The organism is Aureivirga marina, from assembly GCF_015767265.1.
GTDB classification, from domain to species: Bacteria; Bacteroidota; Bacteroidia; order Flavobacteriales; family Flavobacteriaceae; genus Aureivirga; species Aureivirga marina.
Genome location: NZ_JADPIB010000007.1, coordinates 173014 through 216437, shown reverse-complemented (window position 1 = coordinate 216437; position 43424 = coordinate 173014). Strand labels below are relative to the sequence as shown.

Here is a 43424-nt window from a genome sequence, read left to right as displayed (position 1 = left end):
TCTCGTAATTGAGAGTGCAAATGTAACACTTTTTATCTTAATAAAACAAAAATTTTTTTAAAAAATTTTTAATTTTATTTTCAATATCTCAAAAAATGTTACTGAACTTTTCTAATCTAAAACACTCTGCGTTTTAGCGGTTGCAAATGTAATAACTTTTTTTATTCTGACAAGTTTTTTTCAAAACTTTTTTAAAAATTATTTTTTCAACCTTTTTTAGAACTTTTCGCCTTCATAAACTTGGTTGCCCTTGTTCGTTTTAGCGGTTGCAAATATACGCGCTTTTTATTTCCTCGCAAGCCTTTTTGCAAAGTTTTTGCATTTATTTTTGATCGTTTTTAGAGAAGGTTTGGTTTTCAAATATTTATAGAAAAACTTTTTTTGTTTTTTTATGTAATGGATGATTTTTCTTGAGGATTTGTAGTTTTTGGTGTGTTTGATTTCTTTTTATACTATAATATATATAAGGTAGGTTTGGCTTCGGCTACGCTCAGCACCTTGGGATATACATATATAATAAATGAAATTTTCGTTTGAGTTTGGCTTCGACTTCGCTCAGCCATCATTTTTTGTTTACCTATATAGTATATGAATTTTGTAAATGTTAGCTTCGGCTACGCTCAGCCACCATTAATGTCATATATTATAATAGATGGAATTTCTTTTGAGCTTGGCTTCGGCTGCGCTCAGCCACCTCACTTTTCTTCATTTTCTTGTTTTTTATTTGGAAAACGATGCGTTAGGGATTGGAGTGGAAAGCTTTTGGTTTTGCAGAATTAGAATTCTAGGAAACGGAGGCGACCAGAGGAAGCCCACGGATGACGTAGAAATTCTTTTTTGCAAAACCAAAACTTGTAGCGGAAAGCCCGACCCGAAGTTTTACGGAGGGAAACGCCCAAAAGAAAAAAATAAAAAATTTTCAGAAGAAGTGTGATTTTTTCAAATTAGGGAATACTAATAAGGTGTATTTAATTCAAAGTAGATGAAAAATCAAAGAGAATTTATTGAAATCATTAAGGCACATGAAGGAATTATATATAAAATCACCATGTTATATGCGGACAGCAAAGAAGACAAGGAAGATTTATATCAGGAAATCGTGTATCAAATGTGGAAAAGCTTTGAAAATTTCAAAGGGGAATCTAAGATTTCCACTTGGATTTATCGGGTTGCATTAAACACAGCTTTGACACATTTAAAGAAAGAGAATCGAAAAGTTGCTCAGATTTCTTTTGATAGTAGTTTACTTCAAGTGATGGATTTGAAAGATTCTTTATTGGAGGAGCAGATTCAATTACTTTATAAACATATAAAAACTTTGAGTTCTGTGGAACGAGGAATCATTTTATTATTTCTTGAAAATTATAGTCACAAAGAAATTTCATCTATTACAGGGTTTTCTGTTTCAAATATTGGAACGAGAATCGGGAGAATTAAACAAAAATTAAAAACACAAATGGTAAAGTAAAAGTTATGGATTTAGATACAATGAAAAAAAACTGGGAAAAACTTAGTGATGAAATCGAAAAACAAAAAAGTATAACTGATAAATTGATAATAGATATGACAAAAGAAAAGTATAACAACAATTTGAGAAGAATTTTGGTTCCAGAAATTATTGGAGCGATTATATGTTTTTCAGCAGCAATTTATGCTCTGATTCATTTTGATAGATTAGATACATGGTATTTTCAGATTTTAGGAGTTTTATTTCTTATTTCTCTGATTATTTTTCCGATGATTGTTTTAAGATCTATTTTTAGTCTTTCAGAAATTTCGATTGGAAATGGAACTTCAAAAGAGATGATTGATCGATTTATTCAAAAAAGAAAAAATTTATTACTAGTACAGAAAATTACAGCAGTTTCAAATTTTGTGCTTCTATTTACGACACTTCCTGTGACATCGAAAGTGATGAATAATAAAGACATTTTTTTAGAACCGATGAAATTAATTCTGTTCGTATTAATCATGGGAACATTTTTATTCTTTTTTACGACTTGGTATCTTAAAAGTTTAAAAAAGAAAACGCAGAATATGCAAAAAATGCTAGAAGATTTAGCTTATTAATAAAAATCGAAATGGTTTGAATCTAATAATTCAGACCATTTTTTTTAAATATTAAGAGTTCTGTTAATGATTTGTTAAAGAAAAACATCTTATGTAACAAAATTAGCCCTATATCTTCCTATAAAATGTGTAATAAATAAAATAACTGAAAGAATATGAAATTATCAAAAGTCATCTTAGGAATAATGACAACTGTAATAGTTGGAACTGCTTCCGCACAAGAACCAAATAAAAAACCAGGAAATCCTGATTTACCTTCTACAAAAAAAGAATTACAAAAATTAGCTAATTGGGATACGGGTAATTATTCGTATTCGGTTGCAGATTATTTTCAAAAACCTTCCAAATCTAGTTTTGAATTTTCACCAGATGGAAAATATCTTTCTTTTAAAGAAAAAGATGAATATGGGAAAAGTCATGTTTATGTAAAAAATACTGAAACGAATAAAATTACAAAAGTAATTGAGGAAAAAGATGAGTTGATTCGAAATTATGGTTGGATGAACAATAAACGTTTGGTTTATTTAATGGACAAAGGCGGAAATGAAAATTATCATTTGTTTGCTATAAACATTGATGGTTCAAATAATAAAGAATTAACACCTTTTGAAAATGTGACAGTACAATTTTTGAATGGATTAAAAGAGCAACCAGATTATGTGATTATTGCAATGAACAAAGATAATCCACAAATTTTCGAGCCTTTTAAAATTAATATCAACACAGGAGAAATTGAAAAATTATACGAAAACAAAGATATTGCAAATCCAATTTTCGGATATGAATTTGATAAAGATGGAGAATTAAGAGCGATTACAAGACAACATAATGCTGTAAATTATATTCTTTATTATAGAGAAAATGAAAAAGCAGAATTTAAACCAATTAAAGAAACTACTTGGAAAGATAAGTTTGAAATAATTGATTTTGCTTATGATAAAGAAAATCCACACTTAGCATATATGGAATCGAATGTGGATTCAGACAAAAGAGAAATTATTCTTTATGATTTAGCTAAAAAGCAAAAAGTAAAAACTGTTTTTAAGAATAAAGAATATGATGTTGATGGAATGTCAAGATCGAGAAAGAGAAATAATGAAATTGATTATTTTTCTTATGAAGGAGATAAATTTGAAATTGTTCCGAAAAGTAAAACGTATAAAAAACTACACAAGAAATTTTTAAAACAATTTGGAAATAAATCTTTTTATGTGCAAAGTAAAACAGATGCAGAAGATAAGTTTTTGATTTATACAACAAGCGATAAACTTTATGGAAAATATTTCTTGTATGATGTAAAAAATGATTCTTTCAAAGAGTTGCTTAATTTAATGCCACAATTGAAAGAAAAGGATATGGCAGAAATGCGTCCAATTAAATTAAAAACAAGAGATGGATTAACAATTCATGGTTATTTGACTATTCCGAAAAATGCTTCAAAAACAAATAAAGTTCCATTAATTGTAAATCCACATGGAGGACCATATGGAGAAAGAGATAGTTGGGGATTTAATCCAGAAACACAACTTTTTGCTAGTCGTGGATATGCAACATTACAATTAAATTATAGAGGTTCTGGAGGATATGGAAAAGAGTTTTTCTTGGCAGGAAATAAACAAATTGGTCGAAAAATGTTGAATGATTTAGAAGATGGAGTTGCATATGCTAAAAAATTAGATTTCATCGATGGAAATAAAGTTGCCATTTATGGAGGAAGTTATGGAGGATTAGCAACTTTAGGAAGCTTAGTAAAAACACCAGATTTATATACTTGTGGAATTGATTATGTAGGAGTTTCAAATTTATTTACCTTTTTTGATTCTTTCCCTGCTTATTGGAAACCATTTTTAGGTCAAGTTTATGAGCAATGGTATGATGCAGAAAGTAAAGAAGATCAGGAAATCATGAAACAAGTTTCTCCAGCATTGAATGTAGATAAAATAACAAAGCCACTTTTTGTTGTTCAAGGTGCGAATGATCCAAGAGTAAAAATTGGAGAATCGGATCAGATTGTTGAAAATCTAAGAAAACGTGGGGTTAATGTTCCTTATTTAGTAAAATATAATGAAGGACACGGATTTCATCATGAAAACAACAGAATTGAACTTTATACATATATGATGGGATTCTTTGCCAAACATCTTAAATAAATTAATTAATTCACTTGTTATTTTTAAAAGGGGTTGCTTCAAAAGAGTAACCTCTTTTTTTATGCAATTAATTTTCGTTTAAAATCGTATTTTTGGTTTAGAAAAATTGTTATTGATTTTTAACTAAAACTAAAAATATTATGAATCCGTTATTAGAAGATTTTAAAACCTTATATAATACAGCTCCGTTTAAGAGCATAAAAAATAGTGATTTCGAACCTGCATTTAAAGAAGGAATTTCTCTAGCAAAAAAAGAAATTGACGCAATTACTGAAAATAAAGAAAATCCGACTTTTGAAAATACAATTGAAGCTTTAGAATTTACTGGAGGAAAATTGGATAGAATTTCTTCTATTTTTTTCAATTTAAATAGTGCTGAAACAAATGAGGAAATTCAGAAAATTGCGCAAATTGTTTCCCCCCTACTTTCAGAGTTTTCAAATGATATTCGCTTAAATGAAAAATTATTTCAACGAGTAAAAGCTGTTTATGAACAAAGAAATGATTTAGATTTAAATGAAGAGCAACTAATGCTTTTAGAAAAAAAATATAAAGGTTTTTCAAGAAATGGAGCAAATTTAAATGAAGAAGATAAAAATAAACTTCGTGAAATTGATAAGCAACTTTCGCAACTTTCTTTGAAATTTGGAGAAAATGTTCTTGCAGAAACAAATACTTTCGAAATGCATTTAACAAAGGAAGAAGATTTAGCTGGTTTACCTGATGGAGCGAAAGAAGCTGCTGCAATGTTGGCAAAACAAAAAGGAAAAGATGGTTGGTTAATTTCTTTAGATTATCCAAGTTATGTTCCTTTTATGACTTATGCTGATAATAGAGAACTTCGTGAAAAACTTGCAAAAGCTTTTGGTTCTAAAGGATTTCAACAAAATGATTTCAACAATGAAAAAAATGTATTAGAAATTGCAAAACTTCGCTTTGAAAGAGCAAATCTTTTGGGATATAAAACACATGCTGATTTTGTTTTGGAAGAAAGAATGGCTGAAAATCCTGAAACTGTTTTTACATTTTTAGATGATTTATTGGTAAAAGCAAAACCTGCTGCTGAAAAAGATTTCAAACAATTGGAAGAAATGGCAAAAGAAGATAGAATTTCTGAACTAGAAAAATGGGACGGTGCTTATTATGGAGAAAAGTTAAAAACAAAACTTTTCAATTTTGACCAAGAGCAATTAAAGCCATATTTTAAATTGGAAAATGTTTTAAATGGTGTTTTTACAATTTCTAATAAATTATACGATTTAAATTTTGAGGAAATCAATGATATCGATAAATATCACGAAGATGTAATGACTTATAAAGTAACAGATAATGATGGAAATTTCATTGCTGTTTTTTATGCTGATTTCTTTCCTAGAGAAGGAAAACGTGGCGGAGCTTGGATGACTTCTTATAAAAGTCAATGGAAAAAAGATGGGGAAAATTCTCGACCTCATATTTCTATCGTTTGTAATTTCACAAAACCAACAGAGACGAAACCTTCTCTATTAACTTTCAATGAAGTTACTACTCTTTTCCATGAATTCGGTCATGCTTTACATGGAATGTTAGCAAATACAACATACCCTAGCTTATCAGGAACTAGTGTTTCTTGGGATTTTGTGGAATTGCCAAGTCAAATTTTCGAAAATTGGTGTTATGAAGAAGAAGCTTTGAAACTTTTTGCAAAACATTATGAAACAGATGAGTTAATTCCAATGGAATTAGTTGAAAAAATTAAAGCTTCAGCGAATTTCTTAGAAGGAATGCAAACTGTTCGTCAATTGAGTTTTGGACTTCTAGATATGGATTGGCACGGAAAAAATCCAACGGAAATTACAGATGTTAAAAAGTATGAATCTGATGCTTTTAAAAGTACTAAACTATATCCAGATGTTGCAGAAAATTGCATGAGTACAGCGTTTTCTCATATTTTCCAAGGTGGATATTCTTCTGGTTATTATTCTTATAAATGGGCAGAAGTTTTAGATGCAGATGCTTTTGCTTATTCTAAAGAAAATGGAATTTTTAATCATGAAATTGCATCTAAATTTAAAAATACAGTTTTATCACAAGGAGGTTCAATTAAACCAATGGAACTTTATGAAGAGTTTAGAGGTAAAAAACCAGATAATACAGCTTTATTAAAACGTGCTGGATTAATTTAACTTCGGCTACGCTCAGTTATTAATTAGACTATGTTTCATTACTAGTTTAATTTTTTAAAATAAAAAAACCTATGGATTTTAATTCATAGGTTTTTCTTTACAAAACTTAATAAACAGAAATAGACTTTTCCAATTAATTATATAACTGTAATTTTCTGTTATTATTGTTCGATATATTCTACTGAAATTTCTAATTCTGCAAATTGACGGAACATTTCCAAAACTCCACAATACTTATCTACTGATAAATCAACAGCTTTTTGAATCTTATCTTTTTCGAAATCTTTTCCAAAAAATTTAAAAACCATTTTTACTTTATCATACGTTTTTGGATGTTCTTCTGTAAGATTTCCTTCAAGTTCAATTTTAAAAGTATCTACAGTTACACGCATTTTCTTTAAAAAAGCTGCGATGTCTAATCCTGCACAACCTCCTAAACCTGAAAGCATCATTGCTTTTGGACGTAAACCTTTGTTTTGTCCACCAAACTCTTCTCCAGCATCGATATTCACTGTTCCTCCTGGCTGCTCTGCAATTAAATGCATATTTTCTTGCCAGCTTACTACAACTTTATCCATTATGTTTTTTATTTTATTTAATCTTTTAGTCGAAAATTCTATGAATAATTTCAACTATAAAAATAGAGATTTAAATTTTATTTTATTCCTGATTAAAATTAAATTCTGACAATTAAATAAAGACAAAATTAGAATTTTTCATTCAAAATTTCTTCCATCTCTTTTTGAAGTTCTTCTGCTTTTTGCTTTGCTCCTTCTGCAAAATTTTCAGAATTATCTGCATAAATAATTCCACGAGAAGAATTGATTAATAAACCTATTTCTTCTGTTAATCCAAATTTACAAACATCTTGTAAATTTCCTCCTTGCGCTCCAACTCCTGGAACTAATAAGAAATGATTTGGAACAATTTTGCGGATGTCTTCAAAATAACTTGCTTTTGTTGCTCCAACAACAAACATCAATTGTTCTGAATTTTTCCAAGTTGTTGCTGTTTTTAAAACTTCTTGATACATAAATGAATCTTCTTTTGTTTTTAATCCTTGAAAATCTAAACCTCCTTTATTTGAAGTTAATGCAAGTAAAATCGTGAATTTATTTTCAAACGCTAAAAAAGGTTCCACAGAATCACTTCCCATGTAAGGAGCAACAGTCACAGAATCAAACTCTAAATCCTCAAAAAATGCTTTTGCATACATTGTTGAAGTATTTCCGATATCTCCACGTTTTGCATCAGCAATTGTAAAAACTTCTGGATAATTTTTATTTAAATACTTAATAGTTTTTTCTAAAGACTTCCAACCTTTAATCCCATAAGCTTCATAAAATGCAGTATTTGGTTTATAAGCAACAGCCAAATGATGTGTTGCATCAATAATTTGTTTGTTAAATTCGAAAATTGGATCTTCTGTTTCTAATAAGTGTTTTGGAATTTTATTTAAATCTACGTCTAATCCGATACAAAGAAAAGATTTCTTCTTTTTTATCTCTGCGATTAATTCTTGTTTTGTCATGTTGTGTGGTTTGTGCAAAATTAATGTTTTCTAGTGTGTTGAAAAAATACCACAAGAAATATCTTTAATCTAAAAATAATCTGATATTTGTATATCTAAAACTGAGAGCCTTTGATAAGATTTATTTTTCATAAAGTTATTTACGGATTTTTTACGCTTTGGGGAGTGGTTACGGTAATTTTTCTTTTGTTTTACATTCTTCCTGGTGATCCAGCGCGAATGATGTTAAGTCAAAGAGAAGATAGTGAGCAATTGGAAATTCTTCGAAAAAAATATGGATTCAATTTACCAAAGTCAACACAATATCTTTATTATTTAAATGACTTGTCTCCTATTTCATTTCATAGTGATAAAAAAGAATCTTTTACCAACTTAGAAGCACATGATTATTCTTATATAAAATTGCTCCATATTTCCGATTTTGATATCGTTTTAAAAGCACCTTATTTACGAGATTCTTTTCAAAAAACAGGAAAAAGTGTAGATTCAATTATTGCTGAAACACTACCAAATACAGCAATTTTAGCTGTTGCTGCTATTTCTATCGCTTTAATTATTGGTATGTTTCTTGGAATTATTTCTGCATTGTATAAAGATTCTATTTTTGACAAAACAATTGCTGTTATTAGCACTTTCGGAATGTCCATTCCTTCTTTCTTTTCTGCAATTCTTTTTGCTTGGCTTTTTGGATTTGTTTTACATAAATACACCAATTTAAATATGTCTGGAAGTTTATATGAAGTTGATGATTTTGGAAATGGTGTTTTTATTCAGTGGAAAAATTTAATTCTCCCTGCTATCGTTTTAGGAATTCGTCCACTTGCTGTCGTTTCACAATTAATGCGAAATTCTCTTTTGGATGTTTTACAACAAGATTATATTCGCACAGCAAAAGCAAAAGGACTTTCTTCTTTTAAAATTATAAAAAATCATGCCTTAAAAAATGCCATGAATCCTGTAGTTACAGCTATTTCAGGTTGGTTTGCTTCACTTCTTGCTGGAGCGGTTTTTGTAGAATATATTTTCAATTGGAATGGTTTAGGAAAAGAAGTTGTAAATGCTTTAAATACTTCCGATTTACCTGTAATTATGGGAAGTGTTTTGGTGATAGCTACCATGTTTATTATTATTAATATTTTTGTAGATATCATCTATACTTGGCTAGATCCAAAAGTTCGATTAAATTAAATTTCATATAAAAATAAACACTCAATAGAGATGAGAAAAAATATTGTTGCAGGAAACTGGAAAATGAATTTGACACTTTCTGAATCTGTTTCCTTAATTAAAGAATTAAAGACAAAAATTAACCAAGATTCTTTAGAAAATACAAGAGTAATTGTTGCGCCAACTTTTGTAAATTTATTTGCTGCAACGGAAGTTGTAGAAGATACAATGATTGAAGTTGCTGCACAAAATATGCACTTTGAAGATAACGGAGCTTTTACAGGAGAAATTTCAGGAAAAATGTTACAAGAAATCGGTGTAAATACTGTAATTCTTGGACATTCTGAAAGAAGAACTTATTTTGGAGAAACAGACGAAATCTTAAAGAAAAAAGTAGAAAAAGCAATTGAAAACAATCAAGAAGTTATTTTTTGTTTTGGAGAGCAATTAGAAGAAAGAAAAGAAGGAAAACATTTTGAAGTTGTAACATCTCAAGTAGAAAAAGCACTTTTTGAATTGGGTGCTGAAAACTGGAAAAATATCATTTTAGCATATGAACCTGTTTGGGCAATTGGAACAGGAGAAACTGCAAGTCCAGCACAAGCACAAGAAATTCATGCTTATATTCGAAAATTTATCGCTGAAAACTATTCTTCTGAATTAGCAGAAACTATTTCTATTTTATATGGTGGAAGTGTAAAACCTGCAAATGCAAAAGAAATTTTCTCTAAACCAGATGTAGATGGAGGATTAATTGGAGGAGCAGCTTTAAAAGCAGATGATTTTACCGCAATTGTAAATGCTACGATTTAAAAATTTCAATTCTAAACATAAAAAAAGCGACTTCTAATAAAAGTCGCTTTTCTTTTTATCTTAAGTTTCAAAATTATTCAGAAACTTGGAAAGTCGCTCCACTTGCAGCAACTGATCTGTCAATTTTACGCATTAAACCTTGTAATACTTTTCCTGGACCAACTTCGATAAATTCAGAACCTCCATCAGCAACCATTTGTTGAACAGATTGAGTCCAACGTACAGGAGCAGTTAATTGTTTAATTAAATTTTCTTTAATCTCTTCTGGATTTGTTACTGCTTTTGCAACAACATTTTGATAAACTGGACAAGAAGGCGTAGCGAAAGCTGTTTCTTCAATTGCAGCTGCTAATTCTTCACGAGCAGGCTCCATCATCGGAGAATGGAAAGCTCCACCAACTGGAAGAACTAAAGCTCTTTTCGCTCCTTTTTCTTTTAAAACATCACAAGCTTTATTGATTGCTTCAATTTCTCCAGAAATAACTAATTGTCCTGGACAGTTATAGTTTGCAGCAACTACAACACCATCAATAGAAGCACAAACTTCCTCTACAACTGCATCTTCTAATCCAAGAACAGCAGCCATTGTTGAAGGTTGCATTTCACAAGCTTTTTGCATTGCCATTGCTCTTTTTGAAACCAAACGTAATCCGTCTTCAAAAGATAAAGCATTACTTGCTACTAAAGCTGAAAATTCTCCTAAAGAGTGTCCAGCTACCATTTCAGGTTTAAAATCTTCTCCTAAAGTTTTTGCTAAAATTACTGAATGTAAGAAAATCGCAGGTTGTGTAACTTTCGTCTGTTTTAAATCCTCTGCACTTCCTTCGAACATGATATCTGTAATAGAAAATCCTAAGATTTCATTCGCTTTTTCGAATAACTCTTGTGCTACAGTTGAATTTTCATATAAATCAAGACCCATTCCTGAAAACTGAGCTCCTTGACCAGGGAAAATATATGCTTTCATCAATTTTAATTTAATTATTGATTGACAAAAATAACAAAACAATTTTAATGAATTGTTTTTTAAAGAATACTTATTAACAAAGTTTAGATAAAGAAAAATCAAAATAAAAATCTTACTTTCAAATTAGTTTCTAATTTTGCAAACTGAAATCTAGCGAATCGTATATGGAAAGAATTTGGTTGAAGAAAGAACTTTCAGAGGTTTCTGAGTTTAAAGAAAAAATGTTGTTTTGGGCTCAAAAATTTGAGCATATTTGCTGGTTAGACAGTAATTCACATCAAGCAAAATACACTTCAATTGATGCTGTTTTAGCTGTAGATGCAAATCGTGTTTTAGATTGTAATTATCAAAATGCTTTTCAAAAACTAACAAATTTTAGAAAAGAAGTTAATGATTATATCTACGGATATTTGGCTTATGATTTAAAAAATGATGTTGAAAATCTTCAATCTTCTAATTTTGATGGTTTGCATTTTTCTGATTTAGTTTTCTTTCAACCGAAAAAAATAATTTCTTTTCAAGGAAATACACTTTCTTTTGGTTATTTAAATCCTAAAGAAATAGAAAAAGATTTAGAGGAAATTTCTACTATTATACTTCCAGAAAATGAAAAAATTTCAGAAAAACAAATAAAAATTCAGCAACGAATTTCAGAAAATGAATACAAGGAAAAACTTGAAAAAGTTTTATATCATATTCATCGAGGAGATATTTATGAAGCAAATTTTTGTATGGAATTTTTCGCTGAAAATGTAAATTTAAATCCATTTGTTGCTTATCAAAAATTAAATGCGATTTCTACACCTCCTTTTGCAACTTTTTTCAAAACTAAAAATAACTTTTTAGCTTCTGCTTCTCCTGAAAGATTTGTAAAAAAAACAGGAACAAAAGTAATTTCTCAACCAATTAAGGGAACTTCCAAAAGAGGAAAAAATAAGCAAGAAGATGCGAAATTAATTCATGAGTTAGAGACAAATATTAAAGAACGAGCTGAAAATATTATGATTGTTGATTTGGTTCGAAATGATTTATCTCGAAAAGCAAAAAAAGGAACTGTTGAAGTGACAGAGCTTTGCAAGATTTATACTTTTGAACAAGTGCATCAAATGATTTCCACAATTATTTGTGAAGTAGATGAAAAAGAAGATGTCGTTGGAATTATTCGCGATTTGTTTCCAATGGGAAGTATGACTGGCGCACCAAAAATTTCTGCAATGCAAATTATGGAGCGATTAGAAGAATCTAAACGCGGATTGTATTCTGGTGCAGTTGGATATTTTACTCCAGATGGTGATTTCGATTTTAATGTAATCATCCGAAGTATTCTTTACAATGCTGAAAATAACTATGTTTCTTTCTCTGTTGGTGGTGCAATTACAGCAAAATCAATTATAGAAAAAGAATATGAAGAATGTTTTGTGAAAGCAAATGCAATGAAAAAAACATTGGAAGAAAATTAAATCTCTTCCAAACTATTTTCTTTGATATCTTTTAAAATTAATTGCAATTCCTGTTTTCCATTCCAAGTATTTAAATCTACTTGAAAAGCAGCAGAAAACTCAGAATTTTCAGCAATTTCAAGCTTTTTCCCTAAATAAAATCCAACAGCTTGCATTTGCATATTTTGTTTTGAATCTGCAATTTGTAGTTTTAAATGATTTGCATCCGCTCCGATTTTTCTTGCGATATTTGCTTTTAAATTGGAACATGTAAAAATTGGTTTCATATTAGAAGGACCAAAAGGTGCAAATTGTCTTAAAATAGCATAAAATCTAGGTGTAATTTCTTCAAAATCGATTTCAGAATCGATTGCAATTTCTTCTGTTTTTAATTCTTCTGGAAGTGTTTCAGAAACAATTTGTTCAAACTTGTTTTTAAAATTCTCATAGTTTTCTTCCAAAATAGTCAAACCAGCTGCATATTTATGTCCACCAAATTGTTCAATAAATTCTGAACATTTATCAATTGCTTCATATACATCAAATCCTTTTACAGAACGAGCCGAAGCTGTTAATTTCCCATTACTTTTTGTAAAAACAATGGTCGGACGATAATAAGTTTCAATTAATCTTGAAGCAACAATTCCAATCACTCCTTTATGCCAATTTTCATCGTAAACTACAGAAGACATTTTAGAAATTTCATCATTTTTCACAATTTGCAAAAGAGCTTCTTTTGTAATTTGCTTGTCTAAATCTTTTCTTTGTTTATTGAAATAATTGATTTCTTTTGCAAAAATTCGAGCATCTTCAGCATCTGTTTCTGTCAAAAGTTTAACAGCATTTAATCCATGTTTAATTCTACCAGCAGCATTAATTTTAGGTGCAATTCCAAAAACAACGTCTGAAATAGTCATTTCTTTCGTAGAAGAATCTTTTAAAGCTTTAATACCTATTCGTGGATTTTGATTGATTATTTGTAAACCAAAATGTGCTAAAGTTCTATTTTCTCCTGTCATAGGAACAATATCCGCAGCAATACTTACAGCAACTAAATCTAAATATGGGAAAATTTCATCAAAATTTAAATTTTGGCTTTCATTTAAAGCTTGAATTAATTTAAAACCAACTCCACAACCAGAAAGTTCATCATATGGATAAAAACAATCTTTTTGTTTTGGATTTAAAATTGCATCTGCATTTGGCAAAATTTCTCCAGGTCTATGGTGATCACAAATAATAATTGAAATATCATTTTCCTTTGCATATTTGACTTTATCAATGGCTTTAATTCCACAATCTAAAGTAATAATCAATGAAAAATCATTATCGATTGCAAAATCGATTCCTTGAAAAGAAACACCATAACCTTCCGAATAGCGATCAGGAATATATGTAGCAACATTTGGTGTCAATGTTTTTAAATAAGTGGACATTAAAGAAACTGCTGTAGTTCCATCTACATCATAATCACCATAGACTAAAATGTTTTCATTTTTAGAAATTACATTTTGAATCAATTTTACTGCTTTTTCCATATCTTTCATTAAAAAAGGATTGTGTAAATCTTCTAATGATGGACGAAAAAACTGTTTTGCTTCTTCATAAGTTTCAATTCCTCGTTGTACCAAAACTTTTGCTAAGGTTTTTGAAACATTAATTTCTCTTGCTAATTTTTCTATTTTTTCAGAATTCGGCTCTTCTTTAATTGTCCAACGCATATTTTTTTAGTTTTTTGTAGAAACTTCAATATACTTATTTATTCCATTGAATCTAAATATATTACATAAAAAAACCCCAGAAAATCTGGAGTTTTTAAATATTTTGATTTCTATGTTTCCTGATTATAAAATCAACATTGCATCACCATAAGAATAGAATTGGTATCCTTCTTCTACAGCTTCTTTATAAGCTTTCATTAATAAATCATAACCAGCAAAAGCAGCAGTCATCATCATTAAAGTAGATTGTGGTGTATGGAAATTTGTAATCATACAGTTTGCAATACTAAACTCATAAGGAGGGAAAATAAATTTATTTGTCCATCCGCTATAAGGATTTAAGTGTCTATCCGCAGAAACTGAACTTTCAATTGCTCTCATTACAGTTGTTCCAACAGCACAAACTTTTCTTTTATTATCGATTGCACTATTAACAACATCAGCTGTATTCTTTAAGATTTCAATTTGCTCAGAATCCATTTTATGTTTAGATAAATCCTCTACTTCTACTGGATTAAAAGTTCCTAATCCAACATGAAGTGTCAATTCTGCAAAATCAATTCCTTTAATTTCTAAACGCTTCATTAAGTGTTTAGAGAAGTGCATTCCTGCAGTTGGTGCAGCTACAGCTCCCTCATGTTTTGCATAAATTGTTTGGTATCTTTCTTCGTCTTCTGGTTCAACGTCTCTTTTGATATATTTTGGAAGCGGAGTTTCTCCTAGCTCTTTTAACTTAGTTCTAAATTCTTCGTAAGAACCATCGAATAAGAAACGTAAAGTTCTTCCTCTTGAAGTTGTGTTGTCAATTACCTCAGCAACTAAACTTTCATCTTCTCCGAAGAATAATTTATTACCAATTCGAATCTTACGAGCAGGGTCTACTAATACATCCCAAAGTCTTCCTTCTGCATTTAATTCTCTTAATAAGAAAACTTCAATACGAGCTCCAGTTTTTTCTTTTAAACCGTAAAGTCTAGCTGGGAAAACTTTTGTATTATTTAAAATCATTAAATCTCCCTCGTCAAAATATTCAATCAAATCTTTGAACATTCTGTGCTCAATAGTTTGTTCTTTTCTATTTAAAACCATTAAACGAGCCTCGTCTCTGTGTTCTGATGGACGATCAGCTAATAATTCTACAGGTAGATCGAATTTATAATCTGATAATTTCATAAAATGAATGTTTTTCAAAAATGTGAGCAAATATACAACTTCAAAATAGGCGTTGTCAAGTGTTTACTCTTAAATATTATGATAATTTTTGTTTTGTTAATTTACTAAAATCTTTCCAAAAATCTGTGTAAGATTTTGTAACAACTTCTTGATTTTCAATTAATAAATTAGTTTTCAAGCAAAGTGGTGCAAACGCCATCGCCATACGATGATCATGATAAGTTGCTACAGAAACGTCAGAATGTATTGTTTTTGAAGATTTTAAATGCAAACTTTCGTCAGTTATCGAAACTTCAGCACCAAATTTTTCCAATTCAGTTTTTAAAGCAACCAAACGATCTGTTTCTTTAATTTTCAACGTATGTAATCCCGTCATTTTTGTTTCAATTCCTAATCCAAAACAAGTAACAGCAATTGTTTGAGCAATATCTGGAGCATTACTTAAATCTAATTCTAAAATCTCAGGAAGTGTAAAATTTTCTATTTTTTCTAAGTGTAAAGTATTTTTCTCAAAAGAACTTTTTACTCCTAGTTTTTTATAAATCTCAACAAGAATACTATCTCCTTGTAAACTTTCTCGTTTATATGTTTCTAATGAAACTTTTCCTAGTTTGCTTAAAGCAATCAAACTAAAATAATAGGAAGCAGAACTCCAGTCTGATTCCACAGCAAAATTTTTGATTCGATTTTCATTTAAAGGAAAAATTTGAATACTATCTTCATTCCATTCTAAAGAAACTCCTAAACTTTCCAAAAGAGAAGTTGTCATTTTAATATATGGAATTGAAGTTAATTTACTTGTAAAATTGATTTTCAAACCATTTTCCAAGGAAGGAGCAATCAATAAAAGCGCAGAAATATATTGACTAGAAACATTTCCTTGAATTGCTACTTCTCTTTTCTCAATTTTCTTTCCTTTAATTCGTATTGGTGGAAATCCCTCTTCTTTTTCATAAGAAATCTCTACACCAAGATTTCGTAACGCATCTACCAAAATTCCAATTGGTCTTTCTTGCATTCGCTTCGAACCCGTCAAGACTTTATCTGAATTTTCTCTAGAAGCAAAAAAAGCAGTTAAAAATCGCATTGCAGTTCCTGCATGCCCAATATTTATAACTTCTTCTTTTGATTTTAAAGCTTTCTTTAAAAGTTTTGTATCATCTGAATTCGATAAGTTTTCTATCTTAATTTCAGGAAAAAGTTGTTGTAAAATCAACAAACGATTGGATTCACTTTTAGAACCACTAATCGTAATTTTTCCATTAATTTCTCCATCATATTTTGGTAAAAATAAAGCCACTTTCTAATTTTTCTTTTTTAATAAGAATTATATTCTGGCGCACTTTTGTAAAGTGTGCTTATTGTTTAAAGTATAAACTGAATAACATCAAGTTTATATTATCTCTTTTCTTTTGCTTTAAAAAACTTATAATATCCTGTCATAAAAGCTCCATAAAACAAAGAGAAAGCTGCTTGATTTCTAACAAATATTTTCCATTTTCCATCTGCAAAATACTCATCAACCATTCCATCAAAACCTCCTTTGAAAACCATTGCAGAAATTAATCGAATAATGGTAACAACAACCAAGAAAATCAATGTAAATCGAATAAATAAAGAAATTGCAGAAGCATTTTTATATGGATTGTTCATCTTTTATTTTAGTTTTTCGTTATTATGATGTCTATCGTGATCTCTTTTTGTTTTAAGATCTAATTTTTTATCAAATGAATCTTGTAAATCAATTCCTGTTTGATTTGCCAAACAAAGTAAAACAAACAAAACATCTGCAAGCTCTTCACCTAAATCCTTGTTTTTATCACTTTCTTTTTCACTTTGTTCACCATATCTTCTCGCAATAATTCTAGCGACTTCACCAACTTCTTCCGTCAGTTGTGCCATATTCGTTAATTCATTAAAATAACGAACTCCATGTTCTTTAATCCAATTATCAACAGCTAATTGTGCGTTTTTAATATCCATTTGATTATTTTTTATTCAAATTATGATTTGATTGTTTTCCTTTTTTTAAATACTGCTGAAACTCTTCTCTTGAAATTTCAACAGCTCCCAAACTAGCAAGATGATCGTTATATACTTGACAATCGATTAATTCATATCCTTTATTTTGAAAATATTTAGTCATTTCAATAAAAGCAATTTTAGAAGCATTACTTACTTTGCTAAACATACTTTCTCCACAAAAAATAAACCCTAAATCCAAACCGTATAAACCTCCAACTAATTCATCTTCTTTCCAAACTTCAAAAGAAATTGCAATTCCAAGCTTATGAAGTTTAATAAAAGCATTTTCTAATTCGTCTGTAATCCATGTTCCTAATCCATCTCCTCTATCAATTGTTTTACAATTTCGGATTACCTCCTTGAAACATTGATTTTTTGTGATTTTAAATTCCTCTTTTCGAAGAATTGAACGCATACTTTTAGAAATCTTTATTTCATCAGGAAAAAGAACCATTCTTTCTTCTGGACTATACCAAATAATTGGTTCATCTTCTGAATACCAAGGAAAAATTCCATTATTATATGCTAAAAGAAGTCTGTCAATAGACAAATCGCCTCCGATGGCAAGAATACCATAAGGATCTGTTCTATCCACAGGTGGGAACTCTAATTTTTCGTTTAAAATTACCATTCAAAAAAATATTCACTCTTTTGTACAAAAGTAAAGAGAAAAACTTCAAAAAGTTCTTCCCAAAATCTTAAAATAAAAAAAGAAGTTATCTACGAATAAATAACTTCTTTTTCTCTAAATATTTTAATAAAACCTTATGTTGTTTTTATATTAAAATGGTAAGTCATCTGGCTCATTTGATCCAAAATCAGAAGGAGCTGGCTCAAATCCAGATAATGACTGAGGAGCAGAAGTTTCTTGCGCTAAAGTCTCAATTTTCCATCCTTGAATTGAATTGAAATATTTAGCATGTCCTTCAGGGTTAATCCACTCTCTTCCTTTTAAGTTGATGTAAATTTTTACGTCTTGTCCTACTTGAAAATTATTTAACGCATCACATTTATCTTGAATAAATTCAATTAACAACATTTGAGGATATTGCTCATCTGTCGTTAGAACTAATTCTCTCTTTCTAAATCCGTTTGCACCAAATGTTTGTGTTTCGTTGATGATCTTAATTTTCCCTGTTACTTCCATTGTATTTTTACTTATTTAATTAGCAGAACTTTCCAAGCTATATCAATTTCTTCCTTTGCTAAAAAGTTCTGTGCAAATTTATGTCTTTTATTTAAATTAATACCTACATATTCAGGATATTCGTTTGCAAATTTTTCTAAGTCTGCTTCAGAAGGTAAAGTTTCTACATTTCCAAGCATTCCTAAATCATTTCCTGTCAATACTTCACTTGTACGAATTTCTTCTGGTAAAGCATCTACTCCAATTCCATGTGTTGTTAATGGTTTTGGAATTTCAAAGAAACCTTCTTTAGCTCTAGAATAATAGCTTCCTCCCATTCTTGCTACTAAATCAATTTTTACTTGATCAATTGCTCCATTTTCATCTAAAACATCTTCGTTTACATGTAATTTTACAACTTCACAAACAACTAAGTTTCCTGCTCCACCTTCGTCTCCAAGCTCAATTACTTCTTTTACTTTACATTCAAATTGTACTGGAGATTCTTTTACTCTAAATGGTTTTACCAATTCAGAAGATTCCATTGTTAATCCTGATTTTAAAAACTCGTTTACACCATCTGGATATTCTGTTGAAGAAAGTGACATTTGGTGAACGATATCATAATTTACAACATTTATTACAACTTCACCAGTTGCTTTTACATTTTCAAGTGTATGTTTTGTTGTATTGTTTCTCACTCTTCTTGCTGGAGAAAAAATCATGATTGGTGGATTTGCACTAAATACATTAAAAAAACTAAAAGGAGAAAGATTTGGATTTCCTTCTTCATCCATTGTACTTGCAAATGCGATTGGTCTTGGTGCAACAGCTCCTAGTAAATAACTATGAAGTTTTGCAGTAGGTATATCTTTTGGATTAATACTTAGCATAATTTTTCATTTTTAGGAAAACAAAAATAGGTATTTCTTAAGAATAAAAGCATTCCTTCTTTTGTAAATTAAACCTCAACTACTTTCTTTTATTAACTAAAGTTTAGTAGTTTTTCTCCTTATATTTAAGAAACCAAAAACTTAAATATCATGAAATTACCTAAAATACATCAAAAAGAACCTTCTAAAATTGAATTAAAAAAAGGAAAAAATTATGCTTGGTGTTCTTGTGGACTTTCAAAAAGACAACCACTTTGCGATGGCTCGCACCAAGGAACTGATATGTCTCCAACAATTTTTAAAGTAGAAGAGACCAAAGAATATTATTTATGTAATTGTAAACACACAAAAAAACATCCTTTTTGTGATGGTTCGCATAGTAAAATTTAAAAACCTTCTCAAAAGAAGAGAAGTTTTTTTTATTATTTCTATTGTTTAGTAAAAATGTAAGTTACGATTTCTAAATCGCTATCATCACCAAATCCTCCTATTTTTTTAGTAAATTCTAAAGTATTACCTTTAATAACATAGTTTCCATGAACAGGAGCTTCTCCAATTGATCCACTTCTATCAATAATACCAGTGAAAGCAACACCATTACCTGCAATTGTATATTCACCGTTTATCACTCTTAATAGACACTCTTCATTAAAATAAGGATCATCATAAGCTGCTATAGCCATATTATTTTCTGAAAATGAAATAGTTGCACTTAAGGAACCACATTCTGCCATTAGATCAGTTGTAAAATCTCCATCTTCATTGAAATCAACTGGATTTTGTGTAGTTGCAGAAGTCAATTTATAAGTTCCAATTACTGAATTTTGTGTAGGAGTTGAACTTCCATCATCATCTTTTGAGCATGAGAATAACGTCCCTACTATCGCTAGGGATAAAACTAATTTTTTCATTATTTTTTTATAAAATATTAAACATAGCGCTTTTTTAAAAAATTGAAAGTGAAATATGTATAACAATTTTTTCAAAGCTTTTCATAACGTTGCAAATATATTAATTATAATAAGCGGCGCAAATAAATTTTATAAAATTCAAAAAATAAATATTTTATCCCAATCTTTCCAAACTACATCAAATCCATTTTTTTGTAGCATCATTGCTATTTCTTCTGTACTTCTTTCATCCGAAATTTCAAATTGTTCTAAAGATTGTGGTTCTACAGTATATCCTCCAGGATTTGTTTTCGATTCCGCACTTATAGAAGTCACTCCAAGATGAATCACATTATTTCTAAAAACTTCACTCTCTCTAGTCGATAATGATAATTCTACATCTTCATCTAAAAGTCGAAAAGCACAGATTAACTGTACCAAATCTGAATCTGTCATTTCTATTTTTGGCTGTACTTCTCCTTCATGTGGACGCAATCTAGGAAAAGAAATAGAATATTTCGTTTTCCAATATTTTTGTTGCAAATATCTTAAATGTAAAGCTGTATAAAAACTATCTGTTCGCCAATCTTCCAAACCAAACAAAGCTCCAATTCCAATTTTATGAATTCCTGCTTTTCCTAATCTATCTGGAGTTTCTGCACGAAATCTAAAATTCGATTTTCTCCCTTTTGGATGATGTGTTTTATATGTTGCCTCGTGATATGTTTCTTGATATACTAAAACCGCATATAATCCTTCTTGAATTAACAATTCATATTCCTGTTGCTTCAAAGGTTGTACTTCAATAGAAATATTCGAAAACAAAGGTTTTAACAATCGAATTGCATTTTGTAAATAAGGAACTCCCACAGTTTTATTTGCTTCTCCTGTTACTAATAAAATATGTTCATATCCTTTCGCTTTTAGAAACATTGCCTCTTTAATAATTTCTTCATCTGTCAATGTTCGTCTAGGAATTTTATTCGTCATGCTAAATCCACAATATGTACAAATATTCTGACATTCATTTGATAAATACATTGGCGCATACATTTGCATTGTATTTCCAAATCGCTTTCTTGTCAAAAATCTACTTTCTTGTGCCATTTCTTCTAAAAATGGTTTTGCCACAGGAGAAATTAAAGCTAAAAAATCTTCTAAATTTCGCTTTTTATTACGCAAAGCATTTCGAACTTCTATTTCAGAAACTGCATATATTTTCTCTGTAATTGTATCCCAATCGTATTTTTCAAATTCTTCTAAAAAAGACATTGTTTTTTGATTTTAAAATCTTTGTTGATTTATATTTTCTCTTCTATTTTATGATAAAAAAGAAGTAAGCGGACTACTTGCTTCTGCTTGCTTTCTAACAGGAGCCAATTTCGCGTTATATGCCATTCTTCCAGCTTGTACCGCCATTTTAAAAGCAGTTGCCATTGCAATAGGATTTTCTGAAACTGCAATTGCTGTATTTACTAAAACTGCATCTGCTCCAATTTCCATGGCATGCGCTGCATGTGAAGGACTTCCAATTCCAGCATCTACTATCACAGGAACATTACTTTGTTCAATAATAATTTCTAAAAAATCCAATGTTTTCAATCCTTTATTACTTCCTATTGGTGCACCAAGAGGCATCACACATTGTGCTCCAACCTCTTCTAATCTTTTACACAGAACAGGATCTGCATGAATATATGGCATTACTACAAATCCAAGTTTCACCAATTCTTCCACAGCTTTCAAAGTTTCTACAGCATCTGGTAATAAATATCTCGGATCTGGATGAATTTCTACTTTTACCCAATTTGTTTCCAAAGCTTCTCTTGCTAATTGAGCTGCAAATACAGCTTCTTTTGCATTTCGTACTCCTGAAGTGTTTGGCAATAAATCAATAGATTTATCAATAAATGATAATATCTGGTCATTTTCATTTTTTACTTCCACTCGCTTTAAAGCTACAGTTGTCAATTGACTTTCGGAAGCTTTCAATGCTTGTTGCATTAATTGTGGATTGCTAAATTTCCCTGTTCCTGTGAACAATCTAGATTGAAATTCTTTGTCTGCGATTTTTAAAATGTCTTGATTCATTTTAATTGATTTTTTAATTGAGAAATAATTTTTTCTATCACAATTTCATTAGTTAACAAAGCAGAAACTGCAATTCCAAAAACTCCGGTATTTCTAATTTCAACAACATCATTTTCTGTAATCCCTCCAATCGCAATAATTGGAGTTTTTATATTTCTTTCTTCTAATTTTGAAATGATTTGTTGATAACCTGTAATTCCTAAAACTGGACTTAAATTTTTCTTTGTGGTGGTAAATCTGAAAGGGCCTAATCCGATATAATTTACATTTTTTTCTATCAAATTCAAGCAATCTTCTAGATTATTTGCTGTTCCACCAATAATCGTATTTTCAGAAACAATTTTTCTTGCTTCCAAAACATCCATATCATTTTTTCCTAAATGTAAAGCGTCTGCATTAGCATATTTTGCAACAAAAGGATTGTCGTTTATGACTAATTTTGAATCGTATTTTTGACAAATTTCTTTTAATTCTTTTGCTGCTTCTTTATAAATTTCTTCTGATACATCTTTTAATCGAAGTTGTACCCAATCTACACCGTTTTGCATCACTTTTTCTGCATTTTCTATATGTTCTGCAACGGAATTTCCTTGTGTTATATATTGTAAATTTGAAATCATAAATTATGATAACCTAATAAGTTTTCTGTTGAATTTAAAAATTGAAATGTATATTCTTTTGCTTTTTGACAAGCAGTTCCAATTGGCAAATTATTAGCCAAATTCGCTGCAATTGCAGAAGCTAAAACACAACCACTTCCATGCTTTTCAAAAACTTGACTTTCCTTTGGTTTAAAAATAAATTCTTCACCATTTTTAAGATACAAAGCGTCTTCACCAAGAGCAGATTTTTTATGTCCACCTTTCAAAAAAATATTTGTAAACTGATTTAAATAAAAAATAGTTTCTTCTACATTTTTATCTGGGAAAATTTGTTGAATTTCTTGATAATTAGGAGTGAGTAAATAACATTTTTGCAGCACTTTTTCAAAATCAGAATTCTTTTCATTTGAATGAAAAACAAAATTGCTACTGCTTCTTAAAACAGGATCTAAAATGATTTTTGGTTCTTCTATTTTACTTTCAATAAAATCTATAATCTCTAGTAAAATCTCCCAACTTTCAACAATTCCTATCTTAATAACAGAAATAGGAAAACGTTTTAAAAGAATTTCTAATTGCGAAATAATTTTCTCTTTTGAAATCCAATCACAAGATTGAAATTCGATTTCATTTTGGACAGTTATAGCAGAACAAACCGAAAATCCATACACTTTGTGCATTTCAAATGTTTTTAAATCTGCCGAAAGTCCAGCACCAGAACTTGGATCAAATCCTGCAATACTTAGACAATAGTTTCTGTTTTGGTTCATGATTATTTTTATATTCTCCTCTTAATAAAGAGGTTTGAGAAAGTTTTTATAAATAACTCACTCACATTAAATTTTAATTATTTCATGAATTGAATGTTTTTCTTAAATCAAAAAATATTATCTAAAATTTTGAAAATTTCGTTTAGATTCAACTTCTTGTTCATTTTTTACTTGTCTAAAAAATGAACCAAAAAAGGACACTTTCATAAAAGGTATTTTTTTGACAACAAGGTCAAAAAACCGCATTTTAATTGCTAAAATTCTTACAAGGATTCAGAATTTCTTAACGCAATTAAAATTCTATACTCATTATGAAAGACTAAATAAATCTTCGATTTTTAAATAAAATGATTTAGAACATATTATTTTATAATTAGGTAAAAATTAATTCATGAAATATTTTTAAACAAAATATTCTTAATAATAACCATAAACTTTAGTTGAAAACTTGTTCTTGAAAGAGAACAAACTGAAAAGAAGTTCCGTATAAAAAAACGGTTGCACTTTTCCCTACGGTAGGATCATCTACATCAGGTTCAAAGGGTATTTCTCAGTCTACTTAAAGACACCCCTAAAGTTTACAAAACGAAGATAGGAATTTTTTTTATTTTAAAGTGTTGATGTTTGGATTTATGAAAATGTTTTGTGTTAATTACATTAAGAAATGTGATTTTGACTTCGACTTCGCTTAGTCAACAGAGATATATAGATACATTCTTTTTTTACTTAATAATAATCTAGAAAACTGAAAAAATTTATTCCAAAAAGGGAAATTAAAAAATGCATCACCCAAACCTCCCTTCCTTTAATTTTTTAAAATAAATATCGGCAGCTTTTCGAACTTTTGGTGCTAATAGAATTGTAGAAATCACGGTTGGAATAGCCATCATTGCAAAAAAACTATCAACAATATTTACAATTACATCAAGTGTTACAGCAGAAGCAACGATGATAACCAAAACATAAAAATATCTATAATAATGTCCATATTTTGGTTTTGTTAGAAATCCTAAACAAGTCACACCATAATAAGAAAAAGTAAACATTGTAGAAAGTGAGAAAATCAAAACAGCAATTAATAACAGAATTTCAGAAATGGCATTTGGAAAAACAGATTGAAAAGCTTTTAGTGTTAATGCAACTCCATTTGCATCTGAAATATCTGCAATTCCTGTAGAAAGAATCATAAAAGCAGTAAGCGAACAAACCACAATTGTATCTATAAAAGGACCAATCATTGCAACTAAACCTTCACGAATTGGTTCTTTCGTTTTTGCATGGCCGTGCATCATTGGAGCAGTTCCGATTCCAGCTTCGTTTGAAAATGCAGCTCTTTTAACTCCAGTTTTAATGATATAACCTAATCCTCCTCCGAGTGCAGCATTTGCAGTAAAAGCATTTGAAAAAATACTTTCAAAAATATATGGAATTTGCTCATAGTTTACTCCAAGAATAATAAAAACAGAAATCATATAGAAAATCACCATAAAAGGAACCAATTTCGAAGTTACTTTTCCGATTCTTTTCAATCCACCGAAGATTACAATTCCAACTAAAATAGCAATCAAACAACCGATGATTAATTTTGTTGTCAATTCATTTTCTGGTTTTGTTTTTAAAACTTCCAAAAATGTTGCAGTAAGCTGATTCGCTTGAAAAGCTGGCGTTACTCCAATTAACCCAACAAGAGAAAAGAAAATTGCAAGTGGTTTCCATTTTTTTCCTAAACCTTCTGTAATTACATACATTGGTCCAGCTAATGTATTTTCTTCATCTACATCTTTTCGATACATCACAGAAAGCGTACAAGTGAAAAATTTAGTTGCCATTCCAACAATAGCACTCATCCACATCCAAAAAATCGCTCCAGAACCACCAGTTACAATTGCAATTGCAACTCCGCTAATATTTCCTAAACCAACTGTTGCAGCAATTGCAGAAGAAAGCGCTTCAAAATGACTTAATTCTCCATGATCTTCTTTTCTATCGTATTTTCCACGAATGATTTGAATTGTATGAAATAAATATTTAAATGGAATAAATCGAGAATAAAACAACAGAAAAAGTCCACCTCCAATTAATAAAATCAAAAGAGGCCAATCCCAAATCCATGCGCTAAATTTTTCGATTACTTTTTGAAAAGAAAGAATCATAAAGAAAAATATTTATCATTTTAATTTTAAAACACTGTAAATCAAGATTAAATATACAATTTCAAAAATGAATACAACACAGCTTTAAGTTTTAAGAAATAAATCGATTCATTTTTAAAAAGAGATTTTTATATTTTAGGCAAAAATTTAAAAAATGACTAAAGAAGAGTATCCATTTTCTTTGGAAGAATGGGAAACTTGTTTGAAAGTTTTACAAGAATTAAAAGAAGATCCTTATAATAATCCTGATAATGAATTATTTGGTGGATTGATTACAAAAATTTCCAAAAAAGCAAAGAAACTTAAAAATCCACATAAAGAAAGTGTTTTTCCTAGAAGAGAAGAATTAAAGCAACAAGATTTTGAAACAATAAAAGAGACAATTATTTCCAAAAATGCTATAGAAAATAAAACGTTGTATAATGATTATTTCCAAAATGGAGATTTTACGACTTTGAATTATTCGAAGAATTGCTATTGTTGTAATCAAGAATTTAAGCTTCTACATTATTTCTATAATAGACTTTGTCCAGAATGTGCAACAGAAAATTATGATTATCGCTTTAAAACTACTGATTTAAAAAATCGAAATGTTATCATTACAGGTGGAAGAGTGAAAATCGGTTTAGCCACTGCTTTAAAATTTTTAAGAGCAAATGCAAATGTTACAATTACAACAAGATTTCCGGCTTCTGCACTTGAGATTTATCAAAAAGAAGAAGATTATGAAGAATGGAAACATCGATTGGATATTTATGGTTTAGATTTGAGAAATCTCCAAGCTTTGGATCATTTTATTCAATATTATATTTCTAAAAATCAAGCTTTAGATATTTTGGTAAATAATGCTGCACAGACAATAAAATATGATATTAATTTTTATACGCCTTTAATTCAAAAGGAAAATTTATTAATTGAAAAGTTTAAAGATTCTAAACTTTTTATAGAAAATAAAACACCTGTTTTAGAAGAAACGGCTTTGTTGGAAACTTCTATAAATACTTCAGGAGAATTGACAAGATTTGGACAGCCAGTTGATAAAAGAATGAAAACAAGTTGGAATTCTACTTTAGAAGAAATTTCAACATATGAATTGTTAGAAGTGAATTTAATCAATCAAATTTCACCTTATTTTTTAATTCAAAAATTGACACCTTTATTAGAAAATTCAAAGTTTGAAAAACGTTTTATCATTAATGTAACTTCTTCAGAGGGAATTTTTAGTTACAATAATAAAACGATGTTTCATCCGCATACAAATATGACGAAAGCATCTTTAAATATGTTAACTAGAACATCTGGAATTGAATATATTGAAAAGAATATTTATATGAATGCTGTAGATGTTGGTTGGGTTTCTACGGGAGCTGTGGAACCTTTACGCAAGAAACAATTTGAAATTGGTTATATTCCTCCATTAGATTCTGTGGATGGAGCTGCAAGAATTTTACATCCAATAATTGATATTTTAGAAAATAATAGTAATATTGCAGGTGTTATGTTAAAAAATTATAAGATTGCTGAATGGTAATACTACCTAAATTGTAATTTCAACTATAAAAATATTTAAAAGAAACGTGGCATTAGCTCAGATGGAAGAGCGTCAGCCTTCCAAGCTGAATGTCGCAGGTTCGAGCCCTGTATGCCACGTTTACAAAAAACGGCGTTAGTTTAAATGGAAAAATAGTGGCCTTTCAAGCTAAAGTTATCGGTTCGAGTCTGATGCGCTGCTACAGTAATGTTAGTTTAACTGGAAAAACCTAGACTTCCAATCTAAGATATCGGTTCGAATCCGATACATTACCTAATATGATATAAATAAAATTTAAGAATTGTTATTTGTCATGAGTTTATATCTCATTTACCTTGTTTTCTAATAGAAGAATTGCATGAAAACTATTAAATTATATAAAAAAGAAGAAATTCAAGATTTACCTAAGAATGGTAAATTTAATTTGGAAATTTATGTTGAAAATGTAGAAATTTCAGTAAAAGAAATTTTCGGTTTTTGTATTGTCAGAGCTAAATTTGTTTCTTTTCCAAATTTAGAAGTAATTCATGATTTCTGTTCTCTAGATGCTTCAGGAATTCAATTACCTAAATTAAAAAAAGTAAATGGAAATCTTAGAATTCATGAATTTGATAGTTTTCTTCCAGAATTATTAATTGTAAATGGTGACATTTATAATAAGAATGAATTGGAATTGCCAAAATTGAAATCTTTCAGAGAGATTAAATTAAAAGACAAAAAAAAATTGCGATCTATTATTACTATTAGAACAAAAAATGATTTAAATAAAATTCCTGATTATTCTTTTTTTCAATTAAAAATAGATTCAAAAGAACCTATTATAATTCCTTTGAAAGAAATCAAAGCGAGTTTACAACTTGTCAATTTTGAAAATGTTTCTTTTCCGAATTTAGAAATAATTCATGGAAATTTAATGAGTAGCAATAAATATAATGGTACTTTTCAGTTTCCTAAATTAAAGCATATTAAAGGAAAACTGAGAATTCAAATTACAGAAGTTTTTCTAAATGAACTTATTACTCTTAAAGAAAATTTAATTCTTGAAAATTATCAAAAATTACATATGAATAAATTAAAAGAAATAGATTCATTAATTATTTATAATAACACAACAAAACTTCCTGCTTTAGAAATTGTTAATCAATACATAGATTCTGATTACTATCAATTAATGACAACTTATACATTGCCAAGTTTAAAATATGTAAATGATTTGGTTGGAAGAAATTTAGAATTGCCTAATTTGAAAAAAATTCATGGACAGTATTATTATTCAAATACAAATTCAGGTTTTAATAAAATTGAATTTATTGGTAGCATTAAAATATGGGAATATCAAAAAGTTTATTTAAACTATTTTAAAAAAAGTCCTGAAATATTTGAAAAGGAATATTCTTCTGAAATTAAAAATATAATGGATACTTTGAAAATTGAATCTTTTGAAAAAGAATTAAACCCAATCTATGATAATTACCATAATTCTCTAGATTTTCTAATTATTACCCTAAAAAATATAAAGTTTAAAAATTAAATTTACGATACTAGCTTAAGCGGAAAAGCAGCGGAATGCAAATCCGAAGATATGGGTTCGAAACCCATGTATCGTGTTTTTTACAATCTTATTTTATTAAACAATGTTAGTTTAAGGGAAGAATAGTAACATGACTCGTTAAAGGTATCGGTTCGAATCCGTTACATTGTGCTTTTTTACGATACTAGCTTAATATTGGAAAAGCGGCAAAAATCACTTTTGCAGATATGGGTTCAAACCCCATGTATCGTGTTTTTTTATTGATACTTATTTGTAAAAAAACACATCCTGCCTACTATGCATTTAGGCGAGGATGTGTCATCGTCATTACTAATAATTAAAATAATACGTTAAACTATGCGGTATATATTTTTATAACTTTTATATATTTCTTTAAATCGTTCAATTGGTTGTTCATCATTCCAAATAAATCCTAAAATTGCAACTCCAGAATATCCTAAATCTTTTGTTTTTAAAATATTTTCAGGTTTAATTCCACCGAGAGCTAGAATTTTCTTGTCAATATTTTTCACTTCCAATTCTTTCCCTAGATAATTTTCTTTAGAAATAGAATCAAAAACAGGACTTAAAAAGTAATAATCCAAAAAATCTTCACAGTTTATAATATCCTCAATATTGTGAAATGAAGAACTTAAAGTTTGTTTTCTTTTAGAAATATTTGCTTTAAAATCATTAATATCACAAATCATTTCACGTTGTTTGTCCTTTAAATGAAAACCTTTTAAATCGTATTTCTCTAACAATTCAGGAAAACTATCGATGACAATTCTCTTGTGAAATTGTTCTGGAATTTTTTGTAGATAATGCTCCAGAAACATTTTACTCATATTAGGTTTTCGTAAATGAAATATTTCCAAACCAGCTTCAAAAAGCTTCGTTACGATTTCAGATTCTGAACAAATGTGTTTTTCTGGAGCGATAACTACGAACATAATTTTACTATTTTAAATGAGTTAGGGATTGCAACGGCATCCTTTTGCTGCCTGCATTTTTGCAGCAAAAGATATAGTGGAAAGCCCGACCTTTTCTTGTGGTAAAACAAGAAAAGGGAACTTCCGAAATTTGACATTATACCCTACTCGAGATTCAAATAATTACAAATACAATTCACTTCCTTTCGCTGTAAATTCTTTTGCTTTTTCTTGCATTCCAGCTTCTAAAGCTTCCGAATCATTATTAATTTCTTTCTTCGCTGCAAAATCACGAACTTCTTGTGTGATTTTCATCGAACAAAAATGAGGTCCGCACATAGAACAGAAATGTGCAACTTTAGCACCTTCTGCTGGAAGTGTTTCATCGTGATATTCACGAGCTAATTCTGGATCCAAAGAAAGATTAAATTGATCTTCCCAACGGAATTCAAAACGAGCTTTACTAAGTGCATCATCACGATATTGCGCACCTGGATGTCCTTTAGCTAAATCAGCAGCATGAGCAGCTAATTTATAAGTAATAACTCCTGTGCGAACATCTTGTTTATTTGGTAAACCTAGATGTTCTTTTGGTGTAACATAGCAAAGCATGGCTGTTCCAAACCAACCAATCATTGCTGCACCAATTCCAGAAGTGATATGATCATAACCTGGAGCAATGTCTGTAGTTAAGGGGCCTAAAGTATAAAAAGGAGCTTCTCCACAAACTTCCAGTTGTTTATCCATATTTTCTTTAATCATATGCATTGGAACGTGACCTGGACCTTCAATAAAAGTTTGCACATCATGTTTCCAAGCGATTTTCGTCAATTCACCTAAAGTTTCTAATTCTGCAAATTGCGCTTCATCATTTGCATCTGCGATAGAACCAGGACGTAATCCATCACCTAAAGAAAATGCAACATTATACGCTTTCATAATTTCACAAATTTCCTCAAAATGTGTGTATAAAAAGCTTTCTTTATGATGCGCTAAACACCATTTTGCCATGATTGAACCACCACGAGAAACAATTCCTGTAACACGTTTTGCCGTCATTGGAATATGATGTAAACGAACACCAGCATGAATTGTAAAATAGTCAACACCTTGTTCTGCTTGTTCAATCAACGTATCTTTAAAAATCTCCCAAGTTAAATCTTCCGCTTTTCCATTTACCTTTTCTAAAGCTTGATAAATAGGAACTGTACCAACAGGAACAGGAGAATTACGAAGAATCCATTCACGAGTTTCATGAATATTTTTTCCAGTGGATAAATCCATAATATTATCCGCTCCCCAACGACAAGCCCAAACAGCTTTTTCAACTTCTTCTTCGATACTAGAAGTTACGGCAGAATTTCCAATGTTAGCGTTAATTTTCACTAAAAAATTTCTACCAATAATCATTGGTTCAGCTTCTGGATGATTAATATTACTAGGAATTACAGCTCTACCTCTTGCGATTTCTTCACGAACAAATTCAGGCGTAATTACTTTTGGAATACTTGCTCCAAAACTTTGTCCTGTATGTTGTTTTGTGATTTGCTGAACTTCCTGTAATTTTTGGTTTTCACGAATTGCAACATATTCCATTTCCGCAGTAATAATTCCTTTTTTGGCATAATACATTTGCGAAACATTTCCACCTTCTTTAGCTTTAAAAGGTTTATGGATATGATTAAAACGTAAATAATCTAACTCTTCATTATTCAGTCTTTCATTACAATATTCAGAAGAAAATTTCTCTTGCTTTTCTACATCTCCTCTTTCTAAAATCCATTTTTCACGAATTCTTTCAATTCCATCATGCACATTAATTTCTATGTTCGGATCTGTATAAGGTCCACTTGTGTCGTAAACAGTTACAGCAGGATTTGGAGTTCTTTTGCGAGTCATTGCGTCAACAGTATCATTTAAAGATATTTCACGCATTGGAACTTTAATTTCTGGAAAAATATTCCCATTTACATAGATTTTTTTTGAATTCGGAAAAGGTGTTGTTGAAATAACACTCTTTTCAGGGATTCGATCTTTTTTCATCGGTCGCTTGTTTAAAGGTTTGTACAAAACCAATAGCGTACATCATGGGGTAGAATTTTTCCTCACCTTCTCCTCTTCTTTTACAAAGAGGATTTAGAAGGGAGCAAAATTTATTTGCGTTACAAAAAAATGTATGTTCAAAATTCTTCTAATTCCGACCTCAAGAAAACACAATTGGTTTATTTTTTAGTTTTTGATCTATAAAAAATTAACCGCCTTGTGTTGCTTGAATAATCAAAATAGCATCGCCCTCTTGAAGCATCGTTTTGTTCCAAGTGGCTTTTGTAATTATTGTTTCATTTATAGCTATTGCTATTCCGTCTGTATTCTGATTGATTTTTAGCAGCAAACTGTCCAATGTTGTATTTGGAGCAATTTGATAATTCTGGTTGTTAATGTTTATAGATATCATTTTGTAAAAAATTTAAATAATAACCATAAACTTTAGCTGAAAATTCGTTCTGGAAATCGAACAAATTGAAAAGAAAGTCTCCACGTATTGTGGTTTCACTTTTCCCTACGGTAGGGTAATCTACATCAGGTTCAAAGGGTATTTCTCAGTCTATATTATAAAGACACCCCTAAAGTTTACAAAACGAAGATATAAAAAGTTTTTGAAATTTGAAATGGATTTTTTTGGGTTTGTTTTTTTAACTTCGGAGGAATAAAAAATTAGTTATGGAATTGGAAAGTGTTACTGTGGAAAATAAGATTGAGTTATCAAAAGAGGAGTTTTTTGAAAAAGTTAGAAATAATGATTTTAGAAGTAATGAAAAATATGAAGTAATAAAACATATTTTCATAAATCAAGAAATTATTGAAAAATATAATTATAATAATTCATTAAATATTTCAAATATAGATTTTAGAGAATCTGTAACATTTCATAATTTTTCAAGTTTAAGAAGAATTGATATTAACAATTGTACCTTTTCAAGGAATTTATCTTTTAATAAATTAAATTCTATAAATATTTCTTTAAGAGAAAATACAATAATAAAAGAAGGGTTATATTTTAATTCTATATGTTTAAATAAAGAATCTAAAGGTCTAGATTTAGAAATTTTAGATTGTGAAGTTTTAGAAAAATTTAATATTCATAAATCAAATATTCTAAAAGTTAATATTGGTAGTTCAAAATTTAATCTAGATTATAATGATTGTCTTTTTCAAGAAAATAATTTAATTGGAGAGATTTTATTAACTCATAATGAATTTAATCAAAAAACTAATTTATCTAAAAAATTAAAACTAATTGATAAGTTAAATAATGGAAAAATTTATTTACAAGACAATGTTTTTCAACCAAATTTTTTAATAAAAAACTTATATTCTGAATCAATATTTATAAACAGTAATACTTTTCAAAAAGATTGTTTTATTGAATTTGAAAATAGTCAAAATAATCAAAATCTTAATAAAGTTATATTGCATAAATCTCAATTCAATAGCTTCATTTTAAAAAATCATAGCTCAATTAAGATGAAATTAGATTTTTTTAATATTATTTATTCAACACATCATGATGGTAATTTAAAAGTTGAAAATTTTCATATTAATGAGTTATTTTTGGAAGGTACAAATAAAGGATCTTTAACAATTTTTAAAAATTCCATTTATTCTAAAATTAACTTCCAAGACTTCGTAAACAAAAACTCTTTAATGTTTCAAAACTGCGAGATAAACGAAAAAGAAAGTTCTCTAAAAATTATTGACAGTGATTTGGGAGATACAAAATTCAATGATTTTTCTTTTAAAAGCTTTAAAGAAATTCAAATTGAAAATTCTTTTATCAATGAAATTAAAACTTCAAATGTAGAATGGTTTGATGATGAACAATTGACTACAAACTCCGAAAACGCATTTAAAACACAAAGAAACAAAAGAGAAATCTATAAACAACTAAAACAAGCTTTAGAATCGAATGGAAACAAAATAGATAGTTTACTTTTTAAAGCAAGAGAAAAAAAGGCTTATAAGAAAGAATTACAATTATCAAATAATGCTAAAAAAGAAGATAAATTAATTCTTTGGGTTGGAAAAATTAATGAACATGGATTAAGTTGGTGGAAAGCAACTAAAATACTTCTACTATTAAATTTTGGTTTTTATATTTTGTTTTTGTTAGTTACAAATGAAAAAATCAATTTGGATTCTTTTCAACTTTATTTCCAACTTTTAAATCCAACCAGAAAACTTCCTACACTTTATGGTTTTTCAGAAAAAAATCCTTTTGTAACATTTATAACTTTTTTAGACATTTTCCAACGATTAATTTTAGGAATTTTCTACTTCCAAATTATCCAAGCTTTTCGAAAATTTGTGGGGAAATAAATCCTTTAAAAAAAGGTTTATTTTTTTAGATTAAAATTTAAAAATTTGAATGTAATTTTTGCCTAAAAAACGTATAACGTCACAAATATACGGTGTAAAATTTCAATTTTTTTTCACTTTTTTTTAATTCTTAAAAAGCTCAGTGTTTATAAGGATTTATTCTTAAAATTATGCTTTAAAATTTCAATTTCAAACTTATAACCATTTGTTTATTAAAGAAATAAATTTTAATTTCGATTTTGTAATTATGAAACAAGCCCCAGTTTTAATATTACAAATTGCAAGCTATGGTTTTATGGAAAAAGTCACTTTCAAAGTTATTTGCTAGATAACTTTTTAATTGCTACGAATTTTATATTCATCCTATTTAAAAACCCAAAATTTTAGAATATTAATTTTCATTTTTTAAGTGTAAAAACTTAGGAATTGGTATGTATAAAAATAAAATGAATCAGTTTAATTTATCTCTTTTATTTCTATTCGTTTTTTTCACGAGTTATAGCCAAATTAATACAAGTGGTTATGTGAAAGATGCTTCGAATGATTTGCCTTTAGAATTTGTAAATGTTGTCATTTCTGATACACAAAACAATATTATTGGAGGAACAATTACAGATGAAAAAGGATATTTTCAAATGAAATTACCTAAAAAAACGGAAATGCATAATTTACATATTAGCTATGTAGGTTATACAGAATGGAGTCAAAAAATTTCATTGGAAAAAGATATTCATATTGAGAATATTAAACTAAATATATCTGAAAATCAATTAAATGAAATCAAAATTCAAGCAAAAAAGAAAACATTTGTACGAAAAGTAGATCGATTGGTTTTTAATGTTGAAAATTCTATTAATTCTTCGGAGGGAGATGCACTTGATTTATTAAAAATCACACCTGGATTACGAGTTAGAGGAGATCGAATTACAATGATGGGAAAAAGTGGTTTACAAGTTATGGTTAATGGAAAAATCATAAGATTGGCTGGAGAAGAACTGAATAATTTTCTTACTTCCCTTTCCTCAGAAGATATTAAAAGTATTGAAGTAATCACTTCACCTCCTGCAAGATATGATGCAGAAGGAAATAGTGGAATTTTAAATATTATTACTAAAAAAGCAAAAGAAAACTCTTGGAATAGTCAATTTTGGACATATTATCGTCAGCGAAAATATGATACAGAAGCTGTTGGAGGAAGTTTTAATTATAACAAAAATAAGTTCAGTTTATCATCATCTTTAAGTTATAGCAACGGAAAATATTATCAAGAACAAGACGATTACACCTATTTTCCAGATGGTTTATGGCATACAGCATCACCGTTTACAACAGATTTTGAAAGCATTAATGGGCGTTTAGATTTAAACTATAAATTCAATTCGAAATGGGATTTGGGGGCACAATACCTTTATTCGAATAATGATAGAGCTTTTATCGATTCACCGATTACAAATGTTACAGATTATGTTTCTGAAGATTTAGCAAGATCTTTAAAATCTAACGGAAAAATTAAACCAAAATCGAATTTACATGCAGTAAATATCAATAATACTTTTGTTTTGGATTCTTCAAATCGAAAATTATATATTGATTTTGACTATTTCGATTTTCAGAATGATGAAAGATCTTTTTATGAAGGAGAACAAACAAATTTTGAGCAAAGTAATATTAAATATTTCAAGGGAATAAATAATAATATTCAAGAAGTTCAGAATTTCTCTTCAAAAGTGGATGTGGAATTTCCAACGAAATTTGCCATGTTAAACTTTGGAGGAAAAGTTTCTCTTTCGGATACGAAAAACAACTTTGATTTTTTCAATAGTGATTTAGTAGATTCTCCTGTGGAAGATTATGTTTTAAGCAGTAGTGATTATACTTATGAAGAAAATATTGAAGCGCTTTATTTCTCCTTAACAAAAGATTTAAGTGAAAAATTGAGTGCAAAAGTTGGACTTAGAATGGAAGCAACACAAACAACATCAACCTCTAAAAATCTGATGTTTGATTTGAAAAGAGATTACATTAAATATTTTCCGACATTTTATTTAATGTATAATAGTTCGGATAATTCTTCTTTTAGTTTGAATTATAATCGAAGAATTCAAAGACCGAATTTTACAGAATTAAACCCGAATGAAAATTATGTAAATCCATTTATTGTGATTGAAGGAAATGCATTTTTAACACCATCATACAACGATAATATTGAGTTTACATACAATTATAAAAAATTAGAAAGTAAGTTTTATTACAGTTATGAAAGCAATGTTTTTGGACAGATTTCACTTCCAAGTGCTTCCGATAATTTTGTAAGAGTTACAAATCGAAATTATATTGATAGAGATCGTTTTGGACTTGTAGAAACGTATAGTTTTTATCCTTTAAAATGGTGGAGAAGTTATAATAGTTTCGATGTGAATTACAGCATCAGTAGTTTTGATTTAGAACAACCTCATACGGATGAAAAAGGATTTAATGCAAGTTTTTCAACATACAATACTTTTTATTTGAACAAAAGTAGAACATTTTATGGAGGAATTAATTTCTGGTTAGATTTTCCTGGAGTCGATGGAATTTCTGAGCAAAAATCTTCAAATTCATTGTCTCTTTCTCTAAGATATTTAATGTTGAATAAGAATTTAAGTTTAGCTGTAAGAGCAAATGATGTTTTTAGAGGAGCAGTGCAACGAACAGAATCAACAGTGAATAATATTCATCAAAGAGGAAGATATTATTATGACAATCAATATTTTCAGATTTCTTTGAGCTATAAATTTGGAAATAATAAAATTAGAGTAAAAAGGCAAAGAACAGGAAATACAGACGAACGAAATCGAATTTCAAATTAAGAAATCAAAAAATATTATGGAAAATAAAAATGTTGTAACACAAGAGATTATTAATGATGAGATTATTAATAAGATAAATACAATCAAGTTATTTCTTTACAAAAACTATCCAAGTATTTTAGAGAAATTAGATTTCGACAATGATGATGCTTTTAATGAACCTTTATTATTTGCTTTTTTAAGACATAAAACAATAAATACTTATTCAGAGCAAGAAGAAGAAAAAATATTAAATGAAATTTTACAAGGATATTTTAAAGAAGTTCAAAAGCCAGAAATCGATTTAATTTATACGGCAGATAATATCGCTTTTATACCGAATGTAGGATATTTTAAAAAAGGAGAAGAAACACAATTTTTAGAAATCACAAAATGTAAAAATTCTTCTATTGAAGTTTTACGATGTGTTTCACCTGTTTTTAAAGTGATTTTCGACATTCCAGAAGAAGATCAAAGATGGGATGACGATTTGTACAATAAAAATATTTCTTATTTAAATGAAGCAATTCAATTGATAAAAGAATATAGTTCAGAACATTTTGAACTAATTGAAAAGTGTTGTAAATACATTTATTTATTCAAAACAAATCCTGAAAATTCTAATTCTTTTTCTCCTGCAAATGCATTAGGAACTGTGTTTTTTAATATCTATCAAGAAGGATATAATGAAGTTTTCTTTATTGATGACATTGCTCATCAAACAGGACATTCCATCTTTAATAATTTAGCTTTTAATCCAAAAGCTTTTTACAAAATCAATCAAGATGAAAGAGTTGAAGATATTATTAAAGAGCCAGATCATCGAGATATTAATGTTTTAATCAATGCACTTTATACTTATTATACGACATTTTTATGTTTAGATAATTGTATCGAAAATAATGTATTTAAAGATGAAAAATATGAAGAAGCAGTTGGAAGAATCGGTTTCTACATAAGAAAATGTTATGCTGATTTACAAGTTTTACATAAAGTAACAGCACATTTTGAAGGAGAAGAAAACATGTATACTCCATTAGGAATAGATTTCATTAAAATGATTAAAGGAATGTATTTAAAAATGTTTGAAAAATGGGGAGAATTGACAAATACATTTACATATAACAACCAAGATTACAACTTTAGCTATGAGAAATTCAGTGAGATTAATGAATTTCCGGCAGTTAAAAATTGATATAAAGAAATTGTGTACACATAGGGGGAAGCTGAAAAACCTTTGCAACAGAGTAAGCTTAAATTCAAAAAATTAATTATTATTATGAAAAAATTATCATTTGACGATTTAGTAAAAAAAGCAGATACTATCGCTTCAGACGAATTATTAAACACTATCGCTGGTGGAACTAGAGGAAAAGGTGGATTCAACAGCTGTCATGGAAACAACTGTCACCCAATGGCTGCAGCTGATCCTTCTCCAGAAGGACCAAAAGGAATGGCTTAATTCAAATCATTTATAAGATTAGCAGAAAGGTAATTATACCTTTCTGCTTTTGTATTTTTAAATTAACTTTCTATGAAAAAATTATCTGATTTTTTAAATGAAAAACAAGTTGAAATGGCGAATATCGTTCGAATTTTAACTTATAAAGAAAATCCATCTGTTTTACAGCAAATTGATTTTGAAAATGATGCTATTTTCTTAAATCCTATTTTTCTTGCTTATTTTAATAAAGCGCAAACAGATACTTTCTTTCCTGAAAATTTGTTAATAGAACTATATCAAGGATATTTAAAATCTGATGATTTTAATTATGAAGGATTACTAGATAAGAATAAAACAGCATATATTCCAAATCAAGGTTATTTTTCTGAAAATAATTCAAAACCTTTAACTTTTATAAAAGATACAAATCTGGAAGTAATTTCTGAAGAGATTCCTCTTTATAAAAATATTGTGCATATTGTAACTTCTGGAATTCAAATTCAAACGGAAAATATTTCGCTTGAGAAGGATTTGTTTAAAAAGAATTATAATACTTTAGAAAAAGTTGTTCATTTTATCAAAAAGAATTCTGAAGAATTTTACAATGAAATCGAAAAGGTGTTACGAACTTTTATTTTCTTCCAAATAAATCAAGAAGACAGAAATGGAAAATCTTTTAGTTCGATTAATGCAAATGGAGCAATTTTTCTTCATGTAAATGGAAAAAATACATTTTCTGAAATTCTATCGGATGTCATTTTTACTTCAAGTAGTTTATTATTTACTACTCTTTTTCATGGAGATAAAGAAATTTTTGAAAAAAATATTCGAACAAATATTTCAGAATTAATTACAACAGAGGATCCAAGAAATTTTTACACTTTGTTTTTAAATTTATTCTGTAATACAGTTTCAGCTTTTTATTTATTAGATTCTTTATCAAATCTCGAAATAAGCACTGAAGAAAAAGAATTTTTGAACTTGAAAATTGCTTTCTATCTAAAAAAAGCAAATTCTGATTTTGAAACATTTCAATCTATTTTAGAAAAAAATATTTCAACAGAAGTTCTTGAAAAATCAGCAAAAGAATCTACTGTTTTTTCAATTATTAAAGCGTTTTATGTAACAAATAAAAATAATTCTATTTTATCGAATTATAATTTCACTAATTTTCATCACAGAACTTCTTTTGGAGAATTTAAATATCAAAATAACTATGTAAAAGATACGATTTAGCATTTATGAAAAAGAAATTTCCATTTTTCAAACAATTGGATTATAGAGATTGTGGACCAACTTGTTTAAGAATGATTGCCAAACATTATGGCAAAACTTTATCACGAGAATTTTTAAGAGAAAAAGCTGGAATCACTAAAATTGGTGTTACCTTAGGTGGAATTGCAGATGCAGCTGAACAGATAGAAATGAGAACTTTGGGAATGCGAGTTTCATTTCAAAGTTTGATTGAAGAAATTCCATTACCTTGTATTGTTCCTTGGGAACAAAATCATTTTGTGATTGTTTATGAAACAACAAAAGAGAAAATATTTGTTGCAGATCCTGCGAAAAATCTTGTAGAATATACTCACGATGAATTTATTGAAAAATGGACGAGTTTACAAGATAAAACTGGCTATGTTTTAGCACTTGAACCAAATGCTGAATTTTACAAAATAGAGGAAGAATCTAAGAAAAAAACAAGTTTAAATTTTATTCTTCCATATATTAAACCATATAAAAAAATTATTCGCCAGCTCTTTATTGGTTTAATTTTAGGAACGATAATTCAATTTACGTTACCTTTTCTATTACAATCTATTGTTGATGTTGGAATTGCAAATCAAAACCTTTCTTTTATATATTACATTCTATTTGCGCAATTAATTCTATTCATTTCTCAAACTTCTTTACAAATTTTCCGAGAATGGTTAGTTCTTCATGTTACAAGTAGATTGAATATTAAAATGATTTCTGATTTTCTCTATAAAATTTTAAACTTACCTGTTTCTTATTTTGAAACAAGAAATACTGGAGAACATCTTCAAAGAATCGCAGATCATAGAAGAATTCAAAACTTTATATCTTCTTCATCTTTTAATATGTTATATTCATCTCTATTGTTTTTGACTTTTAGTTTTGTTTTAGCGTATTATAATTTTCAAATCTTTATTGTCTTTTTAATTGGCGCAATTTGCTATGTTACTTGGGCTTTATTTTTCTTAAAAAAACGAGCTGAATTAGATTTTAAAAGATTCGATGAAATGTCGCAAAGCCAAACAGCTTTGGTACAAATAATCGATGGAGTTCATGAAATAAAAATTAATAATTCTCAAAGAAAAAATAGATGGAAATGGGAACAAATTCAAACAAAATTATTTAAAACATCTATTAGTTCTTTATACCTTTCACATTACCAATCTATAGGTTCTGGCTTTATTAATGAGCTAAAAAATATTCTTATTACATTTTTATCTGCAACTGCTGTAGTAAAAGGAGATATTACTTTAGGTATGATGCTTTCTATCCAATATATTGTTGGACAATTAAATGTTCCTCTGAATGATTTTATTGGATTTGTACAAATTTGGCAAGATGCAAAATTAAGCATCGAACGACTTTTACAAGTGCATAATAAACAAGATGAAGACAATAAGAAAATTGAAAAACAACTTCATTTATCAGAAAATCGAGATATCGTTATTTCAAATTTATCTTTTAGATATGGAGGAAATACAACTCCTTATGTTTTAAAAAATATCAATTGTGTATTTCCTGATGGTAAAATTACTGCAATTGTTGGAGCAAGCGGAAGTGGAAAAACAACTTTATTAAAATTACTTTTAAAATTTTGTGAGCCAACAAAAGGAAATATTCAAGTAGGTACAGATGATTTATCTAAAATCAATAACAATTTTTGGAGAAGTAAAAGTGGAGCTGTACTTCAAGATTCTTTCATTTTTGATGATTCAATTCTTGGAAATATTGCAGAATCTGAACAATCTGAAAAAGTGGATATTGAAAAACTAAAAAAAGCAATTCGCATTTCAAATAGTGGTGAATTTATTGATAAACTTCCTAATAGATATAATACTTCTATTGGAAATTCTGGTTTACAATTAAGCGGTGGTCAAGTTCAAAGAATTATGATTGCTAGGGCTGTTTATAAAAACCCGGAATTTGTCTTTTTTGATGAAGCAACAAGTGCTTTAGATGCAAATAATGAAAAAATCATCATGAAAAACTTAAATGATTTTATGCAAAATAGAACTTCGGTTGTTATTGCACATCGTTTAAGTACAGTGAAAAACGCAGATAAAATCATTGTTCTAGAAGATGGTGAAATTGTAGAAGAAGGTACACATGAGGAATTAACTCAAAGAAGAAATCGCTATTATGAATTAGTTAAAAATCAATTAGAATTAGGAAATTAGTATGGAAAATATTGAAAATGAAATCGACTTATATAGTTCAGAAGTTAAAAATATTCTTTCTACACCTCCGAAAGCAATTTATACAATTGGATATAAAATTCTACTTGTTTTTATCATTGTTTTTTACACTATAACTTATTTTATAAAATATCCTGATACAATTTCAGTTCAAACAACTATTTCAATTCCTAATCAAAAAATCTATGCTTCACAAAATGCAATAATCGATTCAGTTTTTGTAAATGAAGGTCAATTTGTAAGAGAAAAATCTATTCTTGCAACTTTAAAAAACACAGCAAATTCTATAGATGTTTTATTTTTAAAAAATTATTTAAACTCCATTTCTTTAGATAAAAAAAATTATACAAAAACTGCTAAAAATCTATTACCTCTAAATGTAGGGGAACTTTCTATTAGTTTAGAAAAATTCTTAAAATCTTTTGCTACTTTTTCCCAAAAATCATCTAAAAATCAACAACAAAAATTAGAACTTGAATTAAACTCTTTAAAAAATAAAATTCAGATTTGGGAAGGAAAATATATCATAAAAAGTAGAGAAAACGGCATCATCTATTTTACTAAAAACTGGAAAAAAAATGAAGATATTAATGAAAATGAACTTATATTTTCTATTGTTCCAAATAAAGATAATTTAAAATGTTTTAGTGAAATTTCTGAAAACTATTATCACAAACTTAAAATAGGACAAAAAGTGAATATTACTCCTTTAGGATATAATTTATCAAATCACGGAACTATCAAAGGGGAAATTGAAACTATTTCATCAATACCAAATCAGAATTCAAAATACTTTATAACATTCAAACTTTTAAATCATTTAATCACAACAAATGGTGATACTTTGAAAATAAATAACGAAATTCATGGTAGTGCAAAAATTGTCACAAATGAAACAAGAGTAATTCATAAAATTTTCTCGAAATTTAAATTTTAATAATTAAAAAATATGACTAAAATACAAACTCCTTTCCTCCTATTTTTACTTCTCATCCTATTAAGTTGCAATCAAAAAAAAGAACAAAAAGAATATACTGAACACATTGGAGATACCGTTTTTAATCCTAAAATTGATCATCAAAATTTCAAATTTTGCGACACTTCAAAAGTATTTCATTCACGCTCATTAATCGGTTATATTGGTGGACAAAGAGCTATTGAAAAAGAATTTCTACAACAATTTGTTTTCGATGAAAGTTTTCAAGATTTTACTGGAACTTTTTCAATTCGACTGGCTTTAAATTGCAAAAGAGAAACTGGAAGATTTCGTTGGGAAATTTTAGATAATCAATTTCGACAAATCGATTCTCCAAAAAAATTAGAAGAACAAGTTATTACAATTGTTAGAAATCTTAAAAATTGGGAACATATAAACTCAGAAACAAATCCAGATGGTTATTGTTATATCATCTTAAACTTCAATAACGGAAAACTAATCTTATCATGAAACAAGTAATTTTATTCGCATTTTTTTTTACTTTTTCTTTTATAAATGCGCAAGTAAATTGTTTAATTTATCCTGAAAATAGCGACGAAAGAAAATCATGTGAAATCACAAATGAAGCTCTAACTTACGAGCAAGGAAG

At 28.6% G+C, this 43424-nt stretch carries 39 protein-coding genes, 3 tRNA genes and 2 riboswitches (1 of these 44 running past the window's edge); of the genes, 22 read left to right on the top strand and 20 right to left on the bottom strand.

What is annotated here, in order from left to right; genetic code table 11:
* Positions 1-982 precede the first annotated feature (982 nt).
* The 4 genes from I1A51_RS14925 to I1A51_RS14910 all read left to right on the top strand — a co-directional run bounded on the left by I1A51_RS14925 (position 983) and on the right by I1A51_RS14910 (position 6385).
* Entirely contained in the window at positions 983-1468 is a 486-nt protein-coding gene (locus I1A51_RS14925) for an RNA polymerase sigma factor (protein ID WP_196895297.1), read from the top strand.
* Positions 1469-1473: 5 nt separating this feature from the next.
* The gene (locus tag I1A51_RS14920) at positions 1474-2070 is read left to right on the top strand and encodes a hypothetical protein (RefSeq protein WP_196895295.1); all 597 of its coding nucleotides are present in this window, start codon (positions 1474-1476) and stop codon (positions 2068-2070) included.
* Between the two features lie 155 nt (positions 2071-2225).
* Entirely contained in the window at positions 2226-4220 is a 1995-nt protein-coding gene (locus I1A51_RS14915; RefSeq protein ID WP_196895293.1) for a S9 family peptidase, read from the top strand.
* A gap of 140 nt (positions 4221-4360) precedes the next feature.
* Entirely contained in the window at positions 4361-6385 is a 2025-nt protein-coding gene (locus tag I1A51_RS14910; protein ID WP_196895291.1) for a M3 family metallopeptidase, read from the top strand.
* A 161-nt stretch (positions 6386-6546) separates the two neighbouring features.
* On the opposite strand, the gene I1A51_RS14905 is transcribed toward I1A51_RS14910, so the two are convergent.
* Both I1A51_RS14905 and pyrF read right to left on the bottom strand, forming a co-directional pair.
* Complete coding sequence (locus I1A51_RS14905; protein ID WP_196895307.1) at positions 6547-6966, bottom strand: OsmC family protein; 420 nt, start codon at positions 6964-6966, stop codon at positions 6547-6549.
* A 125-nt stretch (positions 6967-7091) separates the two neighbouring features.
* Positions 7092-7916 carry an orotidine-5'-phosphate decarboxylase gene (gene pyrF, locus I1A51_RS14900; protein ID WP_196895289.1) on the bottom strand — a complete coding sequence of 275 codons (825 nt, stop codon included), beginning with the start codon at positions 7914-7916 and terminating at the stop codon, positions 7092-7094.
* Positions 7917-8027: 111 nt separating this feature from the next.
* Here pyrF and I1A51_RS14895 point away from each other — a divergent pair, with 111 nt between their 5' ends.
* Positions 8028-9104, top strand: coding sequence for an ABC transporter permease (locus I1A51_RS14895; RefSeq protein ID WP_196895288.1), 1077 nt, complete (start codon positions 8028-8030; stop codon positions 9102-9104).
* Positions 9105-9134: 30 nt separating this feature from the next.
* On the top strand, positions 9135-9896 hold the full coding sequence (tpiA, locus tag I1A51_RS14890) for a triose-phosphate isomerase (RefSeq protein WP_196895286.1): 762 nt from the start codon (positions 9135-9137) through the stop codon (positions 9894-9896).
* Positions 9897-9969: 73 nt separating this feature from the next.
* Here tpiA and fabD read toward each other — a convergent pair whose 3' ends face one another.
* On the bottom strand, positions 9970-10863 hold the full coding sequence (gene fabD, locus I1A51_RS14885; RefSeq protein WP_196895284.1) for an ACP S-malonyltransferase: 894 nt from the start codon (positions 10861-10863) through the stop codon (positions 9970-9972).
* A gap of 164 nt (positions 10864-11027) precedes the next feature.
* Between fabD and I1A51_RS14880 the strand changes: the two genes are divergently transcribed.
* Positions 11028-12323 (top strand): anthranilate synthase component I family protein, encoded by a 1296-nt coding sequence (locus I1A51_RS14880; RefSeq protein ID WP_196895282.1) that lies wholly within the window; start codon positions 11028-11030, stop codon positions 12321-12323.
* On the opposite strand, the gene recJ is transcribed toward I1A51_RS14880, so the two are convergent.
* From recJ to I1A51_RS14840, 8 genes are all read right to left on the bottom strand, one after another.
* A complete protein-coding gene (gene recJ, locus I1A51_RS14875; RefSeq protein ID WP_196895280.1) occupies positions 12320-14023 on the bottom strand; it encodes a single-stranded-DNA-specific exonuclease RecJ in 1704 nt (567 codons plus the stop codon). The two genes, I1A51_RS14880 and recJ, sit on opposite strands and share 4 nt — an antisense overlap.
* A gap of 123 nt (positions 14024-14146) precedes the next feature.
* A complete protein-coding gene (gene queA / locus I1A51_RS14870; protein ID WP_196895278.1) occupies positions 14147-15196 on the bottom strand; it encodes a tRNA preQ1(34) S-adenosylmethionine ribosyltransferase-isomerase QueA in 1050 nt (349 codons plus the stop codon).
* 76 nt (positions 15197-15272) lie between these two features.
* Positions 15273-16496 (bottom strand): 3-phosphoshikimate 1-carboxyvinyltransferase, encoded by a 1224-nt coding sequence (locus tag I1A51_RS14865; RefSeq protein WP_196895276.1) that lies wholly within the window; start codon positions 16494-16496, stop codon positions 15273-15275.
* 98 nt (positions 16497-16594) lie between these two features.
* Positions 16595-16849, bottom strand: coding sequence for a hypothetical protein (locus tag I1A51_RS14860; protein WP_196895274.1), 255 nt, complete (start codon positions 16847-16849; stop codon positions 16595-16597).
* Positions 16850-16852: 3 nt separating this feature from the next.
* Positions 16853-17179, bottom strand: a complete 327-nt coding sequence (locus tag I1A51_RS14855; RefSeq protein WP_196885357.1) for a nucleotide pyrophosphohydrolase — start codon at positions 17177-17179, stop codon at positions 16853-16855.
* Positions 17180-17183: 4 nt separating this feature from the next.
* Entirely contained in the window at positions 17184-17852 is a 669-nt protein-coding gene (gene aat / locus I1A51_RS14850; RefSeq protein WP_196895272.1) for a leucyl/phenylalanyl-tRNA--protein transferase, read from the bottom strand.
* A 150-nt stretch (positions 17853-18002) separates the two neighbouring features.
* Positions 18003-18368, bottom strand: coding sequence for a DUF3127 domain-containing protein (locus tag I1A51_RS14845; protein WP_196895270.1), 366 nt, complete (start codon positions 18366-18368; stop codon positions 18003-18005).
* Between the two features lie 11 nt (positions 18369-18379).
* A complete protein-coding gene (locus tag I1A51_RS14840) occupies positions 18380-19240 on the bottom strand; it encodes a flavin reductase family protein (RefSeq protein WP_196895269.1) in 861 nt (286 codons plus the stop codon).
* A gap of 150 nt (positions 19241-19390) precedes the next feature.
* On the opposite strand from I1A51_RS14840, the gene I1A51_RS14835 reads away from it, so the two are divergent.
* On the top strand, positions 19391-19630 hold the full coding sequence (locus tag I1A51_RS14835; protein ID WP_196895268.1) for a CDGSH iron-sulfur domain-containing protein: 240 nt from the start codon (positions 19391-19393) through the stop codon (positions 19628-19630).
* 38 nt (positions 19631-19668) lie between these two features.
* On the opposite strand, the gene I1A51_RS14830 is transcribed toward I1A51_RS14835, so the two are convergent.
* The 6 genes from I1A51_RS14830 to I1A51_RS14805 form a co-directional block, all read right to left on the bottom strand.
* Positions 19669-20151 carry a hypothetical protein gene (locus I1A51_RS14830; RefSeq protein WP_196895264.1) on the bottom strand — a complete coding sequence of 161 codons (483 nt, stop codon included), beginning with the start codon at positions 20149-20151 and terminating at the stop codon, positions 19669-19671.
* A 138-nt stretch (positions 20152-20289) separates the two neighbouring features.
* Complete coding sequence (gene thiH / locus I1A51_RS14825) at positions 20290-21402, bottom strand: 2-iminoacetate synthase ThiH (protein WP_196895263.1); 1113 nt, start codon at positions 21400-21402, stop codon at positions 20290-20292.
* Positions 21403-21450: 48 nt separating this feature from the next.
* On the bottom strand, positions 21451-22221 hold the full coding sequence (locus I1A51_RS14820) for a thiazole synthase (RefSeq protein WP_231374049.1): 771 nt from the start codon (positions 22219-22221) through the stop codon (positions 21451-21453).
* Positions 22218-22841: a thiamine phosphate synthase gene (gene thiE / locus I1A51_RS14815; protein ID WP_196895262.1), complete on the bottom strand. Its 624-nt coding sequence runs from the start codon at positions 22839-22841 to the stop codon at positions 22218-22220. Before thiE ends, I1A51_RS14820 begins: the two co-directional genes overlap by 4 nt.
* Positions 22838-23593, bottom strand: a complete 756-nt coding sequence (locus I1A51_RS14810; RefSeq protein WP_196895261.1) for a hydroxymethylpyrimidine/phosphomethylpyrimidine kinase — start codon at positions 23591-23593, stop codon at positions 22838-22840. The genes thiE and I1A51_RS14810 overlap by 4 nt, the downstream gene beginning before the upstream one ends.
* A gap of 490 nt (positions 23594-24083) precedes the next feature.
* Positions 24084-24176, bottom strand: a riboswitch (TPP riboswitch).
* Positions 24177-24378: 202 nt separating this feature from the next.
* Positions 24379-25746: an alanine/glycine:cation symporter family protein gene (locus I1A51_RS14805; protein ID WP_196895259.1), complete on the bottom strand. Its 1368-nt coding sequence runs from the start codon at positions 25744-25746 to the stop codon at positions 24379-24381.
* A gap of 154 nt (positions 25747-25900) precedes the next feature.
* Here I1A51_RS14805 and I1A51_RS14800 point away from each other — a divergent pair, with 154 nt between their 5' ends.
* The 5 genes from I1A51_RS14800 to I1A51_RS14780 all read left to right on the top strand — a co-directional run bounded on the left by I1A51_RS14800 (position 25901) and on the right by I1A51_RS14780 (position 28884).
* Complete coding sequence (locus tag I1A51_RS14800) at positions 25901-27277, top strand: SDR family NAD(P)-dependent oxidoreductase (RefSeq protein WP_196895257.1); 1377 nt, start codon at positions 25901-25903, stop codon at positions 27275-27277.
* 46 nt (positions 27278-27323) lie between these two features.
* A tRNA-Gly gene (locus tag I1A51_RS14795) sits at positions 27324-27396 on the top strand.
* Positions 27397-27481: 85 nt separating this feature from the next.
* A tRNA-Gly gene (locus tag I1A51_RS14790) sits at positions 27482-27551 on the top strand.
* An 84-nt stretch (positions 27552-27635) separates the two neighbouring features.
* Positions 27636-28808 carry a hypothetical protein gene (locus I1A51_RS14785; RefSeq protein WP_196895255.1) on the top strand — a complete coding sequence of 391 codons (1173 nt, stop codon included), beginning with the start codon at positions 27636-27638 and terminating at the stop codon, positions 28806-28808.
* A gap of 4 nt (positions 28809-28812) precedes the next feature.
* Positions 28813-28884: transfer RNA gene (locus I1A51_RS14780), tRNA-Cys, on the top strand.
* A gap of 274 nt (positions 28885-29158) precedes the next feature.
* Here the strand turns inward: I1A51_RS14780 and I1A51_RS14775 are convergent.
* From I1A51_RS14775 to thiS, 3 genes are all read right to left on the bottom strand, one after another.
* Positions 29159-29761 carry a thiamine phosphate synthase gene (locus I1A51_RS14775; RefSeq protein ID WP_196895253.1) on the bottom strand — a complete coding sequence of 201 codons (603 nt, stop codon included), beginning with the start codon at positions 29759-29761 and terminating at the stop codon, positions 29159-29161.
* A gap of 162 nt (positions 29762-29923) precedes the next feature.
* The gene (thiC, locus tag I1A51_RS14770) at positions 29924-31783 is read right to left on the bottom strand and encodes a phosphomethylpyrimidine synthase ThiC (RefSeq protein WP_196895251.1); all 1860 of its coding nucleotides are present in this window, start codon (positions 31781-31783) and stop codon (positions 29924-29926) included.
* A gap of 208 nt (positions 31784-31991) precedes the next feature.
* Complete coding sequence (gene thiS, locus I1A51_RS14765; protein WP_196895249.1) at positions 31992-32195, bottom strand: sulfur carrier protein ThiS; 204 nt, start codon at positions 32193-32195, stop codon at positions 31992-31994.
* 85 nt (positions 32196-32280) lie between these two features.
* Positions 32281-32376: riboswitch (TPP riboswitch) on the bottom strand.
* 85 nt (positions 32377-32461) lie between these two features.
* Between thiS and I1A51_RS14760 the strand changes: the two genes are divergently transcribed.
* From I1A51_RS14760 to I1A51_RS14720, 9 genes are all read left to right on the top strand, one after another.
* Complete coding sequence (locus tag I1A51_RS14760) at positions 32462-34117, top strand: hypothetical protein (protein ID WP_196895247.1); 1656 nt, start codon at positions 32462-32464, stop codon at positions 34115-34117.
* Positions 34118-34563: 446 nt separating this feature from the next.
* Positions 34564-36966 (top strand): TonB-dependent receptor domain-containing protein, encoded by a 2403-nt coding sequence (locus I1A51_RS14755; RefSeq protein ID WP_196895245.1) that lies wholly within the window; start codon positions 34564-34566, stop codon positions 36964-36966.
* A 16-nt stretch (positions 36967-36982) separates the two neighbouring features.
* Positions 36983-38140, top strand: a complete 1158-nt coding sequence (locus tag I1A51_RS14750) for a hypothetical protein (protein ID WP_196895243.1) — start codon at positions 36983-36985, stop codon at positions 38138-38140.
* 84 nt (positions 38141-38224) lie between these two features.
* The gene (locus I1A51_RS14745; protein ID WP_196895241.1) at positions 38225-38407 is read left to right on the top strand and encodes a hypothetical protein; all 183 of its coding nucleotides are present in this window, start codon (positions 38225-38227) and stop codon (positions 38405-38407) included.
* Positions 38408-38479: 72 nt separating this feature from the next.
* Complete coding sequence (locus tag I1A51_RS14740) at positions 38480-39625, top strand: hypothetical protein (protein ID WP_196895239.1); 1146 nt, start codon at positions 38480-38482, stop codon at positions 39623-39625.
* A gap of 5 nt (positions 39626-39630) precedes the next feature.
* Entirely contained in the window at positions 39631-41820 is a 2190-nt protein-coding gene (locus tag I1A51_RS14735; RefSeq protein ID WP_196895237.1) for a peptidase domain-containing ABC transporter, read from the top strand.
* 1 nt (position 41821) lies between these two features.
* Positions 41822-42775, top strand: a complete 954-nt coding sequence (locus tag I1A51_RS14730) for an HlyD family efflux transporter periplasmic adaptor subunit (protein ID WP_196895236.1) — start codon at positions 41822-41824, stop codon at positions 42773-42775.
* Between the two features lie 12 nt (positions 42776-42787).
* Positions 42788-43285: a hypothetical protein gene (locus tag I1A51_RS14725; protein WP_196895234.1), complete on the top strand. Its 498-nt coding sequence runs from the start codon at positions 42788-42790 to the stop codon at positions 43283-43285.
* Positions 43282-43424, top strand: the 5' portion of a protein-coding gene (locus I1A51_RS14720; RefSeq protein ID WP_196895232.1) for a tetratricopeptide repeat protein. The gene runs 682 nt beyond the window's last position; the window shows 143 of its 825 coding nt (coding positions 1-143); its start codon is at positions 43282-43284; the stop codon falls past the right edge of the window. The genes I1A51_RS14725 and I1A51_RS14720 overlap by 4 nt, the downstream gene beginning before the upstream one ends.

What these genes read in the sequence shown, in the direction of transcription:
- I1A51_RS14740 (WP_196895239.1), top strand. Translation starts at nt 38,480, where the DNA reads ATGAAAAAATTATCTGATTTTTTAAATGAAAAACAAGTTGAAATGGCG.
- thiH (WP_196895263.1), bottom strand. Translation starts at nt 21,402, where the DNA reads ATGTCTTTTTTAGAAGAATTTGAAAAATACGATTGGGATACAATTACA.
- I1A51_RS14880 (WP_196895282.1), top strand. Translation starts at nt 11,028, where the DNA reads ATGGAAAGAATTTGGTTGAAGAAAGAACTTTCAGAGGTTTCTGAGTTT.
- I1A51_RS14855 (WP_196885357.1), bottom strand. Translation starts at nt 17,179, where the DNA reads ATGGATATTAAAAACGCACAATTAGCTGTTGATAATTGGATTAAAGAA.
- I1A51_RS14835 (WP_196895268.1), top strand. Translation starts at nt 19,391, where the DNA reads ATGAAATTACCTAAAATACATCAAAAAGAACCTTCTAAAATTGAATTA.
- pyrF (WP_196895289.1), bottom strand. Translation starts at nt 7,916, where the DNA reads ATGACAAAACAAGAATTAATCGCAGAGATAAAAAAGAAGAAATCTTTT.
- thiE (WP_196895262.1), bottom strand. Translation starts at nt 22,841, where the DNA reads ATGATTTCAAATTTACAATATATAACACAAGGAAATTCCGTTGCAGAA.
- I1A51_RS14810 (WP_196895261.1), bottom strand. Translation starts at nt 23,593, where the DNA reads ATGAACCAAAACAGAAACTATTGTCTAAGTATTGCAGGATTTGATCCA.
- I1A51_RS14845 (WP_196895270.1), bottom strand. Translation starts at nt 18,368, where the DNA reads ATGGAAGTAACAGGGAAAATTAAGATCATCAACGAAACACAAACATTT.
- I1A51_RS14820 (WP_231374049.1), bottom strand. Translation starts at nt 22,221, where the DNA reads ATGAATCAAGACATTTTAAAAATCGCAGACAAAGAATTTCAATCTAGA.
- I1A51_RS14800 (WP_196895257.1), top strand. Translation starts at nt 25,901, where the DNA reads ATGACTAAAGAAGAGTATCCATTTTCTTTGGAAGAATGGGAAACTTGT.
- I1A51_RS14755 (WP_196895245.1), top strand. Translation starts at nt 34,564, where the DNA reads ATGAATCAGTTTAATTTATCTCTTTTATTTCTATTCGTTTTTTTCACG.
- fabD (WP_196895284.1), bottom strand. Translation starts at nt 10,863, where the DNA reads ATGAAAGCATATATTTTCCCTGGTCAAGGAGCTCAGTTTTCAGGAATG.
- I1A51_RS14730 (WP_196895236.1), top strand. Translation starts at nt 41,822, where the DNA reads ATGGAAAATATTGAAAATGAAATCGACTTATATAGTTCAGAAGTTAAA.
- I1A51_RS14750 (WP_196895243.1), top strand. Translation starts at nt 36,983, where the DNA reads ATGGAAAATAAAAATGTTGTAACACAAGAGATTATTAATGATGAGATT.
- I1A51_RS14840 (WP_196895269.1), bottom strand. Translation starts at nt 19,240, where the DNA reads ATGCTAAGTATTAATCCAAAAGATATACCTACTGCAAAACTTCATAGT.
- I1A51_RS14925 (WP_196895297.1), top strand. Translation starts at nt 983, where the DNA reads ATGAAAAATCAAAGAGAATTTATTGAAATCATTAAGGCACATGAAGGA.
- I1A51_RS14760 (WP_196895247.1), top strand. Translation starts at nt 32,462, where the DNA reads ATGGAATTGGAAAGTGTTACTGTGGAAAATAAGATTGAGTTATCAAAA.
- I1A51_RS14725 (WP_196895234.1), top strand. Translation starts at nt 42,788, where the DNA reads ATGACTAAAATACAAACTCCTTTCCTCCTATTTTTACTTCTCATCCTA.
- I1A51_RS14920 (WP_196895295.1), top strand. Translation starts at nt 1,474, where the DNA reads ATGGATTTAGATACAATGAAAAAAAACTGGGAAAAACTTAGTGATGAA.
- I1A51_RS14860 (WP_196895274.1), bottom strand. Translation starts at nt 16,849, where the DNA reads ATGAACAATCCATATAAAAATGCTTCTGCAATTTCTTTATTTATTCGA.
- I1A51_RS14805 (WP_196895259.1), bottom strand. Translation starts at nt 25,746, where the DNA reads ATGATTCTTTCTTTTCAAAAAGTAATCGAAAAATTTAGCGCATGGATT.
- recJ (WP_196895280.1), bottom strand. Translation starts at nt 14,023, where the DNA reads ATGCGTTGGACAATTAAAGAAGAGCCGAATTCTGAAAAAATAGAAAAA.
- I1A51_RS14775 (WP_196895253.1), bottom strand. Translation starts at nt 29,761, where the DNA reads ATGTTCGTAGTTATCGCTCCAGAAAAACACATTTGTTCAGAATCTGAA.
- thiS (WP_196895249.1), bottom strand. Translation starts at nt 32,195, where the DNA reads ATGATATCTATAAACATTAACAACCAGAATTATCAAATTGCTCCAAAT.
- I1A51_RS14785 (WP_196895255.1), top strand. Translation starts at nt 27,636, where the DNA reads ATGAAAACTATTAAATTATATAAAAAAGAAGAAATTCAAGATTTACCT.
- thiC (WP_196895251.1), bottom strand. Translation starts at nt 31,783, where the DNA reads ATGAAAAAAGATCGAATCCCTGAAAAGAGTGTTATTTCAACAACACCT.
- tpiA (WP_196895286.1), top strand. Translation starts at nt 9,135, where the DNA reads ATGAGAAAAAATATTGTTGCAGGAAACTGGAAAATGAATTTGACACTT.
- I1A51_RS14745 (WP_196895241.1), top strand. Translation starts at nt 38,225, where the DNA reads ATGAAAAAATTATCATTTGACGATTTAGTAAAAAAAGCAGATACTATC.
- queA (WP_196895278.1), bottom strand. Translation starts at nt 15,196, where the DNA reads ATGAAATTATCAGATTATAAATTCGATCTACCTGTAGAATTATTAGCT.
- I1A51_RS14915 (WP_196895293.1), top strand. Translation starts at nt 2,226, where the DNA reads ATGAAATTATCAAAAGTCATCTTAGGAATAATGACAACTGTAATAGTT.
- I1A51_RS14910 (WP_196895291.1), top strand. Translation starts at nt 4,361, where the DNA reads ATGAATCCGTTATTAGAAGATTTTAAAACCTTATATAATACAGCTCCG.
- I1A51_RS14735 (WP_196895237.1), top strand. Translation starts at nt 39,631, where the DNA reads ATGAAAAAGAAATTTCCATTTTTCAAACAATTGGATTATAGAGATTGT.
- aat (WP_196895272.1), bottom strand. Translation starts at nt 17,852, where the DNA reads ATGGTAATTTTAAACGAAAAATTAGAGTTCCCACCTGTGGATAGAACA.
- I1A51_RS14830 (WP_196895264.1), bottom strand. Translation starts at nt 20,151, where the DNA reads ATGAAAAAATTAGTTTTATCCCTAGCGATAGTAGGGACGTTATTCTCA.